Origin of the sequence: Sunxiuqinia indica (genome assembly GCF_009847015.1) — a bacterium.
Taxonomy (GTDB): Bacteria; Bacteroidota; Bacteroidia; order Bacteroidales; family Prolixibacteraceae; genus Sunxiuqinia; species Sunxiuqinia indica.
In genome coordinates, this window is the sequence record NZ_WVEM01000002.1 from 173,015 (window position 1) to 230,685 (window position 57,671).

A 57,671-nucleotide genomic window follows, 5' to 3' on the forward strand; every position below is an offset into this window, starting at 1 on the left:
CATCGGCACCAATGATACCGTTGGAGATATTCACGACCGCTTGATGGATATTGGAGCAGGCTTAGTGTTGAAAACGGTTGATGCTTTAGCTGAAGGCAACTACTCAACGGTGGAGCAAGATGAAATTCAAGCAAATGAATTAAAGCCGGCTCCTAAAATTTTTAAAGACGATTGCCGTATTGAGTGGAATAAACCGGCTGAAGAAATTCGCAACCAAATTCGAGGCTTATCGCCCTACCCGGCAGCCTGGACCGGCCTGGAAGACGAATCGGACAAAAGCTATTCAATGAAAATCTACTTTGCCAACTTCGGTGAGGCTACCGATGTTAAGCCCGGAACAATTGATTCGGATGATAAAACCTATCTGAAAATTGCTGCAGGCGATAAATGGTTGTTTGTTACCGACCTTCAACTAAGTGGTAAGAAACGCATGAAAACGGAAGATTTTCTCCGCGGATTTCATAATGCTTCATCACTCAAAACAACCTGATAGCGAGGCTTCAAAAATAGTCATCATGTTGCTTGAACTGTCCCGTTTCACATTCCGGTAAACGCATGAGTTTGTTCTAATTGATTCGTTATTAAAAGTTTAACGGCTCGTGACTTTTCTGTGATACTTAAGCCAGACCTTAGTGATAGATTAATTTTAAAAATTTATTGCTATGAAAGTTTTCAGATTAACATTGAGTTTGGCATTGGTCGGATTGTTATTCACGCAATGTCTTAAAAAAGATTTTCCACATGGTGGCGATCATCTCCCTGCGAAAATGTACACGGTAACAGTTGAAAATGTTTCTGCCAATTACATGTTCTTCGAGTCGGGTGTTTCAAGTATTCCGGAGGGAGCCAGTGAGGCAGGTCCCGCACATCCGGGAGAGTCATTCAAATTTTCGTTCCATGCCGGGTCAAATCATAAATTGTCTTTTGCAACCATGTATGGTTTTTCGAACGACGGATTTTATGCCCCCGATGGAATGGGAATTGACCTCTATAACAGTGGTAGCCCGGTAACTGGCGATATTACCTCGCAAGTGATGTTGTGGGATGCCGGAACACAAGTGAACCAGATGCCCGGTATGGACAATATGCATGATGGTACTGATGAAAATGGAGTCGTTCAGTTAATGTCGGCAGTGGGCGATGGCTATGATTACGGCATGGTTGGCACAAACCTGATGGTGACGCTGGATTATGACGGCAACAGTATGTTTACGGTAACCATCGACAATCTTCCTACTACAACAACGGGTATCTCACCGGTAACCTGGGTGGTGCACACCAGCGAAAACCCGCTCTTTGAAGCCGGAATGGCTGATTACGACAAAGGGCTTGAAGACCTTGCTGAAACAGGAAACGCATCGGTTTTAGGTGATTATCTTTCGATGAATAGCGGCTACGTTTCGCCAATCGCGCCTGTTTTATGGGTTATTCATGACAAAGACGACAGGCCTGTATTTACCGAAAACAACCCCGATTATGGCTGGGGACTGGAGCTGCTTGCTGAAACGGGAGATCCTTCAGAATTAAATACATCGTTGATGGATAATGGTTATACTTCGGGTGTTTCCAATATGCCTGATATTGCCGGTGGTGCAGGGCCAATATTTCCCGGTGATAAGTATACATTCACCATTGAAGCAAAGCCCAATAAATACCTGAGTATAGCCAGTATGTTGGGAAATTCGAATGACGAGTTTTTTGCTTTTGGCGACGATGGTATCAAACTAACTTTTGGCAATGCGGTAAAAGACATTACCAGCGAAGTAATGATTTGGGATGCTGGAACTGAGCCAAACGAGTATCCCGGCACGAAAACCTCTAACGAAGATGTTGAAGGAGGCACGGTGCGCATGCTTGATGATGGATTCCCCTGGCCCGAAGCGTCACAGGTAATTAAAGTAACCATACAGAAGAATTAGTGATGAAGTAAGGTGTGATCAGGGGATGATTCCTCAGAAACCCTTCAGCTCATCATCAGCTGAAGGGTTTTTTCGTGCTAAAAATTGAATCGTTGATTTTACGACTCCGCTTTTTTGTATCTAAATGTACTTGAAAACACTGATGCAAGTGGGGCGCAACATTCGGAATTACGCTTATTAACAGGCGAATGAGGACTGACCGTGGGCCTAATCGTTGCCAAATGACTGCTTGTTTCGGAGACTCCGGGCAGCACCAAAAAATGAACACTATAATTTAAGCACTGTTGTCCGGGAGAAATAAAAACTTGGGTGATGCGAGAAACGAATGAAAATAGAACAGTTGATATTCAATAAGGTGGAGTGATGAGCTAAAGCCCGGACGTTCTAAGGTTAGTATGCCAGATATGACGCGGGCTTTAGCCCATCATTTGAAATTTTAACCGGACTCTAATGTAATTTAAGATAGATTTGTAGTTTATTTGGTTGAAAGGTTGTAATTTGTATTCTACACCAGTAAAATTAGCGTAGTTATGAAATTCGAAGCAGATACCATCTACCATATTTTCAATCGGTCAAACGAACCCGTCTTTAAGTCCAGAACAAATTATCTTTTTTTCAAAGAACGACTGCGTGCATACGTACATCCGTGTTGTAACATTTTGGCATGGTGTTTAGTGCCAAATCATTTTCATCTTTTGGTGCAGCTAAAACCTGAAGGATTGTCGCTGAGAGTCAATAAAAATGGTCGATTGCAGCAGCAGCTGGCGGTTAATTTGCGACTAATGACCAGTTCGTACACTCGGGCCTATAATAAGGAAAACAGACAAACCGGCCGGTATTTTTCACAACCCACAAAAGCGAAAATATTAAATCACGAACGGGTAGCACCCCTCGACGATTTTGCAAATGTTGATTACATCACCACTTGCTTTTTATACATCCATCAAATTCCGGTAATTCATAATCTGGTCAGTCATCCTTCTAAATGGGAGATGTCTTCGTTTAATTCTTACATCCACGATACCGACGATGGCTTAGTGGATAAAGATATCGCGTTTCAATACATTAGTCTTGAACCCGAGGCGGTCGACGTTCAATCAACAAGTTATCTCGATGAGTCGATTTTGGATAATTTGTACTAGCCATTCATCAATTTCCTTGCTCTTTCGAAACTTGTAAGCATAGTCTGATATTCGTTTCGAAACAAGTCAGCTGGTTTATGATTGCGCAGCTTTCCATGTCCGGTAATGGCATAAAAAACAAGGAAGAACAAACGAACTGCCCCCTTATTGAAAAACTTTCCGGGCAGACGTACTCAACTGGAAGATCCTTTTTCTTCTGAACCGATAGCGGCTATGTTTACTCAAAACGGATACTAATCGATATTTTTCTGACCACTTTTCGCCTGCTGCGGTCCACTTTTTATTTGGTTTGAGCCGTAACCAGTTTTTTTTTGACCAAAGACATGTTTTTTACCTAGGTTTACCCTATAAAGTGCATCGTAGTTCGTTTAGAATGCATTCCAAACAAGTTAAAGTCCACTTGAAACAGGTTTTGGTTCACATTAAACAGGTGCTAGCCCACATTAAACCACACACGCTCTCAAAAGGTATCGAGAGGAAGGGCAGGAAATGACAAGGCTTATTTTTTCTCGGCAAAGTACTTATAAAACAATGGGATGGTGGTAATGCCTTTGTAGAATTGTTCCAGTGGGAAATTCTCGTTTGGCGAGTGAATGGCATCCGATTCCAGTCCAAAGCCCATTAAAATTGTTTTAATACCCAGCACCTGTTCAAAGGTCGAAATAATTGGAATAGAACCACCGCTGCGAACCGGGACGGGGCGTTGTCCGAATACATCGATGTAGGCTTTTTCAGCAGCCTGATAGGCAGGTAAATCGATTGGGCAAACATATCCCTGGCCGCCATGCAGCGAAGTTACGTTCACTTTAACCGACTTTGGAGCAATGCTTTCGAAGTGGGCTTTAAACTGCTCGGCAATTTTTTCATGATCCTGATTGGGAACCAAACGAGTGCTAATTTTAGCAAAGGCTTTTGATGGTAAAACAGTTTTGGCTCCTTCGCCCGAGTAACCGCCCCAAATGCCACACACATCAAACGATGGGCGAATGCCGGTGCGCTCGATCGTGGAATAGCCTTTTTCACCGGCCAGTTCATCAACCGATAAGGCTTTTTTATAACTTTCCAGATCAAAAGGTGTTTTTGCCAGTAAGGCCCGTTCTTCAGTGGAAACTTCCAATACATCGTCGTAAAAACCGGGAATGGTGATATGGTCATTATCGTCGGTCATTTGTGCAATTAACTTAGCCAATGTATTGATGGGGTTGGCAACAGCACCACCATACAATCCTGAATGCAGATCGCGGTTGGGGCCGGTCACTTCCACCTGCCAATAGGCTAGTCCGCGCAGGCCGGTAGTAATGGCAGGTTTGCCGGGTGCCAGCATGGTGGTGTCGGAAACCAAAATAACATCAGCACTCAGCATTTCTTTATTTTCTTCGCACCACTTACCCAAATTGGGAGAGCCAATTTCTTCCTCTCCTTCAATCATAAATTTGACATTGCAGGGCAGGGTGTTGGTCTTTACCATCAGCTCAAAAGCTTTGGCGTGCATCATGCCCTGGCCTTTGTCGTCGTCGGCACCACGCGCCCATATTTTACCATCGCGTACTTCCGGTTCAAAAGCCGGTGACTTCCATAGTTCCAGGGGCTCAGCAGGCATCACATCCATGTGGCTATACACCAATACGGTAGGCTTTGCAGGATCAATGATTTTCTCGGCATAAGTAACCGGATTGCCATTGGTCTCAAAAACCTGTGCTTGATCGGCTCCCGAACTGAGAAGCAGTTCTTTCCAATATTCAGCAGCCTTGTACATGTCGGGTTTGTGGGCTTCAATTGAGCTGACCGAAGGAATTCGAATCAAGCCAAATAGTTCATCTAAAAAGCGATCTTTATTATTTTCAATGTATGTTTCAATATGTTTCATTGTTGTAAATTTTGTTGTTTGCACTCGATTAGTAAAGATAAGGCATTCCCATTACATCGAATACGAGAAAACTCATGGATTTGCCTTTGTTATTTTTGATGAATGGCCAATACGTTTGCCCGTTTTAAAATGTGGGCTGTAACATCGGCAATGTTGAATAGCAAGTTAAATTGTTGCAGCGCTTCTCCTTGTTCGGTATTGTTTAAATGCTCTTTAATTTCATGCATCAGGTTGTCAATGTGTTTGTCTCTCACGCCGTTTTGTACTTGCATTGAATTGGTAACTTCCTGCAAAGCAGCCAGCACATCTTTAGCAATCGATAACAGCTCGATTGTAGTTAGCTGCTGCTGCTGACGATGTGCCCCAAGTGCCGACAAATAGGACAATAGCGCATGGTTGAGGTAGGTGAGGGTAAAGGCCTGCTTGCGAAAATGCTGTCGGTTTTTGGGCTCCATTTGCATGCCTTGCCAGGCTAATACCAGGGCGTTGTCGGCTCGGTGTGCCTGTCGGCGTGCTACCCGGTAATCAAAATCATCGTCGGTCGATTCGTGTTCATATTCATTGATGATAGCTTGAAAGTAGGCCGTGTTTTTACTCAGCGCCTCTTTAATGAGACCGGGCAGACGTTTGTATTGCCAGTCGGGCCAAAGCAACCGCACACTAATAATAGCCAACACCGAACCAATTACGGTATCAACCAAACGTGGAACCATGATGGCTACCCCTTCATCAGTAATCAGGCTAAAAGCACTGAGCACAAAAATGGTAATGAAAATAACAGAGATTGAGTAGTTCCGACGCAGCCAAAACAGAAAGGTAAAAGCTGATGCCAGCATGAGCACCAGCTGTCCGGCACTGGTCGGGAATAGTTGAACAATCAGCACGCCTGCAATAACTCCGGTGAGAGTTCCCAAAACGCGTTGTAGCAGGCGTCGGCGGGTTTCGCTGTAACTGGGTTGGCAAACAAATAAACTGGTGAGGATGATCCACTCTCCCCTTGCAATTTGAAATCCTTCGGAAATCGCAAATCCAACTAGGAAACACAAACTAAGCCGAATGGCATACCGCAGCCGCGGATGATTCCAGTTTAGCTGAGCTTTCAGTCGTTCGCCAATTGTTCGTTCATCTTTGGCCAGGCGTGGCGTTAAGCTTCGTTGCTGATCTTCGTTTAAATTGACCAGTGATTGATGCGATCGGTTCAGGTTATTGATGAGTGGCGCCAACGGATGTGTCGCTTTATTTTCAGCTTTCTCGAACTGGTCTTTCAAGGCATTTACCATCCAGGCTAACGAAACAGGATGCCGATAAGGCGTTCCGGCCAGCAGGCTATTGGCAAATTGTTTGATGGCCAATGATAGCTGCAGAAGCGTTTGCCCAATCCCTTCCAGTAGCTCTTTATTTTCCGGGTCGTCACTCAGCAAATCGTAGCGCTCGTGGCTGGAAGCAGCTCGTTCGTGCAAGCTTTGCAAAAGCATGAAATAGCGCATGTATGGTTTCAATGGCTCCTCATCCTTCACCGCATCGCCATAACTATTCAGTACGTCTTTACATCGATCGAGCGCGGCAACTAATTGCACGTTTTGAAGTGCCAACTGATTTCGTAATTGTCCCTGACGCGTTTTGTCACTTGGAAATAGTTTCGCTTTTTCTTCGAGGTAAGTTGCTAAGGCCAGGTAACCTCGGGCTAACTGTTCTTCCAGTAATCGCCACGGATGATAAAAAAGCAATACGAGCGAAAGCAATCCATAGAACAGGGCTCCGGCCGAAAGTAAAATAGGTTGCAAGTACCAACCGGGGCTATTGTCGATACCCTGCATGGTGTAAATGCCAACGAGTATCGCACCAAAAGTAACTCCCCGGTATCGCTCACTCAATCCACCAATGAGGATAAAACCGATGGTGGAAATCGCAAGTCCGAAGCCTAAAATAATTGGGTAAGGATTTAATAGGGCGACAGCAAAACTGGAGAATCCGAAGCTTACGACTTTTAGTGCCAGCGATTTGATCCTTCCCCGGGGATGATCGTCGGTTTCGGAAAGGGCACCGGCTAAAGCTCCCAAAGCCAGAGTAATGCCAATAACCGATTTCCCTGCAACGACAAAAGGAACAGCCAGCAAAACAATAGCAAAGGTCGCTTTGGCAGCCATCAACCGATCCGGATTGCTCCAAAAAGCCTGTCGGAATGTTTCAAACCACGCTTGCTTTCGCAAGGGATTAATGAAGACCGATAGCCATTGATTTTTCTCACTCATGCTTTACTTCAATTTTCAGTGTCGCTTGTAATTGAAACAAAATTAATAAATCATTGCTCATTCCGTGGCAACTGAATGACCTCAGGTAAACTCACGGATATAAAAAAAAGATATCAATCATGAGGATTGATATCTTTCGTCTAAAAGTGAAACGTGTTATAACTATATTTTTCAGATTGAAAATTTGAGCCAGGAACTGTCATCCTGGTAATCTTCAATAACCAAGTCAAGTGTTTTTGATTTGAATTTGCTCATGGTTTGTGTAATTTCCTGCTGAAGCATGTTTACTCCACCTTCAATCAGGTCGTTGCGAAATCCTTCGTCGGCCAATTTGTGTACCATGTCCATTGAAATAACACGACCAATAACCTGCCCCAGTTCTACCATTTTGCGTTGAGGTAGTTGCAGATTCAAGTCAAAGTTGAAAAGCTCTTTCAATTGGTCGGCTGAGCGACTGGTTAATTCATATCCTTTCAGAAAATTGAACAAGTTCGTTTCTTTCAGCTTGCGCATTTGCTTTACAATTCCTTCTGAAATCTGAGCATAAAGAATATCATTCGATCCCTCAAAAATCTGGAAAGGACGGCTGTCAACAATTCCGCGTCCTCCAAGATGGCTTAGCTTGTATGCTTTTGCGCCAACCAATTGGGTGAGCGATTGAGCTGCTTCTTGCATCAGGTCGGTAATTACCGATTTAACAGCGTTTGCTTCAATGCCGATTCCTGTCAGATCGTTTTCAACACCGGCCTTTTTCGCACTGTTTGAGCACATGGCCGAGCAAACCGTAAATGAGGCTTGTATTTTCGATAAACGCTCCTGAACCTGATCGTAGTTTAATAAGCTTTTCCCTCCAACTAATCGTTGTTTGCAATGGTTGATCGCTTCATCCATAATACGATGAATAAAACCCATAGCCATTCCGGGAAACTGCATGCGTGAACGATGCAGTAAATCCAACATCATTTTAACCCCCGTTGAATGAGGTTGCAGACGATGTGTTTTTGGAATTTTTACATCGATATGATTTCGTCCGTAGGGAATCTGATACAATCCAAGGTTGTCAAAAAACTCTTCAACCTGAATGCCCTGATTGGGTTGGGTTACATCACAAATAAAGAAGTCGATGTCGCGCTTCAGATCACCTTTTTCCGTTTTTTGTCTGGCGGTGAGCAGCCAATAGTCAGCCCATCCGGTTAATCCGGCCCAGTGTTTTTTTCCACTCAGCTGGAAATAGTCTTCTTCTTCGGTACACGATGTTTGCATGTTCAGGGCATCGCTGCCGTAATCAGGCTCGGTAATCATCAGTCCACCCATGTTTCGCTGTTCCAAAAAGCGTTTGAAAACCGAAGCTTTAGCCTCTTCCTGTGCGTACTTTCCAACGGGCTGTAAAAACAGGGCTGAATTAATTCCAAAAGTCAGCGACAGAGCCAGCGATTCGTACGACGCAGCTTCAAGCAGTGCAATGTTTTCGCGCATGATGGCACCACGACCACCATATTCCTTCGGAATTCCGATCGATAACGGATTACATTCCATGATTTCGCGAAGCACAAAAGGAGGCAATCCCCGTTGTTGGCTGTATTTGTCAATATCACCTCGCTGGTGATAGACTTGTTTCATTTTGTCTTTAAGCTTTGCTAAAAATTGTTGGATTGGCTCCTGGGTAGTTGAATTCCTTTCCGAGGAAGTTTTTTTCATCTCAATAGTCTCATTCATTCTCATACATTTATAAAATGGGCATATTTCAACCCCATAACTGAACAAAACACCTTGAAAGATAGATTGTTCTTACGAAGGTGAATTTAGAATGGTGTTTATTATGTCTTGCACGTAAGTTTGAAAGAAGATTCACTTAACTGACTTGACTGTTTAGGTGGTATAATTTTCGGTATTGGCTGGGCGAAAATGATTTCAAGCTTTTGAAACAGTAATTGAAATCTTTATACTGCGGATCATTTCGATGAAATAATTCATTATTTTTCCAAAAGTGGGGCACGTTTGACCCCAACAAAACCAGATCGCCCGCTTCAAAATTTTCCACACTGTTACCAATAAACCGGGTTCCGAAACTTTCAATTACATACACTAGTTGATATTCAGGATGAAAATGCCATGGAAAAGTGAAATGTGGAAAATCGTCCCACTTTACTTTTAAGGAGCTTTCATTCTTAATATTCAGCTGCTCATGCATGATTTTCATTAATCCGCGATTTGATTGCTCTGCAAATATATTGTAAATTCATGCACAAATACGACTAGATGAAAGATGTAATTCATTCTATTTTTGAGGTAACATTTAGTCATTAATTAGCTATCAATCTTATACTATGAATAATTTTAATATTGAAGGACAAATAGCCATCGTTACTGGCGGTGGTGGCGTGTTAGGCGGGAGTATCGCTCAAAGCTTGTTGGAAGCAGGCGTAAAAGTGGCTATTCTTGGGCGAAATGAAGAACGGCTGAATAAGAAAGTAGAAGCGCTGAAATCTATTGGCGAAATTGAAGCTTTCCCTTGTGATGTGCTGGACGAAGAGCGACTGAAAGAAGTTCGCGATGAGATTCTTGATAAGTGGGGGGGGATTCATATTTTGATTAATGCCGCAGGGGGAAATATCCCGGGTGCCACATTAACCGAGGAGCAAACCATTTTTGATATGAAGTTGACTGACTACCGAAAGGTGACCGATGTAAATATGCATGGCACGGTAGTTCCAAGTTTGATTTTCGGGAAAGCGATGGCAAAAAACGGGAAAGGCAACATCATAAACGTTTCATCAATGGCCACTTATTCGGCTATTACACGGGTAATGGGATATTCTGTTGCTAAAACCGGGATCAATATTTTCACCCAATGGATGGCGATGGAAATGGCTCTTAAGTTTGGGGAGAAATTACGCGTGAATGCGATTGCTCCGGGTTTTTTTATCGGCGATCAGAATCGGGCAGTATTGATCAACCCGGATGGGAGCTACACCGAACGAAGCAAAAAAGTATTGGCTCGCACGCCGATGAAACGCTTTGGTAACATTAACGAATTAAACGGCATTGTTCAATTTCTATGCTCCGATGCTGCAAGTTTTATTACCGGAACAATTATCCCGGTTGATGGCGGTTTTAGTGCGTTCAGCGGTGTTTAGCTATTAAAGGATTAAGTTATGGGGCTTGAAAAAACGTGGCGTTGGTTTGGAGATAAAGATCGGGTGACACTTGCTGATCTGAAGCAAATGGGTATCGAGGGGGTGGTGACCGCTTTGCATCACATCCCGAATGGGGAAGTTTGGCCGGTTGAGGAGATCCGAAAGGTGAAAGGCCAGATTGAGCATTTTGATATGCGTTGGTCAGTGGTGGAGAGTTTGCCGGTTTCTGAAGGAATAAAAACGCATAATGCTGATTATCCCCGGCTGATTGAGAGTTACAAGCAATCGATTCGCAACCTTGGAGAGTGCGGCATTGATCGGGTTTGTTACAATTTTATGCCCGTGTTGGATTGGGCTCGTACCGACTTGCATTACAAATTAAAAAGTGGTGGCGAAGTTATGTTTTTCGACTTTCCAACTTTTGTGGCTTTCGATGCGTTTATCTTGAATCGGGAAGGAGCAGAAAAGGATTACCCGCCGGAGATTGTAAAAAAAGCAGCACAAAAAGCCCAGCAAATGAGCGACGAAGAAAAGGAAAAACTAGCTTACAATATTATTGTCGTTACGCAGGGCTTCATCAATGGTGCCGTTGATAGCTCGGCTCTGGATTTCAAACAGGCTTTTCTCGATTTAATTGATCACTACAAAGAGATTGATCACACCCAACTGCGGAAACATCTCTCCTTGTTTTTAAGAGATGTTATTCCGGTGGCCGAAGAGGCTGGAGTGAAGCTGTGCATTCATCCGGATGACCCGCCATTCTCGGTATTGGGGCTTCCACGGATTGTGAGTACGCAAGATGATTTGGAATGGATCTGTAATCAGGTTGACTCGATTTCAAACGGACTTACCTTTTGCACGGGATCGTTATCGGTGAATCGAAGAAATGATTTATCCGGGATTGTGAAAAAACTCGGTTCACGCATTCATTTTACCCACCTGCGCAACAATGTATTTTTACCTGATGGCTGCTTTCACGAATCAGGACATATTGAAGGTGATGTTGATCTTTTCCCGATTATGAAAGCGCTGTTGGAAGAACAGCAATCGAGAAAAGAGCGGGGACGAGAAGATATTCGAATCCCGGTTCGCCCGGATCATGGTATCAAAATGTTGGCTGACTATGAGGACGATGCTAACCCCGGCTACCCGTTAATTGGCCGTTTAAAAGGTTTGGCCGAACTGACCGGATTGGAATTGGGCATAGAACGTATGCTTGCCGAAAAATAGAACCGATAAGTCATGTAGCTAGATTGGACTGTTGATTTTTTGAATTAGCTTAGCTGTTATCAAGTAGCTCAGTTCGTGGGCTTTATCCCACATACTCGCCCGTGGCCCAGCAATATTTAAGGTTTCGACCTGATTGATTTTAAGAAAGTGAAAGAGCTGTTCCAAGGTTTCGTCAATGAGAAATGGCGAAACTTTGAAAAGGAAAATCGATTTGTTCTTTTCTAAGGCATAATTATAAGTTAGCAAGGTGCCACCACTTAATTTCCCCTCATAAACGATCAAAGTGGCATCAGATTCATTGATGTTTTTTCTGGTGCGATCATCATAACTGGTGCTCCAGATTTCCCGGAGCGGATAGGTTAAAGGGATTTCACCGTCTTCCGCCTTTCGGCCTGCAGGACACCAGCCTCCACAGGTGAAATTGGCGTTAAGACATGCATCTAATGCAGCCCGGTCTACTCCTGTTTGTCCTCCACTAATTATTTTGTTACAAATCATACCTAAATATAAGAACAGAGTGCTGTCCAGAATTTTTTTAGCGATCGGTTTTTATTGACTTTTCTTGATGTTTATTGAGTGATCGTTATGATGGCTTTTGCTTGTAATGCTCGTAGATTCCTTCCATCGCTTTTGACCTCACTCGCTCAACAAGTTCGAGCCGGTCAGCTTCTGATAGTTTGACGAATGATTTAGCCAATTCGATTTTTTCCTGCATGTACTCTACATTTTCGGCTCCGGTAATCAAGGTGCTGATTGGCAGAGACCAAGAGTAGTACAATGCTTCTTTTATGCTCATATAATTGGGGATGACAGGGTCTTTTGCTTTCCAGTTCGCGCGATCGAGTTCACCAAAAAAGCGACCGTCAGCCAGCGTTTTCATGGCCAATATGCCAATATTCCGCTCTAAAAGCTCGGGCATAACATTGTTTGCAAAGCTGAAGTATGATTGGTCCAATGCGTTCACAGGCATTTGAACGGTGTCGAAAGGATCGTTGTCGCGAGTCAGTTCCAACATTTTTTTATGGGCAAAAGGGTCTCGGTGTCCGGTAAATCCAACGTACTTTACTTTACCACTTTCTTTGGCTTTTTTCATAACCTCTAAAACTCCTTCGGCTAAGCGGTTTTCAACATCTTCGGGAGAGAAGATCGAATGGATTTGCCACAAGTCGAGGCGGTCGGTTTTCATTCGTCTTAACGAATCCTCCAGATGTTGCTGTGCATCTTTGGCATTTCGAGCCTGGGTTTTTGTCATCAGAAAAATATGATCCCGATATTTTGGAGTCAGGTATTTCCCGTAGCGTTCTTCACTAACGGCAGGTCCATACTGTTCCGCTGTATCAAAAAAACGAACCCCACCTCCAATTGCTGTTTCTATCACAGCCTGAGCATCGCGTTCACTGGTCCAGCCAATATGATATCCGCCAACGCCCAACATTGTCACATATTCATTTGTTTTGCCCAGCCGGCGCAGCGGAAGTAACTCTCCCAGCTTATCGCTTTCGTTATTTTGGGCACTGAGTATGGAAGGAACCGATAAGGCGGCAGTCATGGCTGCCAGATTTTTGAGGAATTCGCGCCTGTGTGTCATATCATTTAGATTTTTATTAGTTAGACAAAGCGAAGTTCGCTTTTGTTCAGTTCATTACAAAGCATGGTTGGCTGAAATGTCTGATGGGATTTTGGTGTGGATTTTGCAATTTGGATAGCCGACTAGAAAATATTTGCATTTCATCAATGAAAATTAGAACTTTAGACGGCGATTTAAAAGTGAAATCTAACTACAACCAAGTTTGTTTATGAATCGGAAACTGATTATAATTATTTTAGTTCTCCTATACTCGTTATATGCCTCTGCGCAAGATGATTTTGTTTCTCTCTTTAACGGGGAAAATCTGGATGGTTGGGTTGAAAAGAAAACCCCACGCGACCGGAATTACATTTTCTTTCGGGTGATCGACGGAACAATCATGGCTAATTCTTTGAATAATCCGGAGCACAATCCTGCTTGGTTATATTCCGAAAAGGAATATGGCGATTTTGAGTTGAAGTTTAAATTTAGGGCATTTAAAACCAGCTCGGGTAATAGCGGTTTGCAAGTGCGGTCTCGATATGATGATGAAGAACATTGGATGCATGGGCCTCAAATCGATATTCACTCACCTGCTCCGTGGCAAACAGGTATGGTTTGGGATGAAACAAAAGGCTATGAGCGATGGGTATATCCAAATCTTCCACGCAAGGCAAGTGTAAACGAGTCTATGCAAAAGAAGAACGTGATTTTTTATTATGCCGAAGAAACCAACCAGTGGAACGTAATGCGTGTGCGGTGTGAGGGAGCTTCGATCGAAGCCTGGTTAAATGGCATTAAGGTGACGAATTATAATGGGATCGGAATTCTAAATGATGTGAAGCATAAAAGCTTAAATGTGGGAATGCGTGGTCATATCGCAATCGAGATTCGTGAAAAAGATGCGTTGATCCTCCAGTTTAAAGAGATCTATATCAGGGAATTCTAATTTGACTGAATTCCATTATTATATGTTGAAGGTGATGATCGTTCAGCCAAAATACCAACAAACAATGAAGTGGGGCAGATAATAGCCTTGGCAGGAGTGATTAATCGCAATTCTTTCCACAAGATAAGTTTGGATGGCATGGTTCAGGATCTTGACAACTACTATTTGAATAAAGAAGAACCCAATAAAGGTTGTTTGCTCGCTTTGCGGCGCATTATTCTTGAACAGGACACCAAGCTGACCGAAACACGGAAGTATGGCATGCCTTGCTTCTGCTATAAGAAAAAGATGTTCTGCTATTTATGGACGGATAAAAAGACAGATGAGCCGTATATTTTATTTGTTGAAGGAAAATATCTCGATCATCCTCAACTAGAACGAGGAAACCGTTCTCGCATGAAAATCCTCAGAATTAATCCGAGTGTTGATCTCCCGATTCAAACAATTGAATTGCTATTGGATGAAGCATTGGGGTTATATCGAAATGGAACGATAAACGTTAAATAGGCTACGAAAGTTGGTCGCATGTAGACTTTAACGAGGGGTTTACCACAATCATTATTCAAAATAAGATACAAAAAAAGCAGGCCTTTTGAGCCTGCTTTTATATTTTGTGAGATCTTCTACTAATAGAATTTTGCTCTCTTGTCTTCAATTTCAACAGCATTTTTTTGTGCTTCGTAAGCTTGATAAGCTGCACGATAGCTCAATGCTTGATTCAGACGCTGTTGTTCTGCTTGAACGTTTTCATCTGAACCTTCTGTTTTCGAAATAACTTTTACCAGATAAACTCCACTATTTCCAACAACTGGACTTGATGTTTCATCCTGGCTTAAGGTTGTCATTGTTCCAATCACTGCCGGCTCTAGTCCGATTGACGGAATAGATGTTGAGTTAAACGTAATGCCATTAGCATCTTTCACTTCAGTATTTAATGCCGAAGCAGCTGCTTCAAAGTCTTTTCCATCGACGGCTTCAGTCATTTTTTTAGCAATTGCTTGCCCTTTGTTTTGCTTTTTAACAGCCAATTCAATACGAGGTTTCACTTCTTCAAAAGAAGCAATTCCTTCTTCGGTTGCACTTGCAACAGCTGCAATCACAAAGTTATCTCCTAGTTCAAAAATTGCTGAACCTTCCGCGTTGTGAAGGATGTCTTCAACATCAGCGTCGTATGCCGCGCGGATTAATGAGCGAGATTGCTCCAATCCTCTTACCTCACGGTCATTTTCGCCAAATGTTGCAATTTTCTTTGTTCGCTTCTCGTTTGCAATGGCTTCGTTAAATGAATCATAATCCTGATTTTCGGCAACAAACTTACTTGCCTTAGCATACTCGGTTTGGTATGTTTGCGTGCTTGGTTCAACATTACGGATTAAGGTAGCCAAACGGACCTGTTTAACTTCTTTCCCTTTTTTTGTTGGTTGAATCAGGTGAACACCAAATTGCGATGTAGTAGTGTAGAGTTCGTTTACCTCTCCGTTGAATGCTGCTTCCTCGAAAGGTTTTACCATTTGGCCTTTTTTGAACCATCCCAGATCTCCTCCTTTACGGGCAGACCCGGCATCTTCTGAGTATTCTTCGGCCAGTTTTGCAAAGCTGGCGCCGTCTTCAATTTCGCTTTTTAAGCTGTCAGCTAAAGCCATTGCGGCTTCATAACTTCCAACAGTTTCCGGCTTAATCAAAATATGGCGCGCTTCTACTGAATCGGGCAAATCTTTAAATTCGTCAATCTTAACTAATTTGTATGTATTACCTTCTTTGTAAGGCCCGTAAATATCACCTTCTTCTCCGTTGAATGCAAATTCAGCAAGGTTCACAGGAAGTTCACTTTCTTTTTGGTAGATGTTTTCAAAACGAACGTCTGAATTGACATTTACGTATTGGGCATTGTCAGCTACATTTGCAAACTCTGGTTTTACATCTTCCATCCACTTCAGCGTGTTGGCATCATCTGCTTCAGAAGCTTTAACATTGAACGTTACATATTCAATGGTACGACTTTCCTCTTGTTTGTAGTCGTCTTTGTGTTTGTTATAGTAATCTTTCAACTCACTTTCGGTTACAGAAACTGCGCTATCAGGCAAGTAGCTGAATGGTAAACGAATGTATTGCGCGTTTACGCTTTGATTCTTAGCTTCCAGACTATTTTTAGCTTCAACAGTTGTTGCGTTCAGTCCTTTCGCAACCAGATTGTTGTATTTGGTTTGAATCCGTTCTTCTTTAATTTGATCTTCAATATAAAGCCAGTAAGCTCTCTGCTGAGCAGTGGCATTGGTTTCCAATGATTTTAAGAATTGAAGAACTGCCGTTTTATCAACCTGCCCTGTTTGCGGGTTACGGAATAATTGCTGAATGATTGGATGAAGGTTAGCTCCCTGAACCATGTCGAAAAGCTCATCAGACGTTACGGTTAACCCGAGGTCTTCATAAACTTCACTCATAACAATCTCGCGAACTAAATTCTGCCAAGCTTGCTCGCGCACTTGTACCCACGTTTCGTCGTCGAGCTGTGTAGCCCCAGTGTTCATCTTGTAGATCTCCGCCATCTCTTCAATGCGTTTTTGGAAATCAGGGTACTGAACAGATTCTCCATTAATTTCGGCAACTTCTAATTGTTGAGGCCTTAATAATGAACTACCTGAGCGAAGCATATCGCCTAAAATGAAGGCAACTAGTGCTAGACCAATAATGATCGCAACCAGTAAGCCGGCACGATTTCTTATTCTCTGTAATGTAGCCATTGACTAATAATTATTGAATTATGATTTACTTAAAATTTTCGAGCTACGAAGATAGTAATTTTGAGAATTAAACCTTAGGATTCATTTTTTATTTTAGGTGTTGTCCAATATCTTAAGGTTCACCAGCTCGATCTTCGTGTTTGAGGCTTTTAGAATTTTAAAGCGGTAGTTGTCTATATCAATGATCGTATTGATTTTAGGAATACTTTCGTGGTGGAATAGTATAAATCCGGCAAGTGTTTCAAAGTTTTCTTTAACCGGAAATTTCAAGTTGTATTTCTCATTCAGGTCGTCCAGTTCAATGCGTGCCGAAAGGACAAATTCATTATCACTAATTTGTCGTTCTACAAAATCAACTGTATCATGTTCATCTTCAATTTCTCCAAAAATTTCTTCTAAAATATCTTCGCTGGTCACCATTCCGGCAGTACCTCCAAATTCATCAACCACGATAGCAATGCTTCGGTGTTGCTGAATGAATTTACTCAACAATTTACTTGCGGGCATGGTTTCAGGAACGATTAGTACCTTTTTCAAATTGGACCGAATAGATCCGGGATTCGCGAAAATTGTAGAGTGATGGATATAGCCAATAATATTGTCAATATTATCCTGATAGAAAAGGATTCGAGAATAGCCCGTTTCAATGAATTTCTGGATAAGCTCTTCCATGTCTGAGTTGACATCGATAATCTCAATTTCAGTTCGCGGAACCATAACTTCTCGAAGTTTCACTTTTGAAAAGTCAAGGGCATTTCTGAAAAGCTTCACTTCGTTTTCAAGTTCTTGTTCACGCATTTGCTGATCTTCATCTGTTTCGTTCACGAAATAATGCAGATCAATTCGGTTAAATACCTTTTTCTTGGTATCCTTTCCATAGGAAGATTTAAATATTGTTGTGAGCAGAACACGGGAAATACCGATGGTTAATTTAGATAGTGGATAAAATAAGAAGTAGAAAATAAATAGGGGGAACGAGAAGAAACGTAGGAATGTGTTCGGATTTATTCGGAATAAGGTTTTTGGCAAAAACTCGGCAGTAAAAAGGATGATTAGCGTTGAGGTGATTGTTTGTGACAGTAAGACAAAAGTATCGTTGGGAATGAAATTGAAAAACAGGGGCTCTAAAAGTTGAGCAAATGCAATACCATAAATGACAAGCGCAATATTGTTGCCGATTAGCATGGTAGCAATATACTGCCCCGGGTTTTTTGTGAAAAGTGATAGAATACGTCCGCTAATAAAGTTTTGCTGTTTGTCCAGTTCAAGTCTTAGTTTATTGGCTGACACAAAAGCGATTTCCATCCCGGAGAAAAAAGCAGAAAATAAAATGGTAGTAAGAATAATGACAATTAGGATTTCCATATTCAACTATTCTTCGACTTCAATATATAGCGGTCCTTTAGGATTTTTTATTTTCCAGTTTGCCAGATTCTGATCTGATTCAAACCCGATACCGGTAATTACCTGATCTTTACGAATAATTTTTACAAATTGTTCGGAATAAATTTTTTCTTTCTCTTCTTCCCAAATTAATTGTTCTGTTTTTAAGGTGTCGCCCTGAGGGTTTACAGCAACCACATTATTTTCGGCTTCCCATCTTTTTTCTTTCTCAAAATAACGGGCATAGTTGGAGGTAATACTAGCTGTTTGCTCCATTTGCTCGTTATATTTTTCAATTTTCACACCTTCCGGAAATTCGATGAATGGGTCATCAACTTTATCAAAATTGATCAATTTAGGGGTAATTAGTTTAAACCGAATGATTGTTGAATCAGAATGAATCATCTCGTAGTCTTCAGCTTCGGCGCTATATAGCTTTTCGCCCGACGATACTTCTTTTATTTTCTCAATCTTATTGGCGCAGGAAAAGAAAAGCACTGCAATTCCCAGAGAGAGAATTGCAATGCTTATGCTTGAATATTTTGATTTTATTTTTTTACTATTTGACACGAGCTTTGGTCGTTTCATTTATCCAGCTACCGATAGTGTAACTTTGACCTTCTTCAAATCCCTGAAAGAACATCGTTTCTTTGTCAGGGAAATAACGTCTGTAGATTGCAATTTTTTCATTTGCACTTGCAAATACATCAGGATCCACACGTTTTGCTTTTTGGTAATAATCTACCGCCAACCAATACAATGATGCATGTTCAAAGTCACTTTCGCCATAGTATTTACTATATTGAGCATAAATATCGCCCAGCAAAATGTATGCACGACCTGAGTTCGGATTATTTTGAATAGCCTTACGAGCAAGGTCTCTCGCTTTTTGAAAATCATTCTCTTTTGCGAAGATGAACAAGCCTAATTCGTAATAATACTTGGCTAATAGCTCTTTGTCGGTTTCCGATTCGATTGCATTTTGGTAATATTCCTTCGCACGGTCAAACTGATCACGTTTTACAAACAGACGAGCCATGTTAAAAGCTGCTTCGGCAGAAGGTTCCAGGTCGTACAGTTTTTCAGAAGCTGTTGCAAAAAGCTCACTTTCTGTACAGTCTCTACGATCCAGAATCCGGAGCATTTTCTTCAAATCATCAACATTCTGAACGATTTCGTCATACTGTGGTTCATAGAGCGATATTAATGCTTCACAATCAGCAGCACCACTGGTTTGGAAAAGTCGATCAACCAAATCTTTTGCAGTTAAATATTTTTCGCTCTCCGGTTCTGTTTTGAGGTAGTTATTTATAATATCAGAAGCTGTTTGATAGTTTGCAGCAACTTGGTCCTTTGGAAGCTCCCCCATGATGAACAGTCGTTTCGTCGCTTGCATAAACACAACTAAAACAGCTACCTCTGATTCTTTCTTTTGTAAATTGATTGATTCTTCTAAGTAGCCGTAACCTGTCTTGAGAATCGATTTTAATTGATCGTCATCAAGATTTTCATTGGCTAATTTGAATTTCAACAAGTCTGTTCCCTGACGTCCGCGGACATAACCTTTTTGATTGAAGTATTTAATACGACGGTCATAAATTGAAATTAAAGAATCGATGTATGCATTTTTTTGATCCCAATCTTCCGTGTTGTTGATTAGGTACTCATACATGTTTGATCCATGGATATATAAGTTCAGAGTTGATTTTGGATACTTATTGTAAACTATTCTCCATGGCTTCATGGCCGATTTATAATCATCTTGTTTGTAAAACTGATCATACATCGAGAGATTATTCATGAAGTCGCGATCTTTAGCTTTGACTAATTCCTGACTCGTCCGTAGATCTACGTCACCCTCATCAGCAGTGGCACCTCCTGTTGGGATTTCCCCATCAAAACTAAAGTCGATTTTATTACTACTGTTTCCTTCAATATCAAATTTGCGTGAATCGTCAATAAAAGTAAATCTCAGGTATTTCGATTTTTCATCTGCTTCGATTTCATATTTTCCATCAAAGCTGGTCATGAATGTATCGTTTGATTTATGGGCTTCAACTGTTACCCCTGCGGCTGGCTCTCCATCTCGGTAGACGGTGCCCTTAATTACTCGCTGTGCAATGGATGAAAATCCAGTTATAGCAACAATTGCTATTGTTAGCAAGAATGTTTTAGAAAATAAAGGTTTCATGATCAATTTTATTTTTAAGTTACACTTTTTTGTTAATCGAATTTTCGTTGGACAAACCACCGATCAAACAAGTTCAAATATAAACTTATTTTGGTATAGTTTTCACGAATTAAGTTATCCTCAATTGTTCCTCTACGTCCAAATTCCAATGCTAAATTGATTGTTGACTTTGAACGATTAACTGGAAGGCCTACTCCAAAACTCATGCCATATTCGTTAAGTTGTTGGCTGTTAATTTTTAAGTAGGACTTATCAAAGTGTATACCTGCACGGTAGCGGATACGTTTTATATAACTGCGGATCGAAGTTGCTTCCGGAATATATTCGGCACCAAAACTTACTTTAGTTTGGTCTGTCAATTCGGAAACCGGGCTTCCAAAAAACTTGGCTTCACTCCACTTTGAATGATGGAAATCTGCGTTAACTTCAAGTTTGTTTAATATGGTATATGACACTCCAACCCCAATACTGGTAGGCAATTGAATTTTACCGGGCTCATCTACGATTGTGCTCACAGAGTCTGCCAATGTACTCCCGCCAAAAGATAAAATCTTTTCTCGGTTTAGACTATGGAATGCGGTGAATTTTGATTTTTTATCCAACGTAGCGCCAATTGTTAAAAAATTGTCATTTTTCAACTTCAGGTCGTATTGAATACCAAGTAAATACGCAAAATCACGAAGCCTGGTTTGTTCGATCTCGTTTAACCCATATTGTTGGGTATCATCAATAAAATAAATCGAATTGTTTTGATTTAAGGTGCCAAATAGATAATAAACGTTAGCTCCAACTGACAATGATTCTGTAAGGTTAAAGCCTGCTCCAAAATAGGCTTTCGAAATCGTACCTGTTCCAAAATAACTATATCCTATCCGACCAATTTCTGGATCATCTTCCTCAGTATATATTTCATAGCCTTTGTCTGCATATGGAGAAATCCCCATAGTTGCCGCAGACCATCGGGTAATTGGAAAACTGAAAGAGAAATATCTGAAGTTGACATCGTTGGTTGTAAAGCTGTTCGATGCGGACTTGTATTCCGATAATCGACCATCTGCTCCAAATTCGAATATAAATGACAAACTGTCGATTGCAGGGTAGGATGCGGGATTTGAAGAGTTGATTTGCACCTGATGCCTACTTCCGAGCGATGCACCCCCCATTCCTGCAAAACGTCCTTGGGAATAGCCGTGAAGGTCTCCCAGACCGAAACGAGAAAATGGCGATGAAGTGTTGTTATTTTGTGCGAATGAAGTTAGTCCCATTAGAACGAATAATCCGCAAGTGAAAATTCCACTAAGTCTTTTTAACATTGTGTTCCAGAATTCTGTTTAAACCGATGAGCGTTAAATTAAAGGCTACAAAGATGGTTTTTTTAAATTTCTTATCAAAGAGAATCGCATCTCCGCCAGTGATAATGATTTGTAATTTTTCGTAAATAGTGTTAAAGTGTTCGATGTATTTTTCGACTTCAAAAAGCAAGCCCATTTGTACGCCCGACTGAATGGCTGATTCAGTGTCTGTTCCTATCAATGGAGTTTTTTCGTTTTCCCGCAGTAGGGGTAGTTTCCCGGTAAATTGGTGAAGTGCTTTAAAGCGGGTGGTCAAACCCGGAGAAATGTTACCTCCAAGATATTCGTGTTTAGAGCTGATGAACTCGTAAGTGATTGCCGTGCCAGCATCGATTACCAGCACATTTTGATTTGGGTAAAGTACCGTTGCTCCAACTGCTGCAGCCAATCGGTCCTTGCCAAGAGATTCAGGAGTTTTGTAGCGATTGATTATTGGGACAGGCGTGTCAGCATCTAGCTCAATATAGGTGTCAAAAGATTGCCGTAGAAAATGCTTTAATTCTGCGGAGTAATCACGAACTGATGAGACGATTACATTTTTCAGATCATCATGTTGCAGAAGTAGATCCTGAATATGCTCTGGATGCAATTCGTCCACAACGATATGATGCAAGATCTCACTATTTTCGAATACCGCAAGTTTGATCCGACTATTGCCTATATCAATAACCAGATTCATTCTTCTAATCGCTGGCTAATATCCATTGCTTGTACTGAGTGCGTCAATGCGCCAATTGAAATGAAATCAACACCAGTGGCAGCCACGCCTTTGAGTCGCTCAATGGTCATGTTTCCTGAAGCTTCAACTTTTGCTCTTCCGTCGATTAGTTCTACTGCTGTACTCATGGTTTCGTTGTCCATATTGTCCAACATGATAATGTCGGCACCTGCATTGAGTGCCTCCACGACTTGTTCCATCGTGGTTGTTTCAACCTCAATTTTAATATCAGCAGGAACTTTGTCCCGGATTTGTTCTACTGCCGGTGTTATTCCTCCCGCTACTTCTATGTGGTTATCTTTAATCATGACCATATCGAACAGTCCGATGCGATGGTTTGTTGCGCCCCCGGTTTTCACTGCATATTTGTCGAGCATGCGAAAGCCTGGCAGTGTTTTACGGGTATCCAATATCACCGTATTGTAGTCTTTAACCGCATCAGCATATTTGGCCGACATAGTTGCAATTCCTGATAAACGTTGAAAGAAGTTCAGCGCTGTACGTTCGGCAGTGAGTAGTGCGCGGTACGAAGCTTCGAAACGAACCAAAACGGTACCGTTTGTAACACTTGCTCCTTCTTCAACTTGAGGTTCCCAAACCAGCGATTCATCCAACTTTCTAAAAACCATTTCAGCAATTGGTAAACCGGCAATTACTCCATCGGCTTTGGCAATCATATAGGCTTTACGACGGGTTTCTGCCGGAATCAGATTATCGGTTGTGATGTCTCCTGTTGCAACATCTTCGTCTATCGCCAGGTTGATTAGTGTGTTGGCGGCTTCAAGTTCTTTTGCGTTCATCATTTTTGTATCGGAATAAAAAAAGGTTCTTGATATTTTTGCTGAATAATATGTAGTCTGAAGTCTGGTGATTCTTTTTGGAAATCTTCACGAATATGACCTCCGCGGCTTTCTTCCCGCAAGAGAGCCGATTGTGCAATTAGTAAACAAATCTCAACGATTTGTCTCGTTTTTAGTTGGTTATAATCTGTCAGCTGCTCAGGAATTCGGGTGTTAATTTCGTGTAGCTTATCAATGGTTTCCTGAAGAAATCGACCTTCTCTAACAATTCCAACATTCTGGGACATCAAATCCGCGATTTCGTTTTTAATGTTCAGGAATGCTTGTTCATTTTCTTGCTTGTTGGTTAGCGCTTCGTAATTTTCAGCCTTTGTTGTTTTGGGCTTTTGCAATGAAGCTTTTTCGGCAGCACGCTTGCCAAAAACTAAGCATTCCAAAAGTGAGTTGCTGGCTAGCCGGTTGGCTCCCATAACGCCTGTCGAGGCGACTTCGCCACAGGCAAAAAGGCCGGGAATGTTCGTTTCTCCATCCAGATCGGTTTTTATGCCACCAACCATGTAATGAGCTGCCGGAGCAATGGGGAGCAAGTCTTTGGTCATGTCGTAACCATATTCCTGCAGCTTTTTACAAATGTTTGAGAATCGGTTTTTTATTTTCTCTGCATCCAGGTGTTTCATCGAAAGATAGATGTGCTTGCTTTTGTGTTTTTGCATTTGCCGGTAAATCGAAAATGCAACAATGTCGCGTGGAGCAAGCTCTGCCAATGGGTGAACTTCTTTCATGAAACGCTCTCCGATTGTGTTAAGCAGCCAGGCTCCCTCACCACGTACTGCTTCGCTAATCAGAAAAGCGTCTTTGTTTTTCACAAAGAGTGCTGAAGGATGAAACTGGATAAACTCCATATCGGCTAATTGTGCACCGGCTTCGTATGCCAATGCAACACCATCGCCTGTTGCGGTGTGTGGATTGGTTGTTCGGCTAAAAATACGCGATAAGCCACCGGTCGCCAGAATACAGGCGTTGCCTTTGAAAATTACATTTTCGCCCGAGACAAAATCAATTGCTTGCGCTCCTGTGCAACGACCTTCTTCAATAATTAATCGGGTGACCGCCGTATATTCAAATGAAGTAATAGTTTCCTGATTACGAACTTTCTCAAGCATAAAGCCGGTCAGCTCTTTTCCGGTCGCATCTCCGCCGGCATGCAATATTCTTCGCTTGCTGTGTCCTCCCTCAAGACCTAAAATATATTCACCATCTTTTTGGTCGAACTTCATTCCCATGTTAATCAATTCTAACACTCGGTCGCGACCTTCGTTTACCAGAATCTTAACAGCCTCTTTCTCACATAGCCCTCGCCCTGCAATAATTGTGTCGTGATAATGTAACTTCGGAGAGTCGTCTTCGTTTATTGCTCCCGCAATTCCTCCTTGTGCATAGTACGAATTACTGGTGTCCAACTGTGATTTTGTAATAATGGCAACAGTACCATGTTTCGACGCATGATAGGCAGCTGATAGCCCTGCCAAACCGCTACCAATTACAATGGTGTCAAAATTTATAACTTGCATTTACGTTGACTTCAAATCAAATAAGAGATGCAAAGGTATATAAAACTGATTTACCAGTAGCTTATAACGTTTAGTTTTTGTTATGAATTCGACTCCATGGAAGAGTTAAATTTATGAAAAGTTGGATTAAGAAAAATTTACAAATAAATTTGAAATTCTTGTGATTATATTTCGATCTTGCGAAATTTTAATCTTGAAAAATCTCCAATGCGTAAAAATGACAGGAGTCAATAAATTAGGAATTTGTTTTTCAATCGGTTAAACTTTTTATCTCAAATGACATCTAAAAAAATCAATTCAGATGTTTATATTATCTCAATAAAGCTAACATGGTGTTGAACCCTTGTATGTTACAATCCAAATAAATCGAACATGAACTGGAGAAAAATTACGTTTGTTGTTGTAGGTCTTATTATTTTGCTGGGCGGATCTGCAGTGTTGTCAAAATTATTTATTTCAATGAAACCGGAAGCGGTCCAGAAACCCGAAACTGAAGTGAAGCGCTATGTATCTGCTGAGCAAGTCGACTATTCAGAGGTCATTTCATCGGTTGAAGCACAGGGTCGAGTTGTGTCGGGAAACGAAGTTCTATTGGTTGCCGAAGCCCCTGGTAAAATTGAACTTGGCGATGTGAGATTAAAAAAGGGGACCACTTTTAAAAAGGGACAACATCTTGCAACAATATATAAAGATGAGGTTGAATTGGCCTTGAAAAGTAAAAAGAGTCTATTCCTGAATAGCTTAACCAATATCCTACCCGATATTAAAATAGATTTTCCAGATCACTATCAGAGTTATTTGAATTTCTTCAATACGATCGATTTAAACGAGACACTTCCGGATTTGCCCGATTACAACGATGAAAAGTTGAAGGTGTTTTTAGCAAGTCAGGGTGTTCTTAATAGCTATTACAGCATCCTTCAAGATGAAAAGAAGCTGGAACGGCATTCAATGTATGCTCCATTTGATGGTACTTTTACCAGGGTCAATTCTGAAGTTGGTGCTTATGTGAATACGGGAGGACAAATTGCGAATATGATTCGAACAGATTTGTTGGAGTTGGAAGTTCCTATTGAAAATGAATTTTCGCGTTGGATTAAAATTGGAGATCAAGTTACGGTCAATAAAGGAAGTCTTGAATTGTCAGGGAAGGTCGTGCGAAAAGCAGCTTTTGTTGACGAGAGTACGCAGTCGCGCAGTATTTTTGTTAAGGTGGATTCGAAATACAATGATGTGTTATTGCCAGGCGAATATCTATCGGTCGTTTTCCTGGGATTACCAATCAAACAGGCCATGGAAATTCCCCGGAGTGCTGTTTTTAATACAAATGATGTGTTTGTAGTTGACGAAGGTTTTTTGAAAAAGAAGCAGATTCATATTATAAAAGTAAATACTTCAACTTTGATTTTTGATGGGCTGGAAGAAGGCGAATACGTTGTGACGGAATCATTGATTAACGTGAAGGAAAAGACACCAGTTGAAATATTGGAAGCTAAAACAATTGGAAATACTGAAAGTTAAGAAATGAGAAAACTAGTTGAAATTTTTGTTCGATTTCCATTTTACGCAAACCTAATCATCGTATTTCTGCTTGTAGTTGGTGGGTTGAGCATGTACAACATGAAAAAGTCGTTCTTTCCGGAACGACCTTCACGAAATATTTATATTTCTGTTTTCTACCCCGGAGCCTCTCCCGTGGAAATGGAAGAGGGGGTTACTTCGCGTATTGAAGAAGCGGTGCGTGGCATTCCCGGTATTTATGAGATTACGTCAACATCTTCAGAGAATTCAACTCGTGTTCAGATTGAGATTACAGGAGACATCGATATTGACGAGACCCTGATTGAGGTCAAAAATGCAGTTGACGGGATATCGTCATTTCCAACCGCGGCAGAACGACCAATTGTATATAAACAGCGTACAACTTCGCGGGCCATGTTTTTAAGAATGACTGGCGATGTTGATTTGTTGACACTAAAAGATTATGCGCAGCAGGTTGAAGAAGAGTTGCTGGCATCGGGAAAAGTGAGCCAGGTATCCATATATGGTTTTCCCCAGCTTGAAATTTCAGTTGAAGCATCGGAGGAAACGCTGCTTCGTTATGGGCTGACTTTTTCAGATTTACAAAATGCGATTTCGCAAAACAATAAAGATGTTTCCGGGGGCGAGATTCGTTCCATGCAGGAAGAACTCATCATTCGATTGCGCTCCAGAAGTGCTGACCCCAATAAAATTGGAGATATCGTTCTTCGCGCCGATACGGATGGCAGTTTATTGCGAATCAGAGATGTAGCCACCGTAAAAAAGAAATTTGCAGAGACACCAACAAAAAGCTTAATTAAAGGGAAACCAGTCATTACCCTAAGTGTTTCCAAGTTGATTGTGGAAGATTTGGAAGAAATTGATCAATATGTTCGTGGTTATATTGAAGAATTTAATACCAAACATCAAGGAGTTGAAATAGATATTACATTTTCGTTTCTGGAGTTGTTATATAGCCGTTTAGACCTGTTGTATACAAATGGATTTCAAGGGTTGGTGATGGTGGTTCTGGTGTTGGGGTTAATGTTGAGTACTCGCCTTTCCTTATGGGTCGCCTGGGGCATTCCTTCCTCATTTCTGGCCATGTTCATCGTTGCAAATTTAATGGGAGTAACAATCAATATGATCTCGTTATTTGGGATGATTTTGGTTATTGGAATACTGGTAGATGACGGAATTGTTATTGGCGAGAATATTTTTCAGCACTTTGAAATGGGAAAGACTCCAATGCGAGCTGCTATTGACGGAACTGTTGAGGTAGTTCCAGCTGTTGTTACCTCCGTTTCAACAACAATGATTGCCTTTGCACCCCTGTTTTTTATATCGGGTCGAATGGAGATGATGTATGAAATGGCATTTATCGTGTGCGCCAGCCTGTTCTTCTCATTATTTGAAGCATTTTTTGTTTTACCGGCTCACCTTAGCAGTCCTGCGGTGTTAAACGAACGCGCAATGAGTTCAAAAGCAAAAGGTTTGCGAAAGTACACTGAACGGTTTTTCTCCTGGCTGCGCGATTATGCCTATGACCGGGTTTTGAAGTTAATCGTACAATGGCGTTATGTCGTTATCGGCATTCCGGTTGCGATGTTTTTAATAACGTTTGGACTAGTTGGAGGACAGATTATCAAGACGACCTTCTTCCCAAGAATGGAATTTGACTCATTTAACATCAATATTGCATTTACGCCTGGTCAAGGTGAAGCACAAACAATGGCCTACCTGGAACATTTTGAAGATGTTGTTTGGGAAGTAAATGAAGAAATGAAAGAAGATTATAATGATTCTGTTGACATCATCAATAATGCATTCCTGAGTTTAGGGACCGCCTTTGATGGACAGGAAACGGGAGCACATGCAGGAAATATAAATGTCTTTCCGCGAAATTCAGAGGAGACCGGAATCAGCAGTTATGAAATTATAAACCGGGTAAAGGAAAAAATAGGACCGGTAAATGAGGCAGAAAAGTTTACAATTGGAGCAAGAGGTCGTTTTGGAGCTCCCGTGTCCATAAGTTTATTGTCACGAAATATTGAAGAGATAAGAGCTGCGAGGGATTTTCTAATCACAAAGTTGGAGGAGATGCCCCAGTTAAAAGATGTTGTTGATAATAATTCACTTGGAAAGCAGGAAGTCCGATTGAAGTTGAAGCCCTTGGCTTATATGCTTGGTTTCAATGAATCATCCATTGCAAACCAGGTGCGGCAAGGGTTTTATGGAGGTCAGGCTCAACGAATACAGGATGGGCGTGATGAATTGCGAATTTGGGTACGATATCCGAAAGAGGACCGTGAAACGATAGGACAAATGGAGCGAATGAAAATTAAAACCGCAAAGGGAGAATATCCGCTGACTGAGTTGGTCGATTATCATTTGGAGCGTGGTCCGGTTAATATTCAACGTTTTAATGGGAAACGAGAGATTCGTGTTGAAGCTGAACTTGTTGATCCGGATGCTTCGGTTACTGAGATACTGGAGCAAGTTGGAGAAACTGTTGTGCCGGAATTGAAGGTGATGTATCCCGGAATCCAGGTCGAATATCAAGGGCAACAAAAAGAGAGTCAGCGAAATATGAATGATATGACGTTGTATTTTCCGCTCGCATTTTTGATAATTGTTTTTATTCTGATGATCAATTTTAAATCTTTCGAACAGCCTCTGCTAATCCTGATTATGATTCCAATGGCGGTTCTCGGTGCGATATGGGGGCATGGAATACACGGAAAACCTGTTTCAATTTTGAGTGCCTGGGGAATTGTTGCTCTTACCGGGGTGATTGTAAACGATGCCGTTGTATTTCTGGAAAAGTACAATTTGCAAATAACACGAGGTACGAAAGTTCGCGATGCTATTGTTGAGGCCGGGAAAAACCGCTTGCGACCAATTATACTGACCACCTTAACCACTTCATTTGGCTTATTCCCAATTGTGTTAGAAAAAAGCTTTCAGGCACAGTTCTTAATTCCAATGGCTATTTCATTGGTTTATGGAGTCGCTTTCGGAACCTTGTTTATCTTACTTTTCTTCCCGGCATTAATCATGATTTTGAATGATATCCGCAGAGTTGTTCGTCAGTTGTGGTACGGTCGCAAATTTGAACCCGAGGAGGTTGAAATTGCCTACATACATAGTTTGAGAAAACTTGAAAAAATTGAGAAAAAGGACAGTCAAGATGAATAAAAAATACCAACCCTTTTCAATAATGGATAAATTGGTGAAGATGACAATATTTGGAATATTGTTGCCAGCGTTTTTATTTGCATTTGCAACTACGAATGCCCAAACCAGCTTAAGCTTGAACGAGGCTATTGCAGCGGCTCTTGAGAATAACTATGACATCACCTTAACGAAGAATGATTTAAAAGTTGCCGAGTTGAACAACAGTTGGGGGAATGCCGGGCGATATCCGTATGTCGGGGTTTCGGCAGGAGCTAATTTCTCGAACAATCTCAACGAGAATGACGATTTCCAACAAAGTCGTTACTCAGGTGGACTAACGGTCAATTGGACTTTGTTTGATGGTTTTTCGGTAAACATCAGCAAGCAGCGATTTGCCGAACTGGAAAACCTCTCGAAGCAAAATACAGCGATCATGGTCGAAGGTACCATTCAGGCGGTGGTGCTGGCTTATTACGCTGTTTTGTTAGAGAAAGAGCAACTGGAAGTTTTAAAGGATGTCATGCTGCTTTCCGAAGATCGTTTTAAACGAATTGAGCAACGAAGAGAGTTTGGTTCGGCTGTAACCTTTGAGGTTTTACAGGCAAAAAATGCCTATTTAGATGATAAAACAAACTATTTATCACAGCAGGTAGGCTATAAAAATGCCCTGCGTGACCTGGCTTTTCTGATGGCTGACAACACCAACAATACCTTTCAGTTGGATGATAAATTTGAAGCCATTCCGGTTGAGTACAATTTAGCCGATTTGCATGATCAGCTGATTGCCAATAACAAGAGCTTGAAGAATCAGTACATCAACCAGAATCTTTTGAAAAACGCTGTGATGGCTGCTAAAAGTTCATATTACCCAAATTTGTCATTTTCGGGTGGAGTTACTCACACACGAACCGGAATCGATTTGGAGAGTACAAACAGCGGTTACTCGTGGAATGATGTTGATAATATGTACGGTAATTTCACCCTGAGCTATAACCTGTTTAGTGGCGGCAACCGGAAGAGGGCATTACAAATTGCTAAAATTCAACAAGAAAGTGGTGATGTTGAACTTGACCAGATGCAACATGAGCTGTTCAATCGGATGGATAATCTGTATGAATTCTATCTGGTTCGAAAGGAATTACTGGATGTGGCCGACGAAAATATGGAAGCTGCTAAACTGAATTTGCAAATTGCTCAGGAAAAATTCGACAATGGGGCGATCAATTCGTTCAATTTTAGAGATGTGCAACTGATATATCTGAATGCCTCATTGCGAAAGCTTCAGGCGATTTATAACTTTATTGATACGCACACGTCGCTGTTGCGATTAACGGGAAGCATTATTCAGCAATACGAATAGTTGCTTGAAGACATTTAATTGGATCGTGTCGGGATAATTGTTCCGGGCTTTTTTATTAAAGCCCAAGAATTTCATTCCAAATCTGTTCACTTACCGGAATTCCACTTTTAAGGTTTTTCATTCGTGTTTTAATGGTATGCTGTCCCGGATATCTGATTGAACCATCCGGATCGGTTTTTTCAGCTTCCAGAAAGTCGTCCAATATCGTTTGCACCGTTTTTTCAATTGCCGGAAAATTGGGTAGTTGTTTCAAATCGATGGCAACAAAAATTTGCGAAATTCCATATTCATCCTGACTTTGTCGTGTTATTTGTGAGGTGGAAAGGCCTGCTGAAAGGATCGTGGCGAGCAAGTCAAGCATTAACGAAAGTCCCGCTCCTTTCCAGTAACCAATAGGTAAAGGGCGGCGAGTCTCTAAAATCTCTCCAGGCAACGTACTTAACTCGTCTTTTTCATTGAATCCACCCGGCAAGGGTAATTGCTCATTCTTCCTTTGCAAGTCTTCCATTTTCCCATAGGAATATTGAGACATCGCCATATCTAAAACAATAGCTTCATCTTGATACGGAATAGCAAAAACCAGCGGATTATTTCCCAGCTTACATTCTTTGGCTCCCCAAGCCGGAAGGTTGGCAATGGTGTTGGTCCAACCAATAAACGCAAACCCTTTTTGGGCGCAGTGCCAGCCATAAGTTCCACCCCGCATCCAGTGGTTGGTATTACCCAAAGCCAAAAGCCCGATGCCATTTTCCAAAGCCAATTGCATCACTCGTTCTGATGCCAATAGTGCATTGGTAGGACCCGGGGCTAATTTGCCATCCCATTGTTCGATGCCACCCATGCTGGCAACTTTTTCAGCTTTGGCATGTGGATTTATATAGCCTTTCTGCACATACTCAACAAAACGTGGAAACCGATTTACTCCGTGCGAATAAATGCCATCCAAGCTATTTTCAGCAAAAATGCGTGCACAAGTTTGCGCCTTGTCTTCCGGAAAATCCATCTTGGTTAAGATCCGGATGAATTGCTGCTTCATGTCGTCAAGGCGAATTGCTACCATTTTCTTAGTTGTTAGTAAGCAAACTCTACAGCTGCTTTTGCATGAATTTCAGTTGTGTTGAAAAGTGGAATCGTACAATCTTGTTGCTTGATGAGTAGTGGGATTTCGGTGCATCCAAGAATAATTCCTTCAGCTCCGGCAGCTCTTAGTTTTTCAATAATTGTTAAAAAACGCTGTTTACTTTCAGGTAAAAACTGGTTGATCAATAGTTCGTTGGTAATGCAGTGGTGAATAAAGCTCCGGTCATCTTCTTCAGGAACCAAAACGTCGATCGATTTTTCATTCAACTTTTCTTTGTAGAAGTCCATTTCCATGGTGTATTTTGTGCCCAACAGACCGACTTTTTTTAGTCCGGTGTCAGAAATTACAGATGCTGTTTCTTCGCCAATGTGGATTAATGGAATTTTCAAAGCTTGCTGAATGTCACCAGCATATTGGTGTGAAGTATTGGCACCCAATAGCAGACAATCAGCACCGGCTGCTTCCAATTTTAACGCCGTGTGTTTTAAGGTGAGCATCACCGATAGTTGATCGTTTTTCTGAATCATGGCATCAATCTCGCCAAAATTGACAGAATAGATTATCATGCGAGCAGCATGCAGTCCTCCTTTTTTTTCATTCATTAGCTGGTTAATCAATCGATAATATTCGGAAGTTGATACCCAGCCGGTTCCGCCAACAAGACCAATGGTTTTCATAGTGCAGTTAATAAAATGTTTTCAGTAATTGAAAGCTGATATGAAAGTATGAAAAACAAAAAAGGGTTGCAACAGCAACCCTTCATATTGATCGTAATTTTGCGTTATAATTTTTTGAGCTTAATGTTTTTGAACCAAACATCATTTCCATGATCTTGCAAAGCGATGTATCCTTCTTTGGCAACATCTGCCCAATCCGGATTCAAACCAGGGAATTTACTGTCAGCAACCAATGCGTTCCAATCATCAGTCCACAGGTGATACTCAACAACAACTTCGCCGTTTTGCTTATGCACAACCGTTCCCTGGTAGCAAATAATTTCAACACTGTTCCATTCTCCTGTAGGTTTGGTATTTTGTGGATCTGCAGGAATTAGATCATACAATGACCCAGCCTTTCGGTTTCCATCTTTTCCAAGTATCGCATCAGGATGGCGTTCGTTGTCCAAAATCTGCATCTCAGGTGCTGTTTTGTAAATTGGCCAATCTTCAACTTCTTCTCCCAGGTAAAAAATACCCGAGTTTCCGCCTTCAGAAATTTTCCATTCTAATTTCAATTGAAAATCTTTAAATTTCTCATCGTACAGAATATCACCACCATCCTCTGCACCGGCCTCGCCTTCGCCAGACCCCTTACACATTAAAGTTCCATCAACAATTTGCCATCCACTTGGAAAATGATCTTTGTTGTAACCTCTCCAGCCTTGGCTGGTTTTTCCATCAAATAGCAATACCCAACCGGCTTGTTTTTCAGCGTCGGTTAAGGTGTTGTCTGGAATAGTTTCTTCAACTTGAGCCGATTTTTCCTCCTTGGCTTCTTCTTTTTTCTTTGTGCCCGAATTACAGGCTGTAGCTACTGCAAAAATAGCTGTGAGTAGTAGCAAAAATTCTCTTCTCATGGTTATTAATCTTTTAGGTTATTGATATAAATTCTAATGAATTTATTTTATTCGATGCGAAATTAATAAAAAACACAGAACAAGCACTAAACAAATTGAAATGGCTTTTTGGAGGAATCTTTAAAAATTTCATCCAATTAAAATGAAAGTTTTTAAAGGTATTGGATGTAACTCCCTCATTATAATTATCCTTGTTTGAGAAGCACTCTTGTATGGTCGTTTTCATGCTGATTTAAGTTTTTGCTTTTTTTTCTGAATTTGAGTTAAGTTGATGTAGTCAAATCCTTTATTGTATGGAGAAAAGGGGCATGAATTTTCAGCTTTTCATCAAAAAGCGGATTTCTTTTAGTAATTTCGATAGTTGTTTTTAACTGGTCACACTGGAGTGACGTTTATAAAATTTGTGATAATATGGGTACTCATAAGTCAAAGCGAATAGGAATTTTAACAGCGGGAGGAGATTGTCCCGGTTTAAATGCAGCTATCAGGGGTGTTGGAAAAACCGCTATCGTCGATTACGGGATGGAGGTGATTGGATTTAGAGCAGGTTATGCCGGCTTAATTGAAAAAGACTATGTCGAGTTGAGTGAATCACATCTTTCAGGGATTCTTACACTGGGAGGTACGATATTAGGTACGTCGCGAGTAAAACCTTTTAAGTTTGTGAATGAGGGTGATGACGAAAAGCCAGAGTTGATTAAGCAAAATTACCACGACTTAAATTTAGATGCGCTTGTTTGTATCGGAGGCAATGGCACGATGAAAACAGCAGACAGACTTGCCGCAGAGGGAATTAATGTAATTGGGATTCCAAAAACCATTGATAATGACGTTTGGGGAACCGATGTAACTTTTGGTTTCGACTCGGCCTTGCAAATTGCAACAGAAGCTATTGATCGACTCCATACCACGGCAAACTCGCACCAGCGGGTCATGATTATTGAAGTAATGGGCCACCATGCAGGTTGGATTGCTCTTTATGCCGGAATGGCCGGCGGGGGCGATATTGTTTTGATTCCTGAAGTGGATTATAATATTCGGTCGGTTTGTAAAAAAATTGAGGAGCGTTACGAGGGTAATAAACCGTACTCAATTGTCGTGGTTGCTGAAGGGATCAATCATCCGAAGAAAATTTCAGCAGCAGCACACATTGGAGAGGCCATTTCGTCCTATACCGGAATTGAAACCCGTGAAACCGTCTTGGGATATGTCCAGCGTGGAGGAAGTCCGACTCCGATGGATCGGATATTAGCTACCCGTTACGGAGCTTTTGCAGCGCAATGCATTGCTGAAGGAAATTTTGGGACGATGGTAGCTATAAGGAATAATTACCTGGAAACAGTTCCGCTGGCCGACGTTGGTGGCAAGTTGAGCTTAGTTGAGCCAGACAATCCATTGATTTTGAAAGCGCGAAAAATGGGAGTTTCGTTTGGAGACGAATACCAGGAATTAGGTTAATTCTGAAAAATAATTATCAGTAAAAATCTCTGCCGTTTGGTGGAGATTTTTTGTTTTGAAGATCATTTATTTCTTGTCAATCGATGCATTAAACCGGAATCCAATTCCATGCAGATTGATGATTTTAATATCCGGGTCACTTTTCAGGTATTTACGCAAACGGGAAATAAAAACATCCAGACTCCGTCCTAAATAGTAATCATCCGATCCCCATACATTTTTAAGAATGTCGGATCGGCTCAACACGGTATTCGAATTTTCGCAGAAGTAACGCAACAATTCAGCTTCTTTGTAGGTCAGTGTCCTTTTTTCATCTCCATGTTGAAGGGTCAGGTTGTCAAACAGAAAATCAAAATGGCCAACTTTACAGCTGCTTAGTTCGTCTTTTTCAACTTCTTCGGTGTGGCTTCGTTTAAGAAATACTTTGATGCGTAAAAGCAATTCTTCCATGCTAAATGGCTTGGTGATGTAGTCGTCGCCACCAAGTGTAAAACCGTTAATCTTATCCTCGGTCATTGACTTTGCTGTCAGGAATATAACCGGAATAGAAACGTCTTTTTCACGTACTTTTTTGGCGAGCGAAAAGCCATCTAATTTTGGAAGCATAACATCAAACAAGCAGAGGTCGAACTGTTTTTTTTGAAAAACGTCCCAGGCTTCTTCCCCGTTTTCAGTGGCCTTTACATCGTAGCCGGCTTCTTCCAGATTATCACGAATAATGAAATTTAATGTTTTATCATCTTCAACCAGCAGAATTTTTTTTCCTGTAAGTTCCATGTCGCTATTTCTTCGGAATTATTATCGTAAATATACTTCCTTTTGGCGAATTATCAGCGACTTCTATCTCCCAATCATGCCGTGCAATTATTTTTCGCACATAATCCAATCCCAATCCAAAGCCTTTAACATTGTGAATATCACCTGTTGGAATTCGGAAAAAACGACCAAATATCTTTTTCCGAAACTCCTTGGGAATGCCGATTCCATTGTCGGCAAATTTTAAGTAAATCTGCTTTTTGCCTTCAGATAAACTGACCCAAATGTTCGGCGCTTCATCACAATATTTGATGGCATTGTCTAAAATATTAAAAATCACATTTGAAAAGTGAAGTTGGTCTGCTTTTACGTTCCAGTCAGAAACTGAGCTTTCGAAGTTGATTGCGTACGTGTTCCCATTTTGACTGGTTTTAAAGTCTTCGATGCTTTTTTGGACAAAAGAATTGAGCTCAATGGCTTGAAGGTCAATTTGAAGTACCTGTTTTTCGATGCTGGCCATTTGAAGTACTTTGTCGACCTGGGCTGAAAGTCGTTGAGTCTGCTCACTAATAATATTGGTGTATTCCTTCAATCGTAGGGGATGGTTAATAATTTTTGGATCCGAAATAACCTTTGATGAAAGATCGATGGATGCAATGGGCGTTCTAAACTCGTGAGTCAGGTTATTGATAAAGTTTTTCTGAATCTCACTCAGCCGTCGCTGTTTAAAAATGACAAATAAAGTATACCCGAAAAATAGAATAACGATAAGCATAAACCCACTAACAACATACCAGGCATGAATTTGGTTACTATAGTATTTTGACCGGTTGGGGAACGAAACCCCAAAGTAGTAGGTGTACTTTTCGCAGGTGGGTAAACCACATTCTTTTTTAGCCGATTTCGTGTTGTAGTGCTGTTCAAAAAGGACATCTTCAGCGCCGCATCCGTCAACCGAACGGTTTACAAGCAGCTTTTCCTGAAGGGAGTCATTCTCTTCATTCAAATACTTGCCATATACCATTTTCTCATTTTCACAATCGTAAATGGCATATTCAAAATCAACTTTCAGGTTATGGTTTTTAAATTCGTCCAATAAAAAGTGTTCCAGTAAGTCGGGGTGGATATCTTCGTTGACATTCACAACATAATAGTTGTTTGAAATCTGGTCGACCTCATTCGTAAGATTGGGCTTTTTTTCCTTCCCGGTTAACTTTTGATTATAAATAGCAAGTTTGTGGGCAACACCATTTAAAGCTTGTGTTGTTGATTCGTGAAACTTTTTCTCATTAAGGTCCACTGTATTCTTTAAAAAGAAGAATTGAATCAAAATGATTCCCAACACGGAGAATGTAGCCAGTATAATGATGTATCTTATTGTGTTCCTTCCCATTATTTTCCCTCTTACTCGATTGGCGAGTACGAAACTACTGATTCTTTTGATACCGCATTATTCCATTAACAACTCATTAACAAAAGTTAGTGATGCATTAACACCTTTGGGAGTGAAGCTTTTATAGCTTTGCTATCGGTTTTTTCGATAATTAACGATTGAATATTATCTTTGACAGAGAATTAAAATACCTTATACAAAAACAGTAGTTATGAAAAATTTTTTCATCGTTTTGATCTTAATGTCTTTTGCTGTTAGCAATACGGTTATTGGGCAAACAACTCAAGCCAAAATCGATTTTGAAACCTTAGAACATGATTTTGGAACGTTTAAAGAAGAAGATGGATCGCAGACTTACAGTTTTGAGTTTACGAACAATGGCGCGTCGCCACTTATTTTAAACAATGTTCGGGCGTCTTGCGGATGTACTACTCCACAGTGGACAAAAGATCCGGTTGCTCCGGGAAGAGACGGCCTAATAAAAGTTAGCTATAACCCTCGAAACCGGCCAGGCCCTTTTAACAAAACAGTTACTGTTAGTTCAAATGCTTCAAATCCAACCGTGATTCTTCGTATTAAAGGAAATGTTGAGGAACGCGAGCAAACATTGGCAGAGAAATATCCTCGTGAAATTGGCCCATTGCGTGCGAAGACCAATCAAATATCGTTCGTTAAAATTTTAGAAAACGAAACAAAAACAGAAGAATTGGTTGTTGTAAACGACTCCGACAAACCTGTAAAAGTAGAATTTAAAACTCCTCCGGGACACCTGACCGTGAAAGCTGACCCCGAGACTATTCAGCCAAAACAAGAAGGTAAAATTATTGTGACTTATGATGCTGGCAAGTTGAATACCTATGGTTTCATGATGCACCGTATTTACTTAATTATAAATGGAGATACGAACTATCGTAATTCAATTGGTATTTCGGCAACCATTGAGGAAGATTTTTCAAGTCTTACAGCTGAAGAAGTGGCGAGTGCGCCGGTTGTAAGCTTTGAAGAGAAGACATTTGATTTTGGCGAAATTAATCAGGGAGATGAAGTTGAGCACACATTTACGATCAAAAATAGTGGACAGCGTGATTTAATTATCCGTCGGGTAAAAACATCATGCGGATGTACGGCAGTAACTCCTGAAAAGAAAATTATTTCGAAAAATGAAAGTGTACCGTTGAAGGTGAAGTTTAATTCAAGCGGGAAACGTGGTCGTCAAAATAAGTCAATTACAGTGATTACCAATGACCCCAAAAATCCAACCACAATTTTGCGGGTCTCATCGAATGTGAAAACCGCCGGATAACAACAAAATAATAAGAACTTGTAAGCCGTTTCATTAATTTTGGAGCGGCTTATTTTTTTGTTGTTAGCCGAAACTTTAACTTCGTACAAATTTTTTCTTAATGAGTGCAGATAAAAATCACGATCATATTGAAAACAATGAGCGATATAAAAGCTTGAATGTGAATAAAGGGATTGACCGACCGGAGATATTTAATGAAAATTCGATTCAGCGTTTCCTGAAAAATAAACGCAGGAAATTGCTTACTCCCGATGAGTATGTTGAGGGAATTCTGGCAGGAAACAGAACAACGCTTAGTCAGGCTGTTACGCTGGTGGAGAGCGCCAAAAAGGAACATCAGGAAGTCGCGCAGGAAATTATTACCAAATGTTTACCGCATAGTGGTAACTCACTTCGGATTGGAATTACCGGAGTTCCCGGAGTCGGTAAGAGTACGTTCATCGAGTCGATGGGTAAGTACATTACCAAGCGGGGAGGGAAACTGGCGGTGTTGGCGATCGATCCCAGCAGCGAGCGTTCGAAAGGAAGTATTTTGGGTGACAAAACCCGCATGGAAGAGCTTTCGTCCGATCCAAACGCATACATCCGTCCTTCGCCATCAGCAGGTTCGCTGGGAGGCGTTGCACGGAAAACACGCGAAACGATTGTGCTGTGCGAAGCAGCCGGGTTCGATACTATTTTTATTGAAACCGTAGGTGTTGGGCAAAGTGAAACAATGGTGCATTCAATGGTCGATTTCTTTTTATTGCTGATGCTTGCCGGAGCCGGCGACGAACTGCAGGGCATTAAACGGGGAATCATGGAAATGGCTGATGTTATCACCATTAACAAAGCGGATGGGAACAATATTGATAAAGCCGAAATGGCCAGAGTGCAGTATAAGAATGCGCTACATTTGTTTCCGCCAACTGATTCAGGATGGAAACCTGAAGTGCTCACTTGTTCTGCCATTCGACATGTTGGCATTGACAAAGTTTGGATGACGATATTAAAATATGTCGAATTAGTTAAAAAAAATAGTTATTTTCAGCACAAAAGAAACGAGCAATCCAAGTTTTGGATGTACGAAACAATCAACGACCGGTTGAAATCAGATTTTTACCAAAATGACATTCTCAAAGGTATGACTGCCGAATTTGAGAAAAAAGTGCTGGGGGAAGAAATGAGTTCTTTTGTGGCTGCTCGCGAATTATTAGAAAATTATTATCAATCAAAAAAAAATAACAAATGAGAAATTTAGGCTTGTTAGTTCTTGTATTGCTTTTTATCGCTTCGTGCCAAAGCAATTCTACAAAATACGAAGTGAGCGGCACTGTTGCCGGTCAGGATTCAGGTGCCGTGTACCTCGTGAAGGCAGAAAAAGGGCAGGCTGTTACAGTCGATACCACTCAACTGGTCAATGGAGCATTTCGTTTCGAGGGATCGGTCGAAATTCCGGAACTTCACTATTTAAGAATGAATGAACGGGACTATTTTGCTCAGTTCTTTCTTGAAAACACAGATATAAAAGTAGAAGCATACAAAGATAGTTTGCAAAGTACAAAGGTTACCGGCTCTCCTGCAACAGATACTTTTAATGAGTTTTTGGATGAGGTGAAAGTTATGAGCGACAAAATGAAAGAATACCAGCAAGAGTATTCGGCTGCTGCTGCCACCGGAAATCAGAGTGAAATGGATCGGATTAAAATAGATGCAGATGCTTCGAATGAAAACATGCAGGTTTTTGCTAAGAATTTTGTCAAAGAACACAGTAATTCAATTGTTGCTCCATTTATAACCTTAACACAATTGTCGCAACAATTAGATTTTCAGGAACTGAAAGAGTTGGTTGACATGTTTCCGACCCAATTGGATTCATCGGTTTACACACAACAATTAAAAGAATTTATTGAAGAAAAAGGCCGCACGGCTGTTGGTACAGAGGCCCCGGGATTTACAATGAACGACACGGAAGGTAATCCGGTGAGCTTGTCGTCTTTCAAAGGGAAATATTTATTGATCGATTTCTGGGCTTCGTGGTGTGGCCCTTGCCGGAAGGAAAACCCCAATGTGGTTAATGCCTACAATAAGTTTAACGATAAGAATTTTGAAATTCTCGGTGTTTCGTTAGATCGCGATAAAGATGCGTGGCTAAAAGCAATCGACGAAGACAATTTAACCTGGACACATGTTTCAGATCTTAAATATTGGCAAAATGAAGTTGCCCGGTTGTATGGGGTAAATTCTATTCCTCATTCAATCTTGCTTGATCCGGATGGAAAAATTATTGCGAAGAACCTGCGAGGTCAGGACTTACATGATAAATTAGGCGAACTTTTAAATTAGATATTCAACCGGCTTTTACAGCCGGTTTTTTTTGCTTCGTTCTGGACCTGGTTTTTGGCAAACATGTTTGTTAGCCGGAATCAATATTTTAAAAAACTTTTTAGCACGTTTAGCTGTTTTTTTAAGCGAATAAATCAAATTCAGTTAATTCAAGAATTATGAGTTACGATGTACTAGTAATAGGAAGTGGCCCCGGAGGCTACGTGGCTGCCATAAGAGCCTCTCAGTTAGGTCTGAAAGTTGGTGTAGTTGAAAAGGAAAATATTGGAGGAGTCTGCCTGAATTGGGGCTGTATTCCAACAAAATCATTATTAAAAAGTGCTGAAGCGTTAAGCTACGCGAAGCATGCGGCCGATTATGGCGTAAGCATTGGCGGCGAGATAAAAGCTGATTTCAGTGCGATGGTGAAACGAAGCCGTGACGTTGCCGACAGCAATAGCAAAGGAATTCAGTTCCTGTTCAAAAAGAATAAAATTGAAGTTATTAATGGATACGGACGACTGAAAGGCAAAGGCAAAGTTGAGGTTGAAGACGAAAAAGGAAAGAAAACAGAGGTTTCGGCCAAGCATATTATTTTAGCAACAGGCGCTCGTTCGCGCGAATTGCCAAGCTTAAAGCAAGATGGTAAAAAAATTATAGGTTATCGCGAAGCAATGACCTTGGACAAGCAACCTAAGTCGATGGTTGTGGTTGGTTCCGGAGCGATTGGTAGCGAGTTTGCCAATTTCTACCATAACATTGGTACCGAAGTTACCTTGGTTGAATTTATGCCAACCCTGGTTCCGAATGAAGACGAAGAGGTAGCCAAAACATTGGAGCGTACCTTCAAAAAGGATAAAATGAAGGTGATGACCAGTTCATCAGTTGAATCGGTAGATACCAAAGGAAAGCTTTGCAAAGTAGTCGTAAAGACGAAAAAAGGCGAAGAAACCATTGAAGCGGAGATTGTACTTTCAGCCGTAGGAATTGCTCCAAATACTGAAAACATCGGCCTCGAAGAACTTGGTGTTGACATGGAGAAAGGCAAGGTTAAAGTAGACGATTATTATAAAACAAATGTTGATGGCGTTTATGCCATTGGCGATATTGTGCACGGGCCTGCTTTGGCCCACGTTGCATCGGCTGAAGGTATTTGCTGTGTGGAGAAGATTGCCGGCGAAAGTCCCGAACCGATCGACTATGGAAATATTCCCGGATGTACATACACCAGCCCCGAAGTATCGTCGGTTGGAATGACGGAGAAGAAAGCGAAAGAAGCCGGTTACGATATTAAAGTGGGTAAGTTCCCATTTACTGCAAGTGGTAAAGCAAAAGCAGCCGGTAAAACCGATGGTTTTGTGAAGCTGATTTTTGATTCGAAATACGGCGAATTGCTGGGTGCCCATCTGATTGGTGGTAATGTAACCGAAATGATTGCAGAATTGGTTGTAGCCAAAAAACTGGAAATTACGGGACACGAATTGATTAAGTCAATTCACCCACACCCAACCATGAGCGAAGCCATTATGGAAGCTGCCGCTGCTGCCTACGACGAAGTCATACACATTTAATGCAAAATAGCTTTTTAGGGTTAAACATTGGAGCCGTTCCGAATTCATTTTCGGAGCGGCTTTTTCTGTGCCTGTATTTGAGAATTCGATTGAATCAAAAGCGAACCCTCGGCCGGGCGTTTTGACAGCCTTTGCGCTTTTCGCCTTGCGGTGAAGTGGGGGAATTGCTACTGAATACTGTAACTGTACACTGTGACTTTCCTTTCCTTGTTTTCTAGTTCAAAACCATCGTAGGCCGGGCTTTTCGCCTAACGGCGAAGTTGAGGATTTGGCTGTCCCATTTGAATGCTCGTCTTCCTGAACTCGTTTCAGGATCTGCTGGCGATTAGCTCAATGCTTGTTGGATTCCCTTTCATGATCCTCCTCCCAGATTTAACCAGTCAGCAAAATGATGGAACGATGCAACATTTCGATGAGCCGATGAAGTGTGGAAACGAAAACTTCCACCTTTTTTATTCAATCGAGCGGTTCGGGACACCAAGCTTGCATCTTTTTCATGGAAGTGTTCATCAGTTTGCTGCAAGCCTGAAGCAAAATGCTGCAAGCCTGAATGTTTTTCGCGGAAGTTTTCAACAAAAAGATTCAACGCTGAACTCAAAAGATGCTCCGTTGAATCAAAATCAGGCAGCGTTGCACCTCAGGGGTGCTCGCTTGAATGTTTTTCATGCTCCGGTGCATCTCCAGGGTGCAAGCGAGCATATTGGAAGTGGGTACCCCCACTTCCGAAGTACCCTGATGCACCTCCGAGGTACCCCTTTACATGTTAAATAGACTTTGTTGAACCTCTCAATTCATACGGCTCTTGTTATACAGTCAACTTTTATCAGACTAACCGGTAGCCCACCACCCTGCTCTCCGGGATATTTTAAAAACAGTTGGTGGCTGGCTTGGGCATCATTGGTACAAATCCAGAATAGGCGGGGTATTTTGGCCAATACCAATAATTTTTATCGACTCATGACATCAGGTTGTCATTGGTCAGGTATATATTAGTGCTAATTAATCATTGTAAAATGTTTCCACTCCAGAGGTTCATATTTATTTATACCTAACTGAACCCATAAAGACGGTTGATAACGACTGAGCGGTCTGAAAAATTTAAGGTCAGTATTATTTTGAGTAGCAATGCCGAAAAATGAAATAGAAACATATTATCCTAAAAGCCAAGCCGATTGGCGAAAGTGGTTAGAGCGAAATCATCAGTCAAAACAGGCTGTTTGGCTTGTTTATTATAAGTCATCAACAAAAGTGGCCTCTATTAGTTGGAGTGAAGCAGTTGATGAAGCACTTTGCTTTGGGTGGATCGATAGCACTAAAAAGACCATTGACAAAGAAAGGTACATGCAATATTTCAGCAGAAGAAAATCGACTAGTACCTGGTCAAAAATAAACAAAGACAAAGTTGCCAAACTCATCCAAAACAACCGAATGACGGAAGCAGGTTTTGACAGCATAGCAACGGCCAAAGAAAATGGAACCTGGTCGCTAATGGATGATATCGAAAAATTGATTATTCCGGAGGATTTAAGAATTGCATTGAATCAAAATGAACGTTCAATGGAATTTTTTCAGAGCCAGTCAAAATCAATTAAAAAATCAATGTTGCATTGGGTTGTCATTGCTAAAAGAATGGAAACAAGGAAGAAAAGAATTGCAGAAATAGCACGATTGGCTGCCCAAGGAATAAGACCAAATCAGTTTAGATAAAAAACGGCTTACAAGAAATAGAGCTTTAAGCAGCGTGTAGTCCCAAGCTTCGGTCTTATTTTCTCAAAATTTCAATTTCACCACTGGTGCCCAGCTTAATAATGCTGGATGGTTCTTTCGGGCTAATGTCGTCCTGGCGGTATTCCACCACGTAATCAACTGCGTCTTTAATTTCGGGAATAATTTCATCAAAAAAGGAAGGAGAGGGTTCCCCGCTGATGTTGGCTGATGTCGACACGATGGGCTTTTTAAAGCGTTGAATCAGCTGTCGGGTAAACTCTTCGGAGGTGATGCGAATACCAATACTGCCGTCCTGCGCGACGAGGTTTTTAGCCAGATTTTTAGCTCCCGGGTAAATGATGGTCATGGGCTTTTCGGTGACTTCAATCAAGTCTAAGGCGATTTCGGGGACTTCCTCCACATAACGACTCAGGAAATTTATGTTTTCCATTAGCACCAGCATACTTTTGGAGTCTTCGCGTTCCTTCAGTTGATAAATTTTTTGCACGGCTTCTTCGTTGGTGGCATCGCAGCCAATTCCCCAGATGGTGTCGGTTGGGTACAGTATAATTCCGCCGGAGTGAAGCACTTCAAGCGCTTTTTTGATGTCGTTGTGCATGATGTTGTTTCTTTATTTATTTTCACTTCAAAAATACAAAACCGGGCGGTAATTTTCAGTCATAAAAAAGCCGGAAATGCGAACATTCCCGGTTTTCTATTCTATCTGGTTTCTTTATTATTCAAACTTGTTGGCCGCCTCAAAATCTACAGTCGCGTACAAATCATCGTAAGTCTCAGCTCGTCTGATTTCTACCACCTCGCCGTTTTCGCGCAGCAACAATTCAGCCGAACGTAATTTGCCGTTGTAGTTGAATCCCATCGAATGGCCATGTGCTCCGGTGTCGTGAATAACGACCAGATCATCAGGGTTAATTTCAGGGAGCAATCGGTTGATCGCAAACTTGTCGTTATTTTCGCAAAGCGAGCCGGTAACGTCGTAGAGCTGGCTGTGTGGCGCATTCTCTTTACCCATAACCGTAATGTGGTGGTGAGCTCCGTACAATGCCGGGCGCATCAGGTTTGCCATGCACGAATCTAAACCGGCGTATTTTTTATAAGTTTCTTTAATGTGCAACACTCTGGAAACCAAAAATCCGAATGGTCCGGTAATGGCACGACCCGATTCAAAGTAGATTTTCAGTGGATCAAGACCATTGCCGACAATCATTTTTTCGTATAACTTTTTGATGCCTTTGCTCACCTTCTTCAGGTTTACCGGCTTGTGTTCGTTTTTGTATGGAATACCAATTCCGCCTCCCAGGTTGGCGAATTCAAATTTGATATCCAGCTCTTTGGCAACGTCAACAATCACGTCAAAAACGATCTCAGCGGTTTCAACAAAGTAGTCAGCATCCAGCTCGTTCGAAGCCACCATGGTGTGAATTCCAAAGCGCTTTACACCTTTTGCTTTCAGTATTTTATAACCTTCGAACAGTTGCTCGCGGGTAAAACCGTATTTCGAGTCTTCCGGGTTTCCAATGATGATGTTTCCACCTTTTAGTGCTCCGGGATTATAGCGGAAGCTAACCAGCTCGGGAAGTCCTGCGTGTTTTTCCAGAAATTCGATGTGTTTAATATCGTCGAGGTTGATAACAGCTCCAAGCTCCATGGCTTTCTGGTATTCTTCGGCCGGCGTATCGTTGGAGGTGAACATGATTTCTTCGCCACGCATGCCAATTTTTTCAGCCAGCAATAACTCGGCCATCGAGCTACAGTCGATTCCAAAGCCCTGCTTGTGCAGTAATTTCATCAGGAAGGGGTTTGGAGCTGCTTTTATCGCGTAGTACTCCTTAAAACCTTCGTTCCACGAAAAGGCATCGACGAATTTTTCCGCGTAATCCAACATCCCTTTTTCATCATAGATATGAAAGGGGGTTGGGTGTTTTTCGATAATCTGTTCTAATTGTTCTTTGTCAAATGGTAATTTCTTCTCCAACATAAATTTATTTGTTTTTTTGCGATGCGCAAAGATACAATTTTGGCAGGACTATTTAGAATAAATCTGTTTAACAAGGCTGCATTGTTAACCAACAGTTGATGCAGAATTGTGCCGATTAGCTTATTGGATTGACAATCGGAAAACAGGCAAACGTGGTCCCGCTATCATTTAGATCAGATCATTAAGAAGCTCCTGACTTAAATAACCGCTGGCTATTTCCCTCACTTCACCGGTCATTTGAATTTCCCAGTCTTCGGCAATCTCCAGTTTCAATTTACCTCCCGGCATCTTCATGGTAATCTTACGGTTGGCCAGGCCTTTTTTCACCATCATAGCAGCCACCGCGCTCGATGAGCTTCCTGAGGCCAGCGTGTATCCGGCACCCCGCTCCCAGATTCGGATCTCCACTTCGTTAGGCGATAGTACCTTTGCAAATTGAAGGTTGATGCGGTTTGGGAATTTAGGGTGATTTTCAATCTCCGAACCATATTGTTTGATCTCTGCTTCCGACAGTTCATCTTTCAGAATTACGCAATGCGGATTGCCTACCGACACACAGTTGATTAAATAGGTTTTATCTTTCAGTTGTAATTCCTGGTCGATGCACTCGCTTTGGTCGCTCACTACCGGAATTTTTTCAGCTTCAAAAATAGCTTTGCCCATATCCACCTTAATCATGTGGGCTTTGTTATTTAGGGTTTCAATAACTTCGGCTGTAACCACTCCACCAAGCGTGTCAATGCTAAACGACTTACTTTTGGTGTGTCCGTAATCGTACAAGTATTTTGCAAAAATACGTAAGCCATTGCCACTCTTCTCCGCCTCCGAACCATCCGGATTTAAAATGCGCAAGCCAAAGTCAGCTTTGTCGCTGTTGGTCAATAATAAAATACCGTCTGATCCAATGCCATAGTGTACATCGCAAACGGTTTTTATATTTGGGACACTCATTTCAAAAGTGATATCCTGACTGTTCATCACGATATAGTCGTTGCCTAAACCGTGCGATTTCACAAAGAAGTTTTTCATATTTTCAAGCTAAATAAGAGGTTCCAACAAAATTAGCAACAGTTTTTATGTTGGCAAGAGAAATGAAAAAGTAAAAGGAGCTTAAGCTCCTTTTAATAATATTATTCGGCTTGTGTTTCTTTTAAAATGCGACTTTGATTCCAAGCCCCGGGTCAATGGCAAAAAAGGCACCACCGTCGGTTACAACTTCCAGGTAAGGCTTAAAGTCGAGACTAAATGCAATGGGTGCCTGAGGTATTTTATACTCCAGGCCAACAATTCCATCAACTCCTAATCCCAGATCTCCATCATCATCGCCATGAGGGTGCTTGTACCAGCCGGGGCCTCCGCGCCCGTCGAAGTCATCACCATAAATGGCAACGTGTCCTCCAACTCCATAATACCAAAACAAACCGGGTTCATTAAAAGCCATCCGATTTTTTTCCCAAAGAGCGGTAATGCTTAATCCGTCATTCCAGAATCCCACGATTCCTTCAATTGCCGAAGGTCCATAGTTTTTTTTGAGTGTCAATCCTGATGTTCCGCCTGATCGTACTCCAACGGCAAAATCGTATTGCGCCATGGCTGATCCGGACAGAAACAAGATTAGTGCAACTATTAAGATATTTTTTTTCATAACATACTGTATTAAAGTTCTGCTTGGATTTAAGCCAAAAACGTACCTGAGATATCAGGATAGTCTGTAATGGGGTGATATAGAGTAGGGATGAGTGTTTTTCCAAGGTTGTAACACAATCCGTTAAACGTTGAATGTGTAGATAATGTACCTCACGTTGGGTAGGGAATTATTCAACTCAGGAAGCAAGCCTGATTCATTCAAAATACATCGATGGATTAGCAAGTGATAGAAGATCAGTTGATTATTGTTTTGCTGTGTTGGCGGAGGATGAGCTGGCACAGTTATTTGATAATGGATAACCAACAAATCAAAAACTGTAAACACCATGAAAACAATTGGAGTTAGAAAAAAGACAACATTTTCAATATTGCTTGCAATCATGATCATTTTTGCTTCGTGTAATAGTTCAAAAACATTTAAAGGAGGAGCAATAGGAGCTGGTGCTGGAGGAGCTATCGGAGGAGTAATCGGTTCCGGATCTGACAATACCGCAAAAGGAGCCATATTAGGTGCCGTTATTGGAGGTACTGCAGGAGCATTAGTTGGAAATTATATGGACAGGCAGGCTGAAGAACTTCAGGACGACCTTGAAGGTGCTACCGTAACACGTATTGGCGAAGGGATTAAAATAACATTTGATTCCGGGATTCTTTTCGGTTTCGATTCGGCTAAATTAACTGAAGCATCCAAAGCCAATATTCAGGAACTAGCAGAGACGCTCAAAAAGTATGATGATACAGAAATTTTAATTGAAGGTCATACCGATGATCGTGGAACCGACGAATACAATCAGCAGTTGTCGGAACAGCGGGCTGCATCCGTTGGAGATTTGCTATTAGGTCTTGGAGTTAGTGATACCAGAGTTACTCAGGTGGGATATGGAGAGTCTCAGCCCATTGCTGATAATGCAACGGAGAACGGACGTCGATTAAATCGCCGTGTTGAGGTTGCTATTTTCGCTAATGATAAGCTTAAAAGGGCTGCGAAAAGAGGAGACATTGGCGAACTAGAATAAACACAAATCAAAAATAGAAGAAATTATGAAAAAATATGTTTTACTGTCCAGCATCTTTTGTTTGCTGGTAAGTACCGTTGCTGTAGGACAAGAGTCTACAGCCGGGTTTAAAGGTGGTATTAACCTTTCGACTTTAACCACTGATGGGAATAATGATAAAAACCTTAAAGTCGGTTTTCATGCCGGAGTATATAATAAAATACCTCTTGGCAAGTCGTTTTCTGTTCAACCTGAGTTACTATACTCAGGAAAAGGTATAAAGCTAAATTATAACGGAAGTGCTTTTGCAGATGGCGACACCAAGTTTAATCTCAACTATATTGAATTGCCCGTAAAACTGGTTTTTAATCTTGCCGAAGATTTTGAATTTCAGTTTGGCCCTTATGTTGCCTATTTAGTGAATGCCAATGTTGATACAGATGCTGACGTTCTTAATTTTTGGCAAATTAATTCTGAAGATGAAATCGACCGCGATCGCTTCAAATCGTTGGATTATGGTGTTTCTCTTGGACTGGGATTCGACCTGGATGCTTTGATATTTGGGTTTAACTATAATCTTGGATTAACGCAAGTAGCGAAGGATGATGATCTCTCTTATGACGTGCTTGGAGACGCAAAAAATTCTGTCATTCAAGTATATGCAGGACTTAGATTTTAAAATCACTTTAAAAAATTATTTATGTTACGTTTAGTTATTATCTTTTTATTAGTTGCATTAGTTGCTGCATTGTTTGGTTTTGGAGGAATTGCGGCAGGAGCAGCTGAAATTGCAAAAATAATCTTTTACATTTTTATTGTCCTTCTGTTATTATCCTTAATTGCAGGTGGTTTCAGGGGGTGGAAATAGATCTCCAATAATAAGTAATAGGTGTTTTTTTCGACAGGGGTTCTCAATTATTGAGAGCCTCTGTTTTTTTTTGTAAATGGGGACGATTGGGGATTAATCTTCCATTTCTTTTAGAATATTCTCAACCTCGGTCTCCGTTTTGTGAAGCTTGTCTTTGCAAAGCTTAATGAGTGTTGATACTCTTTTTACTTTGGTTGACAATTCATCCACATCGAGTTCTTCATTTTCAATTTTTTCAAGAATCTCATCAATCTCGTTCACTGCTTCCTGATAGGTTGGTTTTTTTGCTGCCATAGCTCTTATTTTTTTGTGATTTTACTTTTTACTTTTCCGTCTGATAATTGGGTTTCTATCTCATCGCCATCGGATAATTGTTTCGTCGACTTGATTAAATGGCCTCCGCTATAAGTTAAACTGTATCCTCGTTTCAATACGCTTTTAGGATCCATCAAACGAACTTGCCCTTCAAAATTAGTCAGTTTGTTTTCTTCTTCCTTTAACGTGTTTTTAAGGCGAATTTTAAAAAGCTCTTGCGATTGGGTCAACTGGTTACGCTTAATTCTGAACTGTCGTTGCATAAAAAAATGGAGGTTGTCCAATTTGCGATTCAATTGATAGTTTTGCTCATTGATGTGAGCGACCCCTAATTTTTCAATCAGATGTTTATGATCTTGTCGCTGTTGCTTTTTTGCTGCGAGAAATGCTGGTATTGATTTTTCTAGTCTGAAATTCGTCAGGTTAAACCGATTATTTTCCTCGCTAACCAATTCGCGCACCCCTTGAGTTAATTTTTGCATCGAGCTTTTCAAAAATTCTTTTTCGGAGTGAAGCCGATCTTCAACCTGCTCTACGAACCGTTCTTTCATTTCGTCCAGCATTTGCTCGAAGGCTGCCGCTCCACTTATCAAAAATTCAGCTACGGCTGTTGGGGTTTTCAGCTTAGTGTGAGCTACTAAATCAACGGCTGTTTCATCTTTGTCGTGCCCAATTCCCGTTAGTACAGGTATTGGCAATTGGGTGATGTGATAGGCTAATTCGTAATGATCGAAACTGGCCAAATCAATTTGCGCGCCTCCACCACGGATAATGACCACCAAATCAAAAAAATCTTCATATTCAAACACTTGCTCCAACGCGATGATGATGGACGCAGCCGCATCTTTCCCCTGCATGATTGCGGGAAACAGCTTCGTGTAAAAATGGATATTGTAAGCATTGTTGGCCAGCTGGTTCTGGAAGTCTTGCAGCCCGGCTGCTGTTGGTGACGAAACAATCGCAATTCGCTGGGGCACCAGCGGAAGTTCCAGCTCCTTATTCATATCAACCACACCATCTTCTTCGAGCTGAAGCAGAATTTCACGTCGCTTACGAGCCATGTCGCCCATCGTGTAGGTGGGATCAATATCCCGAATATTCAGGCTCAATCCGTACATCGGGTGAAACTCCACTTTGGCGCTGACGAGTACTTTTAACCCCTCTGAAAAAGTCTGCCCCGTTGTGGTTTCAAAGAACGGTTTCAGCATGCGAAACGTATACGACCAAATGGTTGCCCGACAACGAGCGACGACATTCTTTGTGGCTTCATCAATGTCAACCAATTCCAGATAACAATGGCCGGTACGGTTCTGATTAAGTTCGCTGATCTCAGCTTTTATCCACAACAGGTTGGGGAAAGCATCATCAAGTTGCTCTTTTATTTGATTGTTGAGTTCCGAAAGAGTGAGCTGTGCTGCCGTCATACTCTAATTGACCTTTATCAGTTTGATTACCGTACTCTCGGTATTTGTTTCAATTTTTAGCAGAATTAATCCGGCAGGCAAGTTAGCCAAATTCGGTAAAAAAATAGAAGGCGCATATTGAAAAACTTGCTTGTAAAGGCAATTACCAAGAGCCGAAAAAAAGCTGATGGTGATTTCACCTATCGGTTGTGGAGTGGTCTGAAATAAATAGATGCTCTCACGAAAAGGATTTGGCAAAGCTGTCCATTTGTCGATTTTAGCATGCGGATCGTCTGGACGAAGAAATAGATTGGCCAACTGAAAATTAGGTATTCCATAGCCCAGCGTGTCGTTGGGAGACGCATATTGCGAGGCACTTTTTTCGAGTGCTTCTTTTATTTCCAGGTTGGTTGCTTCGGGGTGTGCCTGCCACAAGCAGGCTGCCATTCCGGCCAGCACCGGCGATGCGAAAGAAGTGCCATTTGACGGGCCGATACTTCCATCCGTTTTTTGCAGAATGGTTCCCCAGCCAACTGCTGCGAGATTCGGTTTTACGTCGCCATCGGCACTTGGGCCTAAAGAGCTAAACGGAGCCCAAATGCTATCGTTATTAACTGCCCCAACACCAATTACCACGTCTCCATCCGAAGGGGCAACCAAATATTTCCAAGGATTATCAGCTTCGTTTCCTGCGCTGGAAAATACCAGCATGCCTTTTTCTACCGCAATGTTTGCTGCTTTCGTAATTCGGGTGGTGTTTCCGTCCATCTCAGCATAGCTGTGATTCATATTCGGGTCATCAAAGGTTGTATAACCCAGCGAAGAATTAATGACATCGCAGCCGGCACTGTCAGCCCATTCTGCAGCCGCTACCCAATTGTCTTCTTCAATCAGGTATTCGGTTGCTCCATCTTCGCTGCGCAGCAAATAGTACGATGCTTTGGGAGCGGTTCCAATTAATTCATTTTTGACATATCCTCCCATTGTTGAAAGTACATTCGTGCCATGGGTGTGTGCCAGAAAAACGTCACCTCCGGGATCGACAAAATCTTTGGTTCCCAGTATTCGGTTTTCGCCCCACAGTTGCTCGAAAGCCGGTAACTCATCGACTTTATAAAAGCCGGCATCTAAAACAGCAATGTACATGCCTTCGCCCTGATAGCCGAGTGCATGCAGCAGTTGCCCGTTAAACAGTTGCAGTTGGTGGTAAGAAGAACCGTAGTCTGTGATGTTAATTTCATTGAGTTGATGCTCGGTTTGAAATTTATTGCGAGCTGATTTCAAGAAAATACCGGGTTTGGTGAGTTCAGAAAAGGCAATGAAATTCAGGTTCTGCCTGATTTGTTCGTAAATGGATTTGGTTGCTCGAATGGTTGCTCCATTCAGCCATTTCGATGTATGAATGATTTCTGCTCCCTGCTCTTGCAGCTGTTGCAGGTAGTTGACCGACACCGGCAAATCACGTTCATCAATCGCAATGTTTTGTTTTTGACGACGTTCAATTGCGCGCGGCGATAAAAATTGTTCCGGCTGACTGATGCTAAAAACTGTCCCCGACTTGTCTTCAAATTGTATCCAGTAGAAGTTTTCGACTTCATTTTGAGCCACTAGGTTTCCTGTCAGCATGATTAGGGAAGCAATAAACAAACAGGATTTTAACATCGCTTATCTTTCAATTTTGTTACATCAGGCAAATTTGAGGTTATCACGTAACACCAATCAATTATCGCGGAAGAATATTATTCTTTTGCATGTATTGCATTGGATCGTTCATGAATTTTTCGGGATCAACCAATTTGCTTTTGTTTTTCTCCAACTCGTTGAACTTTAGTTGCTGAATACTATCTAAAACCATTGGATTCATCAGGATTCCCATGTCGTAAATAAGCGAATGTGAAAAGTCGCCATTTGGATGATAATAATTCCACGCTTTATCTCGTAATCCCATTGTATAAAAAGCATCTAATTCAAGTTTTCCGTCTTGGTAATAAACTTTACACGTGCCTTCTCGTTTGGCATTTTTCATCATGCACTCCATGTAAGGTTTGCCGTTTTTGAAATACGCACGGTAAACACCATCTTTCAAATCATATTTAAACGATGTTTGTTCAAAAAGTTCGCCAGTTGGATAATAGGTTTTTGAGATTCCATGTTTCAGGTTGTTGAGATATTCTTCTTCAGAAACCAGTTGACCTTTCTGAAAGAATTTCCAGAGGCCAGTTTTCAGCTGTCCAATATATTGGCCTTCAGCCATCAATTTCCCTTTAAGGTCATACAACTCAGCTTTTACCGTATCCGATTTTTCGGGATAGAACAATTTGGCTTTTAAAAACCCGCTGGTATGATAGCGTTTAAATTCACCAACGGGTTTATCATTTTTAAAATTTCCTTCGTAGATTTTGGTGCCATTGGGCAATTGTTTCATCCAGAAACCTTGCTTTTGCCCTTTTTCGTCTGTCTGATTGATGGAGTCCTGTGCATAACCTGTTTTCAGGAATACTAAGACGAGTAGCATTAAAATAATTTTCATGTGTTTATAATTGTTTATTTTTTGCAACACATGGAACTCGCTTTAAGTAATCATGCTCCTGCGTGTGACTATTTTTACATGCTCGTTTCATCATAACTTTATCTGAAAGCTTAAAACTACACCATTTTTTAGAAAAACTGACGAAATGACTTTTTGTTATTCAGCTCCCAATGATTTCAGTAAGTTGCGTACCGATTTTACAGACTCCACTTTGTAGGAAGCTTCTGTTTTTTTCAACCCTACTTTTATCGTATAGGCCGATTCAGGAAGTTCGCGGAACATGTACTCATCGGTCCAGTCGTCGCCCATAGCAAGAATAAAGTCGTAGTCGTCATCTCCTAAAAAGCGCTGAGCTGCGATGCCTTTGTTTATTCCTCCGGCTTTTACTTCAATGACTTTATTCCCTTCCATAATTTCCAGATTATGGTTGGCAATCATATTTCGAAGCTCATCCTTCAACTCGTTGGCTCTCAGTTCTCCTTGTTCAGGCTCTGCGTTCCGATAGTGCCAAACCAGCGAGTAGTTCTTTTCTTCAATAAAAGTTCCCGGTGTACGGTCAACAAAGTTCTCCAACAATGGTCGGATTGTTGGTTTCCATGTACTACTTATATTGTCGAGCATTTTCCAGTCTTCACCAATTTTCTTAAGCCAAACCCCATGTTCAACAATTAAATTAACCTTGTGATTTCCCAGCCATTTTTCAAGTGTTTCCCGGTCGCGTCCACTAATTATAGTGACGGTGTTTTTTTCATTCTCTTCCAACTTGGTAATTAGTTTGTGCAACTCTTCATCGGGGCTTGCTGCTTGTGGATCGTTATTAAACCCAACGAGCGTTCCATCGTAATCGAGAAATATGGCGCGTTTTTTTGCTGAAGCGAATTTTTCAACCAATTCTTTGCTTAAACTTGAGGTAATTCTTTTAGCCAGAAAGTGCTGTTGAATTCCTTCAACTTTTTTCAAGCCTTTTATAAATTCACCTGACCATTTAAATACATCGTACCTTCGAATTCGCGATTGTAAGTATTTCATTCTCCTTCGTTGCTCGTCCAATGGCATCGTTAATGCTTGGTTAATGCTGTCTGCAATTTCATCTTCGTTGTTCGGATTGATGATGATTGCCTCACCCAATTCTTTTACCGCTCCCGCCATCTCGCTAATAACCAACACGCCACTTTGATTCACTCTGCACGCAATATATTCTTTAGCAACCAGGTTCATTCCATCGCGCACCGGTGTAATTAGTGCCACATCGGAAGTGCTGTACAGTTCAATCAGGTTTTCAAACGGTAGCGAACGATAGAAATACCAGACTGGAGTGTAGTTCACATCACCGTATTGTCCATTAATCCGTCCAACAAGCTCATCAATTTCACTTTTTAATAGTTTGTATTGCTCTACTTCGTCGCGCGAAGGAACAACCAGCATAATGAGCGAAACCTGATTCCTGAACTCAGGATATTTATTTAGAAATTTTTCAAAAGCATGTAGCCTGTTTGGAATTCCCTTGGTATAATCCAGTCGATCAATCGATAAAATCAGCTTTCGGTCGGGCGATACCAGAAAATATTTTTCTAACTCTCGATGGAGCTCTGACTTTTCTTGCAGCGATTTATGAGTAATGTCCTTGGCCAGATTTTCAAATTTATCGTAGTCAATTCCCATTGGAAAAGCATCTGCCAAAATAATCCGATCCTCAAGATGAATCTCGTTGAAAGAAATTTCGTACCCCAACAATCGCCTCACTGAACTGAAAAAATGTCGTTCGTAATCATAAGTATGAAACCCGATCAGGTCGGAACCAAGCATTCCTTTAATTAACTCATTACGCCAAGGCAAAATGCGGAACACTTCGAATGAAGGAAACGGTATGTGAAGGAAAAAACCGATTGTAACATTTGGTTTAACTGACTTGATCATTTCGGGTACCAAGAGCAGCTGATAGTCGTGGATCCAGACAATGTCACCATCATCTACGGTTTCAAGTGCTTTTTGTGCAAACTTCTGGTTGACTTTTTTATAGGCTTCCCAGTAGTCTGGATTGTAATCGCAGAACTGTGCGAAGTAATGAAAGAGAGGCCAGATAACATTATTGCTAAAGCCTTCATAATAGAGATTGATTTCTTCTTTGCTTAAATGAACGGCAAGGCAGTCTTCGGTAACCAGTTTGTCGTCAATTTCAACAATTTCGTCTTCTGTCAGGTCGTCTTTTGCTAGGCCGGGCCAACCGATCCATTTTCCTCCATATTCTTTATAGATGGATCTCATTCCGGTAGCTAATCCTCCTACGCTTGGAGATAGTTCAAATGATTCTTCTTCTCTGCTTATACTTAGTGGCAATCGGTTTGATACGATGTGAATTTTGCTCATAACAGTTTTTATTTGGGTCTATTTATTGCTATCTGATTAATGTTTTCCTTCCTATTTACCAACACATTTTTTAATTAATTGTTGTAAAATTGACATTATTGAACCCCGAATGTAAAGAAGCGGATGTTCTTGACTCATATTTGAGACATTTTCGGTTATAAAATTTATATTAGCGGCTCAATTAGCCTTTCTGAGTGCTTCTAGCTACTTTAAAGGTTGTTTTATTTTCTCAAGTTATCAAAATATTTTGGAATTAAATCCATCCTTTTTGATGATGTTTAACATTCGTCTATGAAGAATTTGAATTACGGGGTTATTGGAAACTGCAGAAGTGCTGCTTTGGTTTCAGAAGATGGATCGGTTGACTGGCTTTGTTTGCCACAATTTGATTCCTCTTCGGTTTTCGCAAATTTATTGGATGAGAACAAGGGAGGAAGCTTTAAAATTATCCCTGATAAACCTGAAAATATTACTCAGAGTTACATTCCACAAACAAATATCTTAAAAACTCGGTTTCAATGCGAAGATGGGGTATTTGAAGTGCGAGACTTTATGCCAAGGTATGAAAATCCCAATAGCGGAGGGCATTATACTCCACCCGATATTGTTCGCTATTTTAAATGGATTGAAGGTGAACCATCATTTAAAGTGTTGTACGATCCGAAGTTGGAATATGCAAAAAATGAGACCAATAATTTCGTAGAACAAGGATGTGAGAACGAGAAAAATGGAAGTTGTTACATCAAATCGCACACGTCCAGCGGAACTTACGATTCCTTATATTTATACTCTAGCTTCGATTATCCGGACATTTTGGAGCAAAGGTCAATCCGGTTGATGAAGGATGAATATTGCATGTTAAGCTATAATCAAAAGTTACTTCCACAAGATACCCGACGGGCAAAGCTGAAATTGGAACGGACTAAAGTCTATTGGCTAAATTGGGTTGAACGAACCACCTCGTTCCGTGTCTATGGTGATCTTATTGTTCGTAGTGCGCTTACTCTTAAGATGTTGAGTTATGCTAAGAGTGGTGCAATCCTGGCGGCATTAACCACCTCTCTGCCTGAGACTATTGGCGAGGAACGAAACTGGGATTATCGATTCTGCTGGATTCGCGATGGCTCAATGGTTGTTAAAATCATGACTTCTCTGGGACACTATAACCTGGCCAATCAATATCTTCGTTTTATCATCGACATACTTCCAGACAAGGATGAGAAGATGCAAATCATGTATGGGATTAACGGAGAAAAGAAATTAAAAGAGTACGAATTATCACATCTTGAAGGGTATGAAGGATCAGTTCCGGTGCGGATTGGAAATGCTGCATACCGACAAAAGCAAAATGATATTTACGGTATTTTGCTGGATGTGATTCATCAGCAACTGGAGATTTATGACATTACCCTGGAGCATAGCGAAGACCTTTGGACCATTGTGCGAAACATTATTAAAGTTGTAGAAAACAATTGGAGAAAACCTGATCGTGGGATTTGGGAAATCAGAAGTGAAAATAAA

The 57,671-nt window shown here is 41.2% G+C and carries 49 protein-coding genes (2 of these 49 running past the window's edge); 21 read left to right on the top strand and 28 right to left on the bottom strand.

Translation table 11 applies throughout. The annotated features are described in order from the left end of the window. The 3 genes from fmt to GR929_RS04035 all read left to right on the top strand — a co-directional run. Positions 1–490: the 3' portion of a methionyl-tRNA formyltransferase gene (fmt, locus tag GR929_RS04025; protein WP_159517646.1), read on the top strand. The gene continues 473 nt to the left of window position 1, outside the view; the window shows 490 of its 963 coding nt (coding positions 474–963); the start codon falls outside the window, past its left edge; its stop codon occupies positions 488–490. 172 nt (positions 491–662) lie between these two features. Next, positions 663–1,919: a spondin domain-containing protein gene (locus GR929_RS04030; protein WP_159517647.1), complete on the top strand. Its 1,257-nt coding sequence runs from the start codon at positions 663–665 to the stop codon at positions 1,917–1,919. 530 nt (positions 1,920–2,449) lie between these two features. Further along, complete coding sequence (locus tag GR929_RS04035; RefSeq protein WP_159517648.1) at positions 2,450–3,061, top strand: hypothetical protein; 612 nt, start codon at positions 2,450–2,452, stop codon at positions 3,059–3,061. Between the two features lie 499 nt (positions 3,062–3,560). On the opposite strand, the gene GR929_RS04040 is transcribed toward GR929_RS04035, so the two are convergent. From GR929_RS04040 to GR929_RS04055, 4 genes are all read right to left on the bottom strand, one after another. Further along, entirely contained in the window at positions 3,561–4,928 is a 1,368-nt protein-coding gene (locus GR929_RS04040) for a dipeptidase (protein WP_159517649.1), read from the bottom strand. 89 nt (positions 4,929–5,017) lie between these two features. After that, complete coding sequence (yccS, locus tag GR929_RS04045; protein WP_159517650.1) at positions 5,018–7,180, bottom strand: YccS family putative transporter; 2,163 nt, start codon at positions 7,178–7,180, stop codon at positions 5,018–5,020. Between the two features lie 171 nt (positions 7,181–7,351). Beyond that, the gene (locus GR929_RS04050) at positions 7,352–8,896 is read right to left on the bottom strand and encodes an acyl-CoA dehydrogenase family protein (RefSeq protein WP_159517651.1); all 1,545 of its coding nucleotides are present in this window, start codon (positions 8,894–8,896) and stop codon (positions 7,352–7,354) included. Between the two features lie 136 nt (positions 8,897–9,032). Then, positions 9,033–9,380 carry a cupin domain-containing protein gene (locus GR929_RS04055; protein WP_159517652.1) on the bottom strand — a complete coding sequence of 116 codons (348 nt, stop codon included), beginning with the start codon at positions 9,378–9,380 and terminating at the stop codon, positions 9,033–9,035. Positions 9,381–9,507: 127 nt separating this feature from the next. Between GR929_RS04055 and GR929_RS04060 the strand changes: the two genes are divergently transcribed. Both GR929_RS04060 and uxuA read left to right on the top strand, forming a co-directional pair. Continuing rightward, positions 9,508–10,317 carry an SDR family oxidoreductase gene (locus GR929_RS04060; protein WP_159517653.1) on the top strand — a complete coding sequence of 270 codons (810 nt, stop codon included), beginning with the start codon at positions 9,508–9,510 and terminating at the stop codon, positions 10,315–10,317. Between the two features lie 18 nt (positions 10,318–10,335). Beyond that, a complete protein-coding gene (gene uxuA / locus GR929_RS04065; RefSeq protein ID WP_159517654.1) occupies positions 10,336–11,547 on the top strand; it encodes a mannonate dehydratase in 1,212 nt (403 codons plus the stop codon). A gap of 18 nt (positions 11,548–11,565) precedes the next feature. Here uxuA and GR929_RS04070 read toward each other — a convergent pair whose 3' ends face one another. Then, positions 11,566–12,045: a putative molybdenum carrier protein gene (locus tag GR929_RS04070; RefSeq protein ID WP_159517655.1), complete on the bottom strand. Its 480-nt coding sequence runs from the start codon at positions 12,043–12,045 to the stop codon at positions 11,566–11,568. Between the two features lie 85 nt (positions 12,046–12,130). After that, the gene (locus tag GR929_RS04075; protein WP_159517656.1) at positions 12,131–13,135 is read right to left on the bottom strand and encodes an aldo/keto reductase; all 1,005 of its coding nucleotides are present in this window, start codon (positions 13,133–13,135) and stop codon (positions 12,131–12,133) included. A 208-nt stretch (positions 13,136–13,343) separates the two neighbouring features. On the opposite strand from GR929_RS04075, the gene GR929_RS04080 reads away from it, so the two are divergent. Together GR929_RS04080 and GR929_RS04085 are read left to right on the top strand one after the other, a co-directional pair. Beyond that, positions 13,344–14,063, top strand: a complete 720-nt coding sequence (locus GR929_RS04080) for a 3-keto-disaccharide hydrolase (RefSeq protein ID WP_159517657.1) — start codon at positions 13,344–13,346, stop codon at positions 14,061–14,063. 69 nt (positions 14,064–14,132) lie between these two features. Next, positions 14,133–14,570 (top strand): DUF1801 domain-containing protein, encoded by a 438-nt coding sequence (locus tag GR929_RS04085; protein WP_201300898.1) that lies wholly within the window; start codon positions 14,133–14,135, stop codon positions 14,568–14,570. 119 nt (positions 14,571–14,689) lie between these two features. On the opposite strand, the gene GR929_RS04090 is transcribed toward GR929_RS04085, so the two are convergent. The 8 genes from GR929_RS04090 to nadB all read right to left on the bottom strand — a co-directional run bounded on the left by GR929_RS04090 (position 14,690) and on the right by nadB (position 24,819). Continuing rightward, positions 14,690–16,804 carry a peptidylprolyl isomerase gene (locus GR929_RS04090; protein ID WP_159517658.1) on the bottom strand — a complete coding sequence of 705 codons (2,115 nt, stop codon included), beginning with the start codon at positions 16,802–16,804 and terminating at the stop codon, positions 14,690–14,692. A 93-nt stretch (positions 16,805–16,897) separates the two neighbouring features. Continuing rightward, positions 16,898–18,169 (bottom strand): hemolysin family protein, encoded by a 1,272-nt coding sequence (locus GR929_RS04095; protein WP_159517659.1) that lies wholly within the window; start codon positions 18,167–18,169, stop codon positions 16,898–16,900. A gap of 6 nt (positions 18,170–18,175) precedes the next feature. Then, complete coding sequence (lptC, locus tag GR929_RS04100) at positions 18,176–18,757, bottom strand: LPS export ABC transporter periplasmic protein LptC (RefSeq protein WP_159517660.1); 582 nt, start codon at positions 18,755–18,757, stop codon at positions 18,176–18,178. Further along, positions 18,747–20,378: a tetratricopeptide repeat protein gene (locus GR929_RS04105; protein WP_159517661.1), complete on the bottom strand. Its 1,632-nt coding sequence runs from the start codon at positions 20,376–20,378 to the stop codon at positions 18,747–18,749. Before GR929_RS04105 ends, lptC begins: the two co-directional genes overlap by 11 nt. 32 nt (positions 20,379–20,410) lie before the next feature. Then, positions 20,411–21,691: an OmpP1/FadL family transporter gene (locus tag GR929_RS04110; RefSeq protein WP_159517662.1), complete on the bottom strand. Its 1,281-nt coding sequence runs from the start codon at positions 21,689–21,691 to the stop codon at positions 20,411–20,413. Further along, complete coding sequence (locus GR929_RS04115) at positions 21,675–22,409, bottom strand: type III pantothenate kinase (RefSeq protein WP_159517663.1); 735 nt, start codon at positions 22,407–22,409, stop codon at positions 21,675–21,677. Before GR929_RS04115 ends, GR929_RS04110 begins: the two co-directional genes overlap by 17 nt. Further along, positions 22,406–23,251 (bottom strand): carboxylating nicotinate-nucleotide diphosphorylase, encoded by an 846-nt coding sequence (gene nadC / locus GR929_RS04120; protein WP_201300899.1) that lies wholly within the window; start codon positions 23,249–23,251, stop codon positions 22,406–22,408. The genes GR929_RS04115 and nadC overlap by 4 nt, the downstream gene beginning before the upstream one ends. Further along, positions 23,248–24,819 carry an L-aspartate oxidase gene (gene nadB / locus GR929_RS04125; RefSeq protein WP_159517664.1) on the bottom strand — a complete coding sequence of 524 codons (1,572 nt, stop codon included), beginning with the start codon at positions 24,817–24,819 and terminating at the stop codon, positions 23,248–23,250. Before nadB ends, nadC begins: the two co-directional genes overlap by 4 nt. 372 nt (positions 24,820–25,191) lie before the next feature. On the opposite strand from nadB, the gene GR929_RS04130 reads away from it, so the two are divergent. Genes GR929_RS04130 through GR929_RS04140 form a run of 3 tightly spaced genes read left to right on the top strand, consistent with a single transcriptional unit; the run spans position 25,192 to position 30,877 of the window. Beyond that, on the top strand, positions 25,192–26,340 hold the full coding sequence (locus GR929_RS04130) for an efflux RND transporter periplasmic adaptor subunit (protein ID WP_159517665.1): 1,149 nt from the start codon (positions 25,192–25,194) through the stop codon (positions 26,338–26,340). A gap of 3 nt (positions 26,341–26,343) precedes the next feature. After that, positions 26,344–29,538 (top strand): efflux RND transporter permease subunit, encoded by a 3,195-nt coding sequence (locus GR929_RS04135; protein ID WP_159517666.1) that lies wholly within the window; start codon positions 26,344–26,346, stop codon positions 29,536–29,538. Continuing rightward, the gene (locus GR929_RS04140; protein WP_159517667.1) at positions 29,531–30,877 is read left to right on the top strand and encodes a TolC family protein; all 1,347 of its coding nucleotides are present in this window, start codon (positions 29,531–29,533) and stop codon (positions 30,875–30,877) included. The genes GR929_RS04135 and GR929_RS04140 overlap by 8 nt, the downstream gene beginning before the upstream one ends. 55 nt (positions 30,878–30,932) lie before the next feature. Here GR929_RS04140 and yiaK read toward each other — a convergent pair whose 3' ends face one another. The 3 genes from yiaK to GR929_RS04155 form a co-directional block, all read right to left on the bottom strand. Continuing rightward, a complete protein-coding gene (gene yiaK, locus GR929_RS04145; RefSeq protein ID WP_159517668.1) occupies positions 30,933–31,937 on the bottom strand; it encodes a 3-dehydro-L-gulonate 2-dehydrogenase in 1,005 nt (334 codons plus the stop codon). Positions 31,938–31,948: 11 nt separating this feature from the next. Beyond that, positions 31,949–32,635, bottom strand: a complete 687-nt coding sequence (locus GR929_RS04150; RefSeq protein ID WP_159517669.1) for an aspartate/glutamate racemase family protein — start codon at positions 32,633–32,635, stop codon at positions 31,949–31,951. 104 nt (positions 32,636–32,739) lie between these two features. Then, a complete protein-coding gene (locus tag GR929_RS04155) occupies positions 32,740–33,534 on the bottom strand; it encodes a 3-keto-disaccharide hydrolase (protein ID WP_159517670.1) in 795 nt (264 codons plus the stop codon). 411 nt (positions 33,535–33,945) lie between these two features. Between GR929_RS04155 and GR929_RS04160 the strand changes: the two genes are divergently transcribed. Continuing rightward, entirely contained in the window at positions 33,946–34,992 is a 1,047-nt protein-coding gene (locus GR929_RS04160) for an ATP-dependent 6-phosphofructokinase (RefSeq protein WP_159517671.1), read from the top strand. A 66-nt stretch (positions 34,993–35,058) separates the two neighbouring features. Here the strand turns inward: GR929_RS04160 and GR929_RS04165 are convergent, their stop codons facing one another. Together GR929_RS04165 and GR929_RS04170 are read right to left on the bottom strand one after the other, a co-directional pair. Continuing rightward, the gene (locus GR929_RS04165; protein ID WP_159517672.1) at positions 35,059–35,769 is read right to left on the bottom strand and encodes a response regulator transcription factor; all 711 of its coding nucleotides are present in this window, start codon (positions 35,767–35,769) and stop codon (positions 35,059–35,061) included. 4 nt (positions 35,770–35,773) lie between these two features. Further along, entirely contained in the window at positions 35,774–37,141 is a 1,368-nt protein-coding gene (locus GR929_RS04170; RefSeq protein ID WP_159517673.1) for a sensor histidine kinase, read from the bottom strand. A gap of 211 nt (positions 37,142–37,352) precedes the next feature. Between GR929_RS04170 and GR929_RS04175 the strand changes: the two genes are divergently transcribed. The 6 genes from GR929_RS04175 (at position 37,353) to GR929_RS04200 (ending at position 44,026) form a co-directional block, all read left to right on the top strand. Next, complete coding sequence (locus GR929_RS04175) at positions 37,353–38,444, top strand: DUF1573 domain-containing protein (protein ID WP_159517674.1); 1,092 nt, start codon at positions 37,353–37,355, stop codon at positions 38,442–38,444. A gap of 100 nt (positions 38,445–38,544) precedes the next feature. Then, positions 38,545–39,675 carry a methylmalonyl Co-A mutase-associated GTPase MeaB gene (meaB, locus tag GR929_RS04180; protein ID WP_159517675.1) on the top strand — a complete coding sequence of 377 codons (1,131 nt, stop codon included), beginning with the start codon at positions 38,545–38,547 and terminating at the stop codon, positions 39,673–39,675. Further along, positions 39,672–40,769, top strand: a complete 1,098-nt coding sequence (locus GR929_RS04185) for a TlpA disulfide reductase family protein (protein WP_201300900.1) — start codon at positions 39,672–39,674, stop codon at positions 40,767–40,769. The genes meaB and GR929_RS04185 overlap by 4 nt, the downstream gene beginning before the upstream one ends. A gap of 158 nt (positions 40,770–40,927) precedes the next feature. Then, positions 40,928–42,319 (top strand): dihydrolipoyl dehydrogenase, encoded by a 1,392-nt coding sequence (gene lpdA, locus GR929_RS04190; RefSeq protein WP_159517676.1) that lies wholly within the window; start codon positions 40,928–40,930, stop codon positions 42,317–42,319. Between the two features lie 399 nt (positions 42,320–42,718). Continuing rightward, positions 42,719–43,090, top strand: coding sequence for a hypothetical protein (locus tag GR929_RS04195; protein ID WP_159517677.1), 372 nt, complete (start codon positions 42,719–42,721; stop codon positions 43,088–43,090). Between the two features lie 354 nt (positions 43,091–43,444). Beyond that, positions 43,445–44,026, top strand: coding sequence for a YdeI/OmpD-associated family protein (locus tag GR929_RS04200; protein ID WP_159517678.1), 582 nt, complete (start codon positions 43,445–43,447; stop codon positions 44,024–44,026). 55 nt (positions 44,027–44,081) lie between these two features. Here GR929_RS04200 and GR929_RS04205 read toward each other — a convergent pair whose 3' ends face one another. The 4 genes from GR929_RS04205 to GR929_RS04220 form a co-directional block, all read right to left on the bottom strand. Further along, the gene (locus tag GR929_RS04205; protein ID WP_159517679.1) at positions 44,082–44,645 is read right to left on the bottom strand and encodes an L-threonylcarbamoyladenylate synthase; all 564 of its coding nucleotides are present in this window, start codon (positions 44,643–44,645) and stop codon (positions 44,082–44,084) included. A 117-nt stretch (positions 44,646–44,762) separates the two neighbouring features. Continuing rightward, the gene (locus tag GR929_RS04210; protein ID WP_159517680.1) at positions 44,763–46,025 is read right to left on the bottom strand and encodes a diaminopimelate decarboxylase family protein; all 1,263 of its coding nucleotides are present in this window, start codon (positions 46,023–46,025) and stop codon (positions 44,763–44,765) included. A 168-nt stretch (positions 46,026–46,193) separates the two neighbouring features. Further along, positions 46,194–47,054, bottom strand: a complete 861-nt coding sequence (gene dapF, locus GR929_RS04215; RefSeq protein ID WP_159517681.1) for a diaminopimelate epimerase — start codon at positions 47,052–47,054, stop codon at positions 46,194–46,196. Between the two features lie 121 nt (positions 47,055–47,175). After that, positions 47,176–47,670, bottom strand: a complete 495-nt coding sequence (locus GR929_RS04220) for a hypothetical protein (protein ID WP_159517682.1) — start codon at positions 47,668–47,670, stop codon at positions 47,176–47,178. A 328-nt stretch (positions 47,671–47,998) separates the two neighbouring features. Between GR929_RS04220 and GR929_RS04225 the strand changes: the two genes are divergently transcribed. Genes GR929_RS04225 through GR929_RS04235 form a run of 3 tightly spaced genes read left to right on the top strand, consistent with a single transcriptional unit; the run spans position 47,999 to position 49,535 of the window. Next, a complete protein-coding gene (locus tag GR929_RS04225; RefSeq protein ID WP_159517683.1) occupies positions 47,999–48,688 on the top strand; it encodes an OmpA family protein in 690 nt (229 codons plus the stop codon). 25 nt (positions 48,689–48,713) lie between these two features. Continuing rightward, the gene (locus tag GR929_RS04230; RefSeq protein ID WP_159517684.1) at positions 48,714–49,346 is read left to right on the top strand and encodes a porin family protein; all 633 of its coding nucleotides are present in this window, start codon (positions 48,714–48,716) and stop codon (positions 49,344–49,346) included. A 21-nt stretch (positions 49,347–49,367) separates the two neighbouring features. Then, on the top strand, positions 49,368–49,535 hold the full coding sequence (locus tag GR929_RS04235) for a DUF1328 family protein (protein WP_159517685.1): 168 nt from the start codon (positions 49,368–49,370) through the stop codon (positions 49,533–49,535). A gap of 93 nt (positions 49,536–49,628) precedes the next feature. Here the strand turns inward: GR929_RS04235 and xseB are convergent, their stop codons facing one another. From xseB to GR929_RS04260, 5 genes are all read right to left on the bottom strand, one after another. Then, on the bottom strand, positions 49,629–49,829 hold the full coding sequence (gene xseB / locus GR929_RS04240; RefSeq protein ID WP_159517686.1) for an exodeoxyribonuclease VII small subunit: 201 nt from the start codon (positions 49,827–49,829) through the stop codon (positions 49,629–49,631). Positions 49,830–49,834: 5 nt separating this feature from the next. Next, positions 49,835–51,274: an exodeoxyribonuclease VII large subunit gene (gene xseA / locus GR929_RS04245; RefSeq protein ID WP_159517687.1), complete on the bottom strand. Its 1,440-nt coding sequence runs from the start codon at positions 51,272–51,274 to the stop codon at positions 49,835–49,837. A gap of 3 nt (positions 51,275–51,277) precedes the next feature. Next, positions 51,278–52,879 (bottom strand): S8 family serine peptidase, encoded by a 1,602-nt coding sequence (locus tag GR929_RS04250; RefSeq protein WP_159517688.1) that lies wholly within the window; start codon positions 52,877–52,879, stop codon positions 51,278–51,280. 97 nt (positions 52,880–52,976) lie between these two features. Continuing rightward, positions 52,977–53,783, bottom strand: coding sequence for a toxin-antitoxin system YwqK family antitoxin (locus GR929_RS04255; RefSeq protein WP_159517689.1), 807 nt, complete (start codon positions 53,781–53,783; stop codon positions 52,977–52,979). A gap of 156 nt (positions 53,784–53,939) precedes the next feature. Beyond that, the gene (locus tag GR929_RS04260) at positions 53,940–56,150 is read right to left on the bottom strand and encodes a bifunctional alpha,alpha-trehalose-phosphate synthase (UDP-forming)/trehalose-phosphatase (RefSeq protein ID WP_159517690.1); all 2,211 of its coding nucleotides are present in this window, start codon (positions 56,148–56,150) and stop codon (positions 53,940–53,942) included. Between the two features lie 291 nt (positions 56,151–56,441). Here GR929_RS04260 and GR929_RS04265 point away from each other — a divergent pair, with 291 nt between their 5' ends. After that, positions 56,442–57,671, top strand: partial view of a glycoside hydrolase family 15 protein gene (locus tag GR929_RS04265; protein WP_159517691.1) — the 5' portion only. It continues 606 nt past the right edge of the window; only the first 1,230 of its 1,836 coding nucleotides appear in the window; the start codon lies at positions 56,442–56,444; the stop codon falls past the right edge of the window.

Excerpts from the sequence above, each read along its gene's own strand:
- GR929_RS04030 (WP_159517647.1), top strand. The coding sequence starts at position 663 with ATGAAAGTTTTCAGATTAACATTGAGTTTGGCATTGGTCGGATTGTTA.
- GR929_RS04035 (WP_159517648.1), top strand. The coding sequence starts at position 2,450 with ATGAAATTCGAAGCAGATACCATCTACCATATTTTCAATCGGTCAAAC.
- GR929_RS04040 (WP_159517649.1), bottom strand. The coding sequence starts at position 4,928 with ATGAAACATATTGAAACATACATTGAAAATAATAAAGATCGCTTTTTA.
- yccS (WP_159517650.1), bottom strand. The coding sequence starts at position 7,180 with ATGAGTGAGAAAAATCAATGGCTATCGGTCTTCATTAATCCCTTGCGA.
- GR929_RS04050 (WP_159517651.1), bottom strand. The coding sequence starts at position 8,896 with ATGAATGAGACTATTGAGATGAAAAAAACTTCCTCGGAAAGGAATTCA.
- GR929_RS04055 (WP_159517652.1), bottom strand. The coding sequence starts at position 9,380 with ATGAAAATCATGCATGAGCAGCTGAATATTAAGAATGAAAGCTCCTTA.
- GR929_RS04060 (WP_159517653.1), top strand. The coding sequence starts at position 9,508 with ATGAATAATTTTAATATTGAAGGACAAATAGCCATCGTTACTGGCGGT.
- uxuA (WP_159517654.1), top strand. The coding sequence starts at position 10,336 with ATGGGGCTTGAAAAAACGTGGCGTTGGTTTGGAGATAAAGATCGGGTG.
- GR929_RS04070 (WP_159517655.1), bottom strand. The coding sequence starts at position 12,045 with ATGATTTGTAACAAAATAATTAGTGGAGGACAAACAGGAGTAGACCGG.
- GR929_RS04075 (WP_159517656.1), bottom strand. The coding sequence starts at position 13,135 with ATGACACACAGGCGCGAATTCCTCAAAAATCTGGCAGCCATGACTGCC.
- GR929_RS04080 (WP_159517657.1), top strand. The coding sequence starts at position 13,344 with ATGAATCGGAAACTGATTATAATTATTTTAGTTCTCCTATACTCGTTA.
- GR929_RS04090 (WP_159517658.1), bottom strand. The coding sequence starts at position 16,804 with ATGGCTACATTACAGAGAATAAGAAATCGTGCCGGCTTACTGGTTGCG.
- GR929_RS04095 (WP_159517659.1), bottom strand. The coding sequence starts at position 18,169 with ATGGAAATCCTAATTGTCATTATTCTTACTACCATTTTATTTTCTGCT.
- GR929_RS04105 (WP_159517661.1), bottom strand. The coding sequence starts at position 20,378 with ATGAAACCTTTATTTTCTAAAACATTCTTGCTAACAATAGCAATTGTT.
- GR929_RS04110 (WP_159517662.1), bottom strand. The coding sequence starts at position 21,691 with ATGTTAAAAAGACTTAGTGGAATTTTCACTTGCGGATTATTCGTTCTA.
- GR929_RS04115 (WP_159517663.1), bottom strand. The coding sequence starts at position 22,409 with ATGAATCTGGTTATTGATATAGGCAATAGTCGGATCAAACTTGCGGTA.
- nadC (WP_201300899.1), bottom strand. The coding sequence starts at position 23,251 with ATGATGAACGCAAAAGAACTTGAAGCCGCCAACACACTAATCAACCTG.
- nadB (WP_159517664.1), bottom strand. The coding sequence starts at position 24,819 with ATGCAAGTTATAAATTTTGACACCATTGTAATTGGTAGCGGTTTGGCA.
- GR929_RS04130 (WP_159517665.1), top strand. The coding sequence starts at position 25,192 with ATGAACTGGAGAAAAATTACGTTTGTTGTTGTAGGTCTTATTATTTTG.
- GR929_RS04135 (WP_159517666.1), top strand. The coding sequence starts at position 26,344 with ATGAGAAAACTAGTTGAAATTTTTGTTCGATTTCCATTTTACGCAAAC.
- GR929_RS04140 (WP_159517667.1), top strand. The coding sequence starts at position 29,531 with ATGAATAAAAAATACCAACCCTTTTCAATAATGGATAAATTGGTGAAG.
- yiaK (WP_159517668.1), bottom strand. The coding sequence starts at position 31,937 with ATGGTAGCAATTCGCCTTGACGACATGAAGCAGCAATTCATCCGGATC.
- GR929_RS04150 (WP_159517669.1), bottom strand. The coding sequence starts at position 32,635 with ATGAAAACCATTGGTCTTGTTGGCGGAACCGGCTGGGTATCAACTTCC.
- GR929_RS04155 (WP_159517670.1), bottom strand. The coding sequence starts at position 33,534 with ATGAGAAGAGAATTTTTGCTACTACTCACAGCTATTTTTGCAGTAGCT.
- GR929_RS04160 (WP_159517671.1), top strand. The coding sequence starts at position 33,946 with ATGGGTACTCATAAGTCAAAGCGAATAGGAATTTTAACAGCGGGAGGA.
- GR929_RS04165 (WP_159517672.1), bottom strand. The coding sequence starts at position 35,769 with ATGGAACTTACAGGAAAAAAAATTCTGCTGGTTGAAGATGATAAAACA.
- GR929_RS04170 (WP_159517673.1), bottom strand. The coding sequence starts at position 37,141 with ATGGGAAGGAACACAATAAGATACATCATTATACTGGCTACATTCTCC.
- GR929_RS04175 (WP_159517674.1), top strand. The coding sequence starts at position 37,353 with ATGAAAAATTTTTTCATCGTTTTGATCTTAATGTCTTTTGCTGTTAGC.
- meaB (WP_159517675.1), top strand. The coding sequence starts at position 38,545 with ATGAGTGCAGATAAAAATCACGATCATATTGAAAACAATGAGCGATAT.
- GR929_RS04185 (WP_201300900.1), top strand. The coding sequence starts at position 39,672 with ATGAGAAATTTAGGCTTGTTAGTTCTTGTATTGCTTTTTATCGCTTCG.
- lpdA (WP_159517676.1), top strand. The coding sequence starts at position 40,928 with ATGAGTTACGATGTACTAGTAATAGGAAGTGGCCCCGGAGGCTACGTG.
- GR929_RS04195 (WP_159517677.1), top strand. The coding sequence starts at position 42,719 with ATGCAACATTTCGATGAGCCGATGAAGTGTGGAAACGAAAACTTCCAC.
- GR929_RS04200 (WP_159517678.1), top strand. The coding sequence starts at position 43,445 with ATGCCGAAAAATGAAATAGAAACATATTATCCTAAAAGCCAAGCCGAT.
- GR929_RS04205 (WP_159517679.1), bottom strand. The coding sequence starts at position 44,645 with ATGCACAACGACATCAAAAAAGCGCTTGAAGTGCTTCACTCCGGCGGA.
- GR929_RS04210 (WP_159517680.1), bottom strand. The coding sequence starts at position 46,025 with ATGTTGGAGAAGAAATTACCATTTGACAAAGAACAATTAGAACAGATT.
- dapF (WP_159517681.1), bottom strand. The coding sequence starts at position 47,054 with ATGAAAAACTTCTTTGTGAAATCGCACGGTTTAGGCAACGACTATATC.
- GR929_RS04220 (WP_159517682.1), bottom strand. The coding sequence starts at position 47,670 with ATGAAAAAAAATATCTTAATAGTTGCACTAATCTTGTTTCTGTCCGGA.
- GR929_RS04225 (WP_159517683.1), top strand. The coding sequence starts at position 47,999 with ATGAAAACAATTGGAGTTAGAAAAAAGACAACATTTTCAATATTGCTT.
- GR929_RS04230 (WP_159517684.1), top strand. The coding sequence starts at position 48,714 with ATGAAAAAATATGTTTTACTGTCCAGCATCTTTTGTTTGCTGGTAAGT.
- GR929_RS04235 (WP_159517685.1), top strand. The coding sequence starts at position 49,368 with ATGTTACGTTTAGTTATTATCTTTTTATTAGTTGCATTAGTTGCTGCA.
- xseB (WP_159517686.1), bottom strand. The coding sequence starts at position 49,829 with ATGGCAGCAAAAAAACCAACCTATCAGGAAGCAGTGAACGAGATTGAT.
- xseA (WP_159517687.1), bottom strand. The coding sequence starts at position 51,274 with ATGACGGCAGCACAGCTCACTCTTTCGGAACTCAACAATCAAATAAAA.
- GR929_RS04250 (WP_159517688.1), bottom strand. The coding sequence starts at position 52,879 with ATGCTGACAGGAAACCTAGTGGCTCAAAATGAAGTCGAAAACTTCTAC.
- GR929_RS04255 (WP_159517689.1), bottom strand. The coding sequence starts at position 53,783 with ATGAAAATTATTTTAATGCTACTCGTCTTAGTATTCCTGAAAACAGGT.
- GR929_RS04260 (WP_159517690.1), bottom strand. The coding sequence starts at position 56,150 with ATGAGCAAAATTCACATCGTATCAAACCGATTGCCACTAAGTATAAGC.